The 55,243-nt window shown below is 65.0% G+C and carries 55 protein-coding genes, 1 tRNA gene and 1 pseudogene (2 of these 57 cut by a window edge); 30 read left to right on the forward strand and 27 right to left on the reverse strand.

Annotation, left to right across the window (positions count from 1 at the left end):
• The 3 genes in view from GRI40_RS11040 to GRI40_RS11050 are tightly spaced (at most 2 nt apart) and all read left to right on the forward strand, a layout consistent with a single transcriptional unit that may run on beyond the window.
• On the forward strand, positions 1-1,016 hold the 3' portion of the coding sequence (locus tag GRI40_RS11040; RefSeq protein ID WP_160611641.1) for an MFS transporter. It extends 670 nt beyond the left edge of the window; the window shows 1,016 of its 1,686 coding nt (coding positions 671-1,686); its start codon lies off the left edge, out of view; its stop codon occupies positions 1,014-1,016.
• A complete protein-coding gene (locus GRI40_RS11045) occupies positions 1,013-2,128 on the forward strand; it encodes an HlyD family secretion protein (protein WP_160611642.1) in 1,116 nt (371 codons plus the stop codon). The genes GRI40_RS11040 and GRI40_RS11045 overlap by 4 nt, the downstream gene beginning before the upstream one ends.
• Positions 2,129-2,130: 2 nt before the next feature.
• A complete protein-coding gene (locus GRI40_RS11050; RefSeq protein ID WP_160611643.1) occupies positions 2,131-3,498 on the forward strand; it encodes an efflux transporter outer membrane subunit in 1,368 nt (455 codons plus the stop codon).
• A 554-nt stretch (positions 3,499-4,052) separates the two neighbouring features.
• Here the strand turns inward: GRI40_RS11050 and GRI40_RS14145 are convergent.
• On the reverse strand, positions 4,053-4,241 hold the full coding sequence (locus GRI40_RS14145) for a DUF6961 family protein (RefSeq protein WP_420006877.1): 189 nt from the start codon (positions 4,239-4,241) through the stop codon (positions 4,053-4,055).
• 218 nt (positions 4,242-4,459) lie between these two features.
• Here GRI40_RS14145 and GRI40_RS11055 point away from each other — a divergent pair, with 218 nt between their 5' ends.
• From GRI40_RS11055 to GRI40_RS11075, 5 genes are all read left to right on the forward strand, one after another.
• Complete coding sequence (locus tag GRI40_RS11055; RefSeq protein WP_160611644.1) at positions 4,460-5,155, forward strand: thermonuclease family protein; 696 nt, start codon at positions 4,460-4,462, stop codon at positions 5,153-5,155.
• A gap of 395 nt (positions 5,156-5,550) precedes the next feature.
• Positions 5,551-5,934 carry a response regulator transcription factor gene (locus tag GRI40_RS11060; protein WP_160611645.1) on the forward strand — a complete coding sequence of 128 codons (384 nt, stop codon included), beginning with the start codon at positions 5,551-5,553 and terminating at the stop codon, positions 5,932-5,934.
• Complete coding sequence (locus tag GRI40_RS11065; RefSeq protein ID WP_160611646.1) at positions 5,931-6,950, forward strand: YaiO family outer membrane beta-barrel protein; 1,020 nt, start codon at positions 5,931-5,933, stop codon at positions 6,948-6,950. The genes GRI40_RS11060 and GRI40_RS11065 overlap by 4 nt, the downstream gene beginning before the upstream one ends.
• Positions 6,947-7,978 carry a HEAT repeat domain-containing protein gene (locus GRI40_RS11070; RefSeq protein ID WP_160611647.1) on the forward strand — a complete coding sequence of 344 codons (1,032 nt, stop codon included), beginning with the start codon at positions 6,947-6,949 and terminating at the stop codon, positions 7,976-7,978. The genes GRI40_RS11065 and GRI40_RS11070 overlap by 4 nt, the downstream gene beginning before the upstream one ends.
• Positions 7,975-9,417, forward strand: coding sequence for a glycosyltransferase (locus GRI40_RS11075; RefSeq protein ID WP_202390332.1), 1,443 nt, complete (start codon positions 7,975-7,977; stop codon positions 9,415-9,417). The genes GRI40_RS11070 and GRI40_RS11075 overlap by 4 nt, the downstream gene beginning before the upstream one ends.
• A 3-nt stretch (positions 9,418-9,420) precedes the next feature.
• On the opposite strand, the gene GRI40_RS11080 is transcribed toward GRI40_RS11075, so the two are convergent.
• The 4 genes from GRI40_RS11080 to GRI40_RS11095 form a co-directional block, all read right to left on the reverse strand.
• A complete protein-coding gene (locus tag GRI40_RS11080) occupies positions 9,421-9,687 on the reverse strand; it encodes an Hpt domain-containing protein (protein ID WP_160611648.1) in 267 nt (88 codons plus the stop codon).
• Positions 9,684-10,040 (reverse strand): response regulator, encoded by a 357-nt coding sequence (locus GRI40_RS11085; RefSeq protein ID WP_160611649.1) that lies wholly within the window; start codon positions 10,038-10,040, stop codon positions 9,684-9,686. Before GRI40_RS11085 ends, GRI40_RS11080 begins: the two co-directional genes overlap by 4 nt.
• Complete coding sequence (locus tag GRI40_RS11090) at positions 10,037-12,151, reverse strand: ATP-binding protein (protein ID WP_160611650.1); 2,115 nt, start codon at positions 12,149-12,151, stop codon at positions 10,037-10,039. The genes GRI40_RS11085 and GRI40_RS11090 overlap by 4 nt, the downstream gene beginning before the upstream one ends.
• A 147-nt stretch (positions 12,152-12,298) precedes the next feature.
• Positions 12,299-12,847, reverse strand: a complete 549-nt coding sequence (locus GRI40_RS11095; protein WP_160611651.1) for a DUF2939 domain-containing protein — start codon at positions 12,845-12,847, stop codon at positions 12,299-12,301.
• 349 nt (positions 12,848-13,196) lie between these two features.
• Here GRI40_RS11095 and GRI40_RS11100 point away from each other — a divergent pair, with 349 nt between their 5' ends.
• Positions 13,197-13,829 carry a tyrosine-type recombinase/integrase gene (locus tag GRI40_RS11100; protein ID WP_160611652.1) on the forward strand — a complete coding sequence of 211 codons (633 nt, stop codon included), beginning with the start codon at positions 13,197-13,199 and terminating at the stop codon, positions 13,827-13,829.
• Positions 13,830-13,975: 146 nt separating this feature from the next.
• On the opposite strand, the gene GRI40_RS11105 is transcribed toward GRI40_RS11100, so the two are convergent.
• The 3 genes from GRI40_RS11105 to GRI40_RS11115 form a co-directional block, all read right to left on the reverse strand.
• Positions 13,976-15,826, reverse strand: a complete 1,851-nt coding sequence (locus tag GRI40_RS11105; protein ID WP_237489157.1) for a hybrid sensor histidine kinase/response regulator — start codon at positions 15,824-15,826, stop codon at positions 13,976-13,978.
• 315 nt (positions 15,827-16,141) lie between these two features.
• The gene (locus GRI40_RS11110) at positions 16,142-16,756 is read right to left on the reverse strand and encodes a prolyl oligopeptidase family serine peptidase (RefSeq protein WP_160611654.1); all 615 of its coding nucleotides are present in this window, start codon (positions 16,754-16,756) and stop codon (positions 16,142-16,144) included.
• The gene (locus GRI40_RS11115; RefSeq protein ID WP_160611655.1) at positions 16,723-17,532 is read right to left on the reverse strand and encodes a hypothetical protein; all 810 of its coding nucleotides are present in this window, start codon (positions 17,530-17,532) and stop codon (positions 16,723-16,725) included. The genes GRI40_RS11110 and GRI40_RS11115 overlap by 34 nt, the downstream gene beginning before the upstream one ends.
• 586 nt (positions 17,533-18,118) lie before the next feature.
• On the opposite strand from GRI40_RS11115, the gene GRI40_RS11120 reads away from it, so the two are divergent.
• The 3 genes from GRI40_RS11120 to GRI40_RS11130 all read left to right on the forward strand — a co-directional run bounded on the left by GRI40_RS11120 (position 18,119) and on the right by GRI40_RS11130 (position 20,153).
• Positions 18,119-18,472 carry a hypothetical protein gene (locus GRI40_RS11120; RefSeq protein WP_160611656.1) on the forward strand — a complete coding sequence of 118 codons (354 nt, stop codon included), beginning with the start codon at positions 18,119-18,121 and terminating at the stop codon, positions 18,470-18,472.
• A 69-nt stretch (positions 18,473-18,541) separates the two neighbouring features.
• On the forward strand, positions 18,542-19,414 hold the full coding sequence (rfbD, locus tag GRI40_RS11125) for a dTDP-4-dehydrorhamnose reductase (protein WP_160611657.1): 873 nt from the start codon (positions 18,542-18,544) through the stop codon (positions 19,412-19,414).
• 94 nt (positions 19,415-19,508) lie between these two features.
• Positions 19,509-20,153 (forward strand): glycosyltransferase, encoded by a 645-nt coding sequence (locus tag GRI40_RS11130; RefSeq protein ID WP_160611658.1) that lies wholly within the window; start codon positions 19,509-19,511, stop codon positions 20,151-20,153.
• Here the strand turns inward: GRI40_RS11130 and wecC are convergent.
• The 4 genes from wecC to GRI40_RS11150 form a co-directional block, all read right to left on the reverse strand.
• Positions 20,150-21,451: a UDP-N-acetyl-D-mannosamine dehydrogenase gene (wecC, locus tag GRI40_RS11135; RefSeq protein ID WP_160611659.1), complete on the reverse strand. Its 1,302-nt coding sequence runs from the start codon at positions 21,449-21,451 to the stop codon at positions 20,150-20,152. The genes GRI40_RS11130 and wecC overlap by 4 nt on opposite strands.
• 93 nt (positions 21,452-21,544) lie before the next feature.
• A complete protein-coding gene (locus GRI40_RS11140; protein WP_160611660.1) occupies positions 21,545-22,117 on the reverse strand; it encodes a VOC family protein in 573 nt (190 codons plus the stop codon).
• A gap of 24 nt (positions 22,118-22,141) precedes the next feature.
• On the reverse strand, positions 22,142-23,257 hold the full coding sequence (gene hppD, locus GRI40_RS11145; protein WP_160611661.1) for a 4-hydroxyphenylpyruvate dioxygenase: 1,116 nt from the start codon (positions 23,255-23,257) through the stop codon (positions 22,142-22,144).
• Between the two features lie 101 nt (positions 23,258-23,358).
• Positions 23,359-24,627, reverse strand: a complete 1,269-nt coding sequence (locus GRI40_RS11150; protein WP_160611662.1) for an acetyl-CoA C-acetyltransferase — start codon at positions 24,625-24,627, stop codon at positions 23,359-23,361.
• Between the two features lie 103 nt (positions 24,628-24,730).
• On the opposite strand from GRI40_RS11150, the gene GRI40_RS11155 reads away from it, so the two are divergent.
• Together GRI40_RS11155 and GRI40_RS11160 are read left to right on the forward strand one after the other, a co-directional pair.
• Positions 24,731-25,507 (forward strand): crotonase/enoyl-CoA hydratase family protein, encoded by a 777-nt coding sequence (locus tag GRI40_RS11155; RefSeq protein ID WP_160611663.1) that lies wholly within the window; start codon positions 24,731-24,733, stop codon positions 25,505-25,507.
• The gene (locus GRI40_RS11160) at positions 25,507-26,667 is read left to right on the forward strand and encodes a CaiB/BaiF CoA transferase family protein (RefSeq protein ID WP_160611664.1); all 1,161 of its coding nucleotides are present in this window, start codon (positions 25,507-25,509) and stop codon (positions 26,665-26,667) included. Before GRI40_RS11155 ends, GRI40_RS11160 begins: the two co-directional genes overlap by 1 nt.
• A 110-nt stretch (positions 26,668-26,777) precedes the next feature.
• Here GRI40_RS11160 and GRI40_RS11165 read toward each other — a convergent pair whose 3' ends face one another.
• On the reverse strand, positions 26,778-27,653 hold the full coding sequence (locus GRI40_RS11165) for an alpha/beta fold hydrolase (protein WP_160611665.1): 876 nt from the start codon (positions 27,651-27,653) through the stop codon (positions 26,778-26,780).
• A 94-nt stretch (positions 27,654-27,747) separates the two neighbouring features.
• Between GRI40_RS11165 and GRI40_RS11170 the strand changes: the two genes are divergently transcribed.
• Both GRI40_RS11170 and GRI40_RS11175 read left to right on the forward strand, forming a co-directional pair.
• Positions 27,748-28,911 carry an acyl-CoA dehydrogenase family protein gene (locus tag GRI40_RS11170; protein WP_160611666.1) on the forward strand — a complete coding sequence of 388 codons (1,164 nt, stop codon included), beginning with the start codon at positions 27,748-27,750 and terminating at the stop codon, positions 28,909-28,911.
• 87 nt (positions 28,912-28,998) lie between these two features.
• Positions 28,999-29,802 carry an SDR family oxidoreductase gene (locus GRI40_RS11175; protein WP_160611667.1) on the forward strand — a complete coding sequence of 268 codons (804 nt, stop codon included), beginning with the start codon at positions 28,999-29,001 and terminating at the stop codon, positions 29,800-29,802.
• 48 nt (positions 29,803-29,850) lie between these two features.
• Here the strand turns inward: GRI40_RS11175 and GRI40_RS11180 are convergent, their stop codons facing one another.
• A complete protein-coding gene (locus GRI40_RS11180; protein WP_160611668.1) occupies positions 29,851-30,297 on the reverse strand; it encodes a DUF2721 domain-containing protein in 447 nt (148 codons plus the stop codon).
• Between the two features lie 86 nt (positions 30,298-30,383).
• Between GRI40_RS11180 and ku the strand changes: the two genes are divergently transcribed.
• The 3 genes from ku to ligD are packed head-to-tail and all read left to right on the forward strand — an operon-like array spanning position 30,384 to position 34,281.
• Positions 30,384-31,280 (forward strand): non-homologous end joining protein Ku, encoded by an 897-nt coding sequence (gene ku, locus GRI40_RS11185; RefSeq protein ID WP_160611669.1) that lies wholly within the window; start codon positions 30,384-30,386, stop codon positions 31,278-31,280.
• Positions 31,280-31,747: an MgtC/SapB family protein gene (locus GRI40_RS11190; protein WP_160611670.1), complete on the forward strand. Its 468-nt coding sequence runs from the start codon at positions 31,280-31,282 to the stop codon at positions 31,745-31,747. Before ku ends, GRI40_RS11190 begins: the two co-directional genes overlap by 1 nt.
• Positions 31,744-34,281: a DNA ligase D gene (ligD, locus tag GRI40_RS11195; RefSeq protein ID WP_160611671.1), complete on the forward strand. Its 2,538-nt coding sequence runs from the start codon at positions 31,744-31,746 to the stop codon at positions 34,279-34,281. The genes GRI40_RS11190 and ligD overlap by 4 nt, the downstream gene beginning before the upstream one ends.
• Positions 34,282-34,298: 17 nt before the next feature.
• Here the strand turns inward: ligD and GRI40_RS11200 are convergent, their stop codons facing one another.
• From GRI40_RS11200 to GRI40_RS11225, 6 genes are all read right to left on the reverse strand, one after another.
• A complete protein-coding gene (locus GRI40_RS11200) occupies positions 34,299-34,682 on the reverse strand; it encodes a hypothetical protein (protein ID WP_160611672.1) in 384 nt (127 codons plus the stop codon).
• On the reverse strand, positions 34,634-34,867 hold the full coding sequence (locus GRI40_RS11205; RefSeq protein WP_160611673.1) for a hypothetical protein: 234 nt from the start codon (positions 34,865-34,867) through the stop codon (positions 34,634-34,636). Before GRI40_RS11205 ends, GRI40_RS11200 begins: the two co-directional genes overlap by 49 nt.
• 54 nt (positions 34,868-34,921) lie before the next feature.
• Positions 34,922-35,215 (reverse strand): polyhydroxyalkanoic acid system family protein, encoded by a 294-nt coding sequence (locus GRI40_RS11210; RefSeq protein ID WP_160611674.1) that lies wholly within the window; start codon positions 35,213-35,215, stop codon positions 34,922-34,924.
• Positions 35,215-35,994, reverse strand: a complete 780-nt coding sequence (locus tag GRI40_RS11215) for an O-antigen ligase family protein (RefSeq protein WP_160611675.1) — start codon at positions 35,992-35,994, stop codon at positions 35,215-35,217. Before GRI40_RS11215 ends, GRI40_RS11210 begins: the two co-directional genes overlap by 1 nt.
• Positions 35,995-35,997: 3 nt before the next feature.
• On the reverse strand, positions 35,998-37,206 hold the full coding sequence (locus tag GRI40_RS11220) for a toxic anion resistance protein (RefSeq protein WP_160611676.1): 1,209 nt from the start codon (positions 37,204-37,206) through the stop codon (positions 35,998-36,000).
• A 105-nt stretch (positions 37,207-37,311) separates the two neighbouring features.
• Positions 37,312-39,051: a fatty acyl-AMP ligase gene (locus GRI40_RS11225; protein WP_160611677.1), complete on the reverse strand. Its 1,740-nt coding sequence runs from the start codon at positions 39,049-39,051 to the stop codon at positions 37,312-37,314.
• A 148-nt stretch (positions 39,052-39,199) separates the two neighbouring features.
• Between GRI40_RS11225 and GRI40_RS11230 the strand changes: the two genes are divergently transcribed.
• From GRI40_RS11230 to GRI40_RS13920, 4 genes and pseudogenes are all read left to right on the forward strand, one after another.
• A complete protein-coding gene (locus tag GRI40_RS11230) occupies positions 39,200-39,790 on the forward strand; it encodes a regulatory protein RecX (RefSeq protein WP_160611678.1) in 591 nt (196 codons plus the stop codon).
• On the forward strand, positions 39,787-40,275 hold the full coding sequence (locus GRI40_RS11235) for a DUF192 domain-containing protein (RefSeq protein WP_160611679.1): 489 nt from the start codon (positions 39,787-39,789) through the stop codon (positions 40,273-40,275). Before GRI40_RS11230 ends, GRI40_RS11235 begins: the two co-directional genes overlap by 4 nt.
• 39 nt (positions 40,276-40,314) lie before the next feature.
• Positions 40,315-40,728: an NADH:ubiquinone oxidoreductase subunit NDUFA12 gene (locus GRI40_RS11240; RefSeq protein ID WP_160611680.1), complete on the forward strand. Its 414-nt coding sequence runs from the start codon at positions 40,315-40,317 to the stop codon at positions 40,726-40,728.
• A 224-nt stretch (positions 40,729-40,952) separates the two neighbouring features.
• Positions 40,953-41,126: pseudogene (locus GRI40_RS13920) on the forward strand (DUF2155 domain-containing protein); the annotation flags it as partial.
• A gap of 35 nt (positions 41,127-41,161) precedes the next feature.
• Here GRI40_RS13920 and aat read toward each other — a convergent pair.
• A complete protein-coding gene (gene aat / locus GRI40_RS11250; protein WP_160611681.1) occupies positions 41,162-41,902 on the reverse strand; it encodes a leucyl/phenylalanyl-tRNA--protein transferase in 741 nt (246 codons plus the stop codon).
• A gap of 76 nt (positions 41,903-41,978) precedes the next feature.
• Between aat and GRI40_RS11255 the strand changes: the two genes are divergently transcribed.
• From GRI40_RS11255 to nusG, 4 genes are all read left to right on the forward strand, one after another.
• Positions 41,979-42,054, forward strand: a tRNA-Trp gene (locus tag GRI40_RS11255).
• Positions 42,055-42,195: 141 nt separating this feature from the next.
• On the forward strand, positions 42,196-42,345 hold the full coding sequence (locus tag GRI40_RS13730) for a hypothetical protein (RefSeq protein ID WP_202390334.1): 150 nt from the start codon (positions 42,196-42,198) through the stop codon (positions 42,343-42,345).
• Positions 42,346-42,570: 225 nt separating this feature from the next.
• Positions 42,571-42,765, forward strand: coding sequence for a preprotein translocase subunit SecE (gene secE, locus GRI40_RS11260; protein ID WP_160611682.1), 195 nt, complete (start codon positions 42,571-42,573; stop codon positions 42,763-42,765).
• A gap of 27 nt (positions 42,766-42,792) precedes the next feature.
• The gene (nusG, locus tag GRI40_RS11265) at positions 42,793-43,329 is read left to right on the forward strand and encodes a transcription termination/antitermination protein NusG (protein WP_160611683.1); all 537 of its coding nucleotides are present in this window, start codon (positions 42,793-42,795) and stop codon (positions 43,327-43,329) included.
• A 45-nt stretch (positions 43,330-43,374) separates the two neighbouring features.
• Here the strand turns inward: nusG and GRI40_RS11270 are convergent, their stop codons facing one another.
• Positions 43,375-44,358: an aspartyl protease family protein gene (locus GRI40_RS11270; RefSeq protein ID WP_160611684.1), complete on the reverse strand. Its 984-nt coding sequence runs from the start codon at positions 44,356-44,358 to the stop codon at positions 43,375-43,377.
• Positions 44,359-44,666: 308 nt separating this feature from the next.
• Between GRI40_RS11270 and rplK the strand changes: the two genes are divergently transcribed.
• Together rplK and rplA are read left to right on the forward strand one after the other, a co-directional pair.
• Positions 44,667-45,098: a 50S ribosomal protein L11 gene (rplK, locus tag GRI40_RS11275; protein ID WP_160611685.1), complete on the forward strand. Its 432-nt coding sequence runs from the start codon at positions 44,667-44,669 to the stop codon at positions 45,096-45,098.
• 4 nt (positions 45,099-45,102) lie between these two features.
• Entirely contained in the window at positions 45,103-45,798 is a 696-nt protein-coding gene (gene rplA / locus GRI40_RS11280) for a 50S ribosomal protein L1 (protein ID WP_160611686.1), read from the forward strand.
• A 74-nt stretch (positions 45,799-45,872) separates the two neighbouring features.
• Here rplA and GRI40_RS11285 read toward each other — a convergent pair whose 3' ends face one another.
• Together GRI40_RS11285 and GRI40_RS11290 are read right to left on the reverse strand one after the other, a co-directional pair.
• Complete coding sequence (locus GRI40_RS11285; RefSeq protein ID WP_160611687.1) at positions 45,873-46,649, reverse strand: competence/damage-inducible protein A; 777 nt, start codon at positions 46,647-46,649, stop codon at positions 45,873-45,875.
• 39 nt (positions 46,650-46,688) lie between these two features.
• A complete protein-coding gene (locus GRI40_RS11290) occupies positions 46,689-48,188 on the reverse strand; it encodes a flavin-containing monooxygenase (protein WP_160611688.1) in 1,500 nt (499 codons plus the stop codon).
• Positions 48,189-48,368: 180 nt separating this feature from the next.
• Between GRI40_RS11290 and GRI40_RS11295 the strand changes: the two genes are divergently transcribed.
• Entirely contained in the window at positions 48,369-51,785 is a 3,417-nt protein-coding gene (locus tag GRI40_RS11295) for an amidohydrolase family protein (protein ID WP_160611689.1), read from the forward strand.
• A gap of 30 nt (positions 51,786-51,815) precedes the next feature.
• Here the strand turns inward: GRI40_RS11295 and GRI40_RS11300 are convergent, their stop codons facing one another.
• From GRI40_RS11300 to GRI40_RS11310, 3 genes are all read right to left on the reverse strand, one after another.
• On the reverse strand, positions 51,816-53,165 hold the full coding sequence (locus tag GRI40_RS11300) for a methyl-accepting chemotaxis protein (protein ID WP_160611690.1): 1,350 nt from the start codon (positions 53,163-53,165) through the stop codon (positions 51,816-51,818).
• Entirely contained in the window at positions 53,162-54,685 is a 1,524-nt protein-coding gene (locus tag GRI40_RS11305; RefSeq protein WP_337190557.1) for a putative bifunctional diguanylate cyclase/phosphodiesterase, read from the reverse strand. The genes GRI40_RS11300 and GRI40_RS11305 overlap by 4 nt, the downstream gene beginning before the upstream one ends.
• Positions 54,686-54,767: 82 nt before the next feature.
• Positions 54,768-55,243 carry the 3' portion of a CheR family methyltransferase gene (locus GRI40_RS11310; protein WP_160611691.1) on the reverse strand. It continues 388 nt past the right edge of the window, so the window shows 476 of its 864 coding nt (coding positions 389-864); the start codon falls outside the window, past its right edge; its stop codon occupies positions 54,768-54,770.

Genomic DNA, 55,243 nt, shown 5'->3' on the forward strand with positions numbered 1-55,243 from the left:
CCTTCGAGAAGCTCGACATCCCAAGCATTGCGCTCTTCATCATCGGGATTGCAGCATTTTGCGCTTTCCTGATCCAGGGCCGCATCCAGTGGTGGGACACGCCATGGCTCGGTTACGCGCTGGCCGCCAGCATCCTCGCGCTGGGCGGGTGCTTCCTGATCGAGGCCAACCGCAAGAGCCCCATGCTCGATCTCAGCTGGCTGTCGAGCCGCTCGATCCTCGCGCTCGCGCTGATCGGGGCGACCGTGCGCATCCTCGTTGCCGAACAGGGGTTCGGGGCGAGCGGGATGTTCACCGCGCTGGGCTACGGCAACGAGCAGCTGACCAGCTATTTCTGGGTGCTTGCCGGGGCGACATTCGGCGGCATGGCGCTGTCGGTCGTGCGGCTGGACCCTAAGGACCTGACCCGGCCCGTGCTCTTTGCGATCCTCGTCATCTGCATCGCCGCCTTTGCCGATACGCGCACGGGGGTAATGACGCAGCCGCAGGACCTCTACCTCACGCAAGCCGCGATCGCTTTCGCTGCGGTCTTCGCCATGGGACCGATCATGATGGAGGGCATGCTGCGCGCGCTTGCGGCGGGCCAGAGCTATGTCATCAGCTTCATCGCTATATTCTCGCTCTCGCAATCGATCGGCGGCCTGGCTGGCATCTCCCTGCTGTCCGCCTTCCATACCGTGCGCCTGAAAACGCATCTCATCGACGCCGGAAGCACGCTCACTCTCGCCAACCAGCAGCTGGGCCGGGCTCTCAGCAATGCCGCACAGCGCGCAGCACCGCTCCAAGGCGATCCCGCCCTCCAGCAGCAGGCCGCGGCCGCGAGTGTCTCGCAGGAAGTCGGCCGCGAGGCCGCCGTGCTCGCTTTCAACGACGTGTTCTTTCTCATCGGTACGCTGTCGGCGGTGACTTTCGCAGTCGTCTTCGTGCCGTGGCTCATCAACAAGATCCACGGGCGTAATCCGCTCGCAAAGGAACTGGCCTTCATGGAGGCCATGCTCGCAAGGACCAGACAATGACCGATCCGAACCCTTCCGAAACCCAACCTGAAACCATGACTGAAGACGCGCCCACCCCCGAGCAGGAGACCGGGTGGTCGCCCAATACCTCGCGCCGCCGGATCGTGGTTGCGGTGGGAGCGATCCTGATCGGCGCGCTCGTGGCGCTGTTCGCATGGGACCTGCCACCTTTCGCCGGAGGCGACGAGACGACCAACAACGCCTATGTGCGCGGGCGCACCACGGTCGTCAGCCCGCAGGTGGCAGGCTACCTCGTCGAGGTGCCGGTGGCGGACTTCCAGCGCGTGGAGAGGGGCGAACTGCTCGCCCGGATCGACGATGCGCCTTACCAGCAAAAGCTGCAGCAAGGCGAAGCCAACACGGCAGCGCAGCAAGCCACGCTGGCTAACAGCGCGCAAAGCCTGCGCTCGGCGCAGGCGCAGCTCGAAGCGCAGGATGCCGCCGTCGCTGCGGCCCGCGCAGGATTGCAGCAAGCGCAGGCGGACATGAACCGCATTGCCGACCTGGTCGGCGAAGGCTCGGTTTCTCTGCGTGAACGCGACCAGGCCCGCGCAGCGCTGCAACAGGCGCACGCGGGTGTGAGGCAGGCGCAAGCGCAGCGCGCCATTGCGGCGGAAAACGTACGCTCGGTCACCGTCGGGCGTGGCGCACTCGAAGCACAGGTCGCCGGAGCAGAGGCTTCAAAAGGCCTCGCAAAATTCGAGCTGTCGCGTACCGAGATCCGCGCGCCGCGCGCCGGAAGGCTGAGCGAGGTCAGCGCGCGCGTCGGCCAGCTGGTGACTGCCGGGACCCAGCTCATGTATATCGTGCCCGACGATCTGTGGGTGGTCGCGAATTTCAAGGAAACGCAGACCGCGAACATGGCCGTCGGCCAAAGCGCCACGCTCGAGATCGATGCGCTGGGCGGGCTTGAACTCACCGGCCGCGTGCAGAGCATCGCTCCAGCGGCCAGCAGTGAATTCAGCCTGGTGAAGCCCGACACGGGCGCGGGCAATTTCGTCAAGGTGCCGCAGCGCATCGCGGTGCGCATCGTGCTCGACAAGGGACAGGACGCCGCGCAGCGGCTCGGACCGGGCATGTCGGTCGTCGCCACTGTACATACGGAAGACTGATGATGACGAGTCGATCACTTGCCGTCCTGGCGACTTGCGCCCTTGCTCTCTCGGCCTGCGCGCCTGCGTTGCAGGAAGCCCCGCTTAGCGCGGCGGTTGCCCCGGCGACCGGGTGGCGAACCAGTCTCGAGGTGACCGCTCCTGTTGAAAGGGACTGGTGGCACGCCTTCGGTGACCCGCAGCTTTCGCGGCTTGTCGAACAGGCCCGGCTCAACAATCCCGACGTGCAGATTGCCGCGGCTCGGGTCGAAGAGGCGCGCGCGACCGAGCTGGCCTCGCGCGGCTTCCTGCTTCCCGCAGTTGGCGCAGGCGTCGAGGGCGGCGTCCGGCGCGAGGTTTCGCCTTTCGGCCAGCCGCAGACCTCCGTTGCCGCACAGCCTGCATTCCGTGCTTCCTACGAACTCGATCTCTTCGGCAAGAATGCCGCCCGCGTCGATGCGGCCGAGGCTGGCGTTGCCGCAAGCGCTGCAGGCGCGGAAGCGGCGCGGCTATCGGTAAGCGCGGCAACCGCCAGCGGCTACATCACCCTGCTGGCGCTAGACAAGCGGCTCTCCGTGCTCGAGGAAACGCTGGCTGCACGGCGGGAGGCGGTGAAGTTCGCCCGCGACCGGGCCGAAGTCGGCTACACCTCCCAGCTACCCCTCAGGCAGGCCGAAGCCGAGTATCAGGCCACCGCACAGCTCGTCCCGCAACTCAAAGCGCAGATCGCGCGGCAGGAAAACGCTCTCTCAGTACTGACCGGCGAGTTGCCGGGCACCATCGAGCGGGGCGGGACGCTGGCGGACCTGCGCCAGCCGCCCGCACCTGCGATCCTTCCATCAGAGCTGCTGCGCCGCCGTCCGGATGTCGCTGCAGCGGAGTACCGCATTGCGGCGGCAGATGCGCAAATGCGCGTGGCCCGCGCCGATTTCATGCCCTCCATCGACCTCGGGGCAGCGGCTGGTGTGGCGCTTTCCGACCTGCTTGCCGATCCCGTCAGCGTCTGGTCGCTGGGCGGCAGCATCCTTGCTCCGATCTTCCAGGGCGGGAAGCTCCAGGCACAGCTCGATGGTGCGACAGCGCAACGGGACCAGGCGGCCTGGGCCTACCGCTCAGCCGTCCTCAACGCTTTTCGCGAAGTAGAGGATCGCATGGCGGTGCTGGCAAATCTGAAAGAGCAGGAAACTGCACTCGAGGCCCAGCAGGTGGCCGTGGCCGATGCATTGCGCCATGCGCGCAACCGCTATCGTGCCGGCTACACACCCTACATCGAGCAGGTCGATGCACAGCGTGCTTTGCTGGGCGTTGAGCTGTCGCTGGTGCAGACCAGGGCCGATGAACTGACCGCGCTGGTCGGGCTCTATCAGGCTGTGGGCGGGGCGCCAGAATAAATGAACCAAGACCTTCGGGCTTGCGACTGAGATAAGCTGCTTTCCTGCCATGATCGGTCAGAGGAACTCATTGCCGGAGCGCTGCTGAAGGTCCGCTTTCACGCGAACTCGAGGAAAGTCCCAATGTCCGAAACTGGGCGCAAAGCAGTCATCCGTCCGATCGATTCGGCAGAGGGTTTTGGCGATACGGGACTCGCACCCTATTCACCTTTAGGGCAATGGGGCCACTGTCGGGGCTTCATCAAAATTTGGACCCGAATTAGTGAGAATATTCAGACTTTTAGTTGACGAAACCGAGTCCTCTTCTGGGAAACGATCCCACAGGGTTCGAAGACGGTAGTAGGACTCGAGCCGAGCATGACGGGTGGCTCACCTCAACCAACGCTCGCCCATCAGCTACTTCTTACGGCGGAAGGACCAGACAAGGGTCGACAGAGCAGTGCAGAGGGTTGCGATGGCGAACACCATCTGGGGATCAAGGTACATAGCTGAGCCTCTCAAATCGTCTCGACGGGCAGCTATATGTTCACACAATGTTCCATGTAGGAAAGAGCTTAGTTGATAGAGGTGGTCTGTCGAAGCTGATTGTACCGTTCCGCAACCTGCCTCCACATCGCCACTCCGGGCAGGTCACCCGCTTTTGCCAACCGCGCAACTTCCTGTGCGATGTGAGCCGGACTTTCGTCACCATGCGTTCTTTCGAGCCAGAGGGCGATGGCCCAGAGCTTCTGATCACGTGTCATTTGAGCAGCCAAGCTAGTGCCTGCACCGCGGCGATCAGCATCAACCCACCAAGGATCCAAGCCTCGACACGGAGCCGCCTCTCTTCATCGAGGCGCATGATCTACTCCGTACATGAGACCGAGCATTGGCTAATCATCAGCAGAAACGCAATCTGCTCCAGTGATCGCCGATAGCTGTGTAAAGCCGGCTTCAATGTTTTACGTTTAGTCTCGACCAGATGACCCGCGCACCTTTCCTTCTTCTGCTCGCGACCGTTCTTGCAGCCACCGGCCCGGCGCCGGTAACCGGCACAGCTCAGGTGGTCGACGGCGATACATTGAGGATCGGTGACACCAAGGTCCGCCTATTTGGGATCGATGCGCCTGAGATTAGTCAGCAGTGCACTCGGCAAGGCGCGAGTTGGGCATGTGGTGAGGCATCTGCGCGGCAGCTGCGCTCGCTTGTTGAAGGGCAGCAGGTTGCTTGTTTGGTGCGGGGGCTCGATAACTACGGCCGCAGCGTTGCCGTTTGCTCAGCACGAGCGATGGAACTCAACCGGACAATGGTAGCCGCAGGTTGGGCGGTGGCTTTCCGCAACTACAGCAGCGACTACGTTGCAGACGAGGTACGCGCTAAGGCGGGCCGCGCCGGCATCTGGAGCTCCAGCTTCGTCCTACCCCAAGACTATCGGCTAACGGTAGCATCCACGGCCCAAGTGGCGCCGGTCGTGGGCGTGCAGTCTCGCTCGTCGCGTGTTGCTCAAGCGCCACCCGTGATGGGCCGCTGTGCGATCAAGGGTAATCGCAACCGCAAAGGTCAGTGGATCTATCATGTCCCGGGGATGCCCTACTATGAGGCGACGCGTGCAGAGGAGATTTTCTGCAGTGAAGCCCAAGCTCAAGCCGCCGGGTACCGTCGCGCGCTTGTGCGCTAAACTGCTTCCACTTCCGGGCCGGTTGCAGACTGAATGCCTTCGTCTCGCTTAAATGCTAGAACCGAATATCGGCTTTTGAACCGTTGCAGACGGTGAGACAGACCCAAGCGACCGGCCGCTATGCGCCCAATCCCGGTCGTTCGAGTTCGCTTGAGACTTTTCCGAAAGCCGCCGTTCGCTAGCGACAGAGCTGATGGCGCCCTTGCGCCCCTGTTCTCAGCCATTCCCGCACGCTTGGCACATCTCCGAAAGCAGTCTCTGGTCAGACAGGAGCGAGCAGCTCAAAAAGGATCCACCGGACTTTGGCTGAGAACTCCGGCACATGGAGCAAACTCAGTGATTGGAGATTGTAAGCGTATTGACCCAGCAGGAACGATTGCCACAGTACCCCGCCGATGACCGCATTGCCCCTGATACTGATAGCCGACGACGAGCCGCTGCTGACCGAACTGCTGGAGTTTCGCCTCGGCGCTCGCGGGTACCGCACCGCGATTGCCCAGGACGGCCGGGAGACGCTCGCGAAGCTCGAAGAACTGAAGCCGGATGCCGTGGTGCTAGACATGATGATGCCGGTCTACGACGGGTCCGAGGTGCTGCGCCGAATGCGTACCAGTGCGGAGCACGCTTCGACACCCGTCATCATGCTTAGCGCACGACGTGGTGAGGCCGACGTAGTCAGTGCGTTGGAACAAGGGGCTGACGACTACCTCGTGAAGCCGTTTCTCCCCGAGGAGCTGCTGATTCGACTTTCAAAACTGCTCGCAGGAAGAAGAGCTTGAACAAGATCTTCGCGTCCATCGTCGCGCTCGCACTTGGAGCGATGGCTGCTTCCGCGAACGCCCAGGAGCAGGCGGGATATGAAGCAGGTGTCGCGGCTCGCTTGGCGGGCCGTCCCACCGAGGCGCGCATCATGCTCAAATCCTGGCTGCAACAGCATCCCGAGGATGTCGACGCGCAACTGCAGCTCGCACTGACTGACTTGGCGCTGGGAAACCTTGATGCGGCGGAAGCAGGGTTCAGGAATGTCCTCGCGCAAGCACCCGACTATGTCGATGCACGCGAGGGACTTGCCGCGGTGGCTGCGCGCCGCGCGGTGCCGGTAGCACCCGCCGGGCCCTCGCTACTCATAGAAGGCGCCTTAAGCGACCTTCAGGGGCCAGCATCGAACTGGCGCGAAGTCGCGGTCGATGTCGAAGTGCCCGCGGGGACGCGGGCCACGCTCGGCGGACGCGCGGCCTATTTTCGCCGCTTTGGGCGCGACGATGTCGAACTGGTCGTGCGAACAGGCTTTCATCCTTCGGATGACCTGTGGTTACGCATCTTCGCTGGCGGCACGCCCAAGGCAGACTTCAGGCCCGAGATCGAACTCGGCGGCGGTTTCGACCTGCGGCTCTCACGCGGCGCGGCTACTGTGCTGACTTTCGACGCGGCGTATCAGCGCTTCCCGCTGCAGGACGTTGTCATGATCAATCCGGGGGTCGTGCAGTACCTTAGGGGCGGCAACGCGTGGATCACACTTCGCGGAATCGCGAGCTTAGTCGACGGGGGGCCAGTGGAGGTCGGCGGGCTCGTGCGGGGAGATTACGTGCCGAAGGAAAACTGGCGACTGTTCGGCGGCGTTGCCAATGGGCCCGACACGGATCTCGGCGTCGTCACACGGGTCACTAGCGCATTCGGCGGCCTCGAGGCGCCCGTCGGACACCGGTTTTCGCTCACCGGCTCGCTTTCACGCGAATGGCGTAATTCCGGACCAGACCGTTCCGAAGTGCGCCTGGGGCTGAGAGCGCGCTTTTGACCACCCTGGTTTCACTGTGGGAGCTTTCGCTCCTGCTTTGCCTTATCGCGTTGCTTGGCGTCGCAGGTTTGCTCGCGGCGCGCCTCGTGGGCGAGCGGCGTAGCCGCCGGCGCGAGGACTTGCGCAAGATCCTACTGCCCGCGCTGATGCGAGGAGACGCGCCCGATGTGCGCCCGTCGCGGCTGGCGAGAAACGTGGCGGCAAACCTGACACTTGAGCTGGCGGAGATCGTTCGCGGGTCCGATCGCGAGACGCTCCTGCAGGCGGCGACTTCTGCCGGTGCGGGAGAAGAACTTGCGCGCCGACTGCGATCGCGGGTTGCGCAGGACAGGCTAATTGCGGCGGAAGGGCTTGCGATGTTCCCAAGTTATTGTGGAGACGTTACGCGCGTAGCTCTCGCTGATCCTGTGCCCGATGTTCGGCTCGGCGCCGCACTAGCATTGGCACAGGAAGGCCGTGCACCTGCCGTCGGCACTTTGATCCGCCAGCTGGGAATCGGCACGAGCGAGAACTCAATGCTGGCGATCTCCTTGATGCGCGATCTAGTCAAATCCGATCCACACGCAGTCGAGGCCCTCCTTTACGATCTCGATCTGCCGGACGCCGTGAAGCTGGCGGCGACCGAGGCGCTGGCTGAAAGCGGGGCTGTCGACCACGCGCCCCTCGTTGAATGGATGGCCGAAGCGGCTGAGGACGACCGGGAATTGCGCCCGCGCATTATCAGGGCGCTCGGCCGGCTGGGACATCCGGCAGGACACGATGCAATTCTTGACGGACTACAAGACAACGCATGGCAGGTCCGCGCGGCGGCGGTGGAAGCAGCTGGCCGCGCCATACTGAGAGTAGCCATTCCACGTCTGGCCGAACTGCTCGGCGACCACGAGTGGTGGGTGCGATTCCGCGCCGGCGAGGCGCTTTGTCGGCTCGGCACGGACGGCCACCAGGCACTACATCAGGTAGCGAGCGGAGCTGACCCCGTTGCGCGGGTGGCCGCCAAGGCAACCCTGGCCGAGCGACGCAGCGCGTGATCTCGTTGGATCAGACGTTTACCGGCGGCTGGATAGTCGCTTCGGCCGAGGCGGTTGCCGTGGTCGTTATCGTGACCGGCCTGTTGCAGGTCGGCTTCTATGTCTTTCAGCTGCTTTTTGCCGCGATCGCCCTTTCAACCCGCCCGCCGGTGCCACGGGGTGCCACGCTCTGGCGCCGCTATTCCGACCAAGCCCCGCCGATCTCCCTGCTCGCCCCTGCCTTTAATGAGGAGCTGACGGTCGTGGAGAGTGTGCGCTCACTCCTTGCGCTGCACTATCCGCACTTCGAGGTGTTGCTCATAAACGATGGCTCAAAGGACGGGACGCTCGCAAGGGTGATCGACGCGTTCGGGTTGCAGCGTGTCGAGCGGTACATCGATGACCGGCTGGAGCACGCGAACATCCGCGGGTTCTACGCCAATCCCGCGCTTCCCCGCCTGCTCGTCATCGACAAGCAAAACGGCGGCAAAGCGGATGCCCTGAACGCCGGGATCAACTGTTGTCGCACGCCGCTGTTCTGCGCGATCGACGCCGATTCGATCCTCGAAACCGATGCACTGTTGCGCGTGGTGCGTCCGTTCATCGACGATCCCAATCTTACCATAGCCGCGGGGGGGACAATCCGCATCGCGAATGGCTGCATCATCGATTCCGGCAGAGTGGTGCGAATCCACTTGCCTAGAAACTTCCTCGCCCTTGTGCAGATCATGGAATACCTGCGCGCGTTCCTGATGGCGCGGTTGGCGCTCGGCAAGATGCAGGTGCTTACCGTGATTTCCGGCGCGTTTGGCCTGTTTCGACGCCAGGAGGTCGTGGAAGTCGGGGGCTATAGCCACGGCACGGTAGGCGAGGACATGGAACTCGTCCTCAAGCTCCACCGACACATGCGAGACTTGAAGCGTCCCTACCGGATCGACTTCATCGCCGAGCCGGTCTGCTGGACCGAATGCCCTGAGGACGCAAAAGTCTTGGGGCGTCAGCGCAGCCGCTGGCAGCGCGGTGCCCTCGAATGTTTCGCGAAACACAAGTCTATGGCTTTCAACCCGCGCTATGGGCGGATCGGGTTTCTCGGCTTCGGGCAAATCCTGCTGGTCGACGTCGTGGGCCCCCTTATCGAGGTCTTCGGCTATCTGCTCGTGCCGCTGCTGTACGCGCTGGGATTGCTCGCCCTACCTTGGCTGCTGGCCTTCCTCGCTGTTACGTTCACTTTCGGGGTGTTCGTGAGCGTGGCGACGCTCATCCTCGAGGAGGTACAGCTCCGGCGCTTCCCCCGCGCACGGGATCTTGCGGTATTGACGTTCGTGGCGGTGGTGGAGAATTTCGGCTATCGCCAGCTGTCCAACTTCTGGCGACTCCAGGGCTGGTGGCAATTCGTCCGCAAACAGCAAAGTTGGGGAACGATGACGCGCAAGGGCTTTGGCAGCGCGGCTTCGTCCTGACGGTCAGCGCCGTTCGAGAAGATCGAGGAGGCGCTCGGTCTCCTCAACGTAATCGGTGGATGCGAGGAGGCGCTGCTCCAGTTCCAGGGCTGCGGTGCCGATGTCGGAGCGCCCGAACATGCCTGCAATGCCCGCGAGCTTGTGCGCACGATCAATGAGCGTGTCCCGGTCACCAGCAGAAAGCGCGTTGGCGATAGCCGCGCGCTCCCCCGGCATCCGCTCGGCAAAGCTCGACGCCAGTGCGGCGATCCTGCTATCCAAATTCGTCACAGGAACCCGCGAACGCGGACAGCAAGCGAAACGGGGTCGAATGGCTTGGCGATCACGCCCCTTGCGTCGAGCATTGAGAAACTCTGCATTTCTGCCCGCTGCGCGCGAGCGGTGACGAACAGGACGGGCGTGTCGATTCCTCGTTCTCGCAGCTGCGAGAGCACAGCCGGTCCATCCATCACCGGCATCATGACGTCGAGCAGGATGATCGCCGGTCGCCACTCCTCTGCGAGCGAAAGCGCCTGTGTTCCTGAAGCTGCGGTGCGGACTTCGAACTCGGGATCGAGCGAGAGCGCCAGTTCGGCAATTTCGCGAATATCGGGCTCATCATCAACGTAGAGGACGCGGATCATCGGCTCTTCCCAGGTTGCTCGATCAGACGCATTGTTGTCGCCACAAGATCCTCGACCGAATGGCGGCTCTTGATCAGCACTGCGTCCACCTCGCCCTGCTCGTACGGTTCGTCGGCAGCCGTGAAGAGCACGAGCTTTGCGGACGGCTGCATAGTCCGCAGTATCGGCACGAGAGACAGGCCGCTGTGCGGCGCCACACCCACATCGATGATCGCCGCGGCGAACGAGCCGCTCGCGGCCGTCGCACGCGCTTCTTCCAATGTCGCCACGGAGACAATGTTGGCTCGACCCGCGAAGGTACTGCTGACAATGTCGAGACAGTCATGGTCGTCGTCCAGATGCAGGATCGCCGGTAGCCCTGTCGAGAGGGCGCTCTCCTCTTCACTGCCCATTTCGCAGATCATCGGCAGGTCGACCGAGAAGGTTGTGCCGCCGCCCTGCCGCTCACTGAAGGATATCTGGCCATTGTGACGCTGGGCGATCTCTCGCGCGATCGAGAGACCGAGACCCGTGCCTCCGCGAGCGCGACTGTCGGAACTGTCGGCCATCGCAAATTTCCCGAAGATCCGGCTACGGAACTCCTCTGGTATTCCTGCGCCCCGATCGCACACGTCGATCCGCACGTTCGTACCCTCTTGGCGGGCGATAATCTCCACCATGCCGCCCGAGGGCGAGTACTTGATCGCGTTGGAAACCAAGTTGGTCAGCAGCTGCTCCAGCCGATCTGCATCGCCCTCGACGACCAGCGGCCACGCCGGATGGTGGGCCTCCAGCGTGACTCCGCGGTCGGCTGCAAAGTGGGTGTTACTCGCCACGACCCGGTCGATCAGCGGCGAGACCCTCAAGCGCCGCATGTCGAAGTGCATTTTGCCTGCCTCGATCTTCTCGATATCGAGGATATCGTTGATCAGGCGCACGAGCCTCTCGCAGTTGTTGTAAGCGATCTGGACGAGGCGCATCGCTTTTTCGCCGACCGGACCCACCGCACCTGACGAAATCAAGCCGAGCGCGCCGCCAATCGAAGTCAGCGGTGTGCGAAGTTCATGACTAACCGTGGAGACGAACTCGGTCTTCAGGCCTTCGACCCGTTTCTGGTTCGTAACATCGCGAACAATGGCGACGTAGCCCGCGCCGGGCGCAATCTGGCTGATTGTCACATCGGTTTCGAACCTAGATTCGTCCTTTCGTCTTCCGGTAAACTCCTGCCGTCCGCCCGCACCGTCTCGGCCCGCGACTCCCACCCGTCGCAGCCACTTCATGCTGTCCTCAAGCACGGGTGGATCGGCCATCAGGAAGGTGTTGTGCCGTCCGATCAGCTCATCCTCGTCGTAGCCGAACAGCCGCGTAATGCTCGGATTGGTTCCCCGGATGTTCCCCTCTTCGTCCAGAAGCATAAGCCCGTCTGCAGTGCCGTTGATGACGGCCCGGAAGCGCGCTGCGAGTTCATCAGCCCGCAAGAGCTGGATCTTTCGTGCCCGGACTGCGCGCGCCGTCACTATTCCAACCAGCGCCAGCAACACAGAGAACACGGCAAGCAGTAGGTAAGTCGTCGTTTCGATACGTAGCCTGGACTCGTCGCGAATGCCGATGGTCCGCGCGAGACGTCGCTCCTCGATCCGGTCCAGCCGCTGCACTTCGGAGCGGATGGCGTCCATCAGGCGTTTGCCGGTTCCCTCTGCGATGATGGCGCGCGATGCCGCCAGGTCGCCGGCTCGGGTTTGTGCCAGGGACGCCTCGACGAAAGCCAACTTGCTCGCCGACAGTCTCTTTAGGACAGCAGTATCCCCTGCATACGACGGGTTTTCGGATGCTTGCTGGTCAAGCTTGCTGAAATCTGAGGCTATGCGGCTTTTACCGCGCGTATAGGGTTCGAGAAACTCACTTCGGCCCGTCAGGATATAGCCCTGCTGGCCGGTTTGGACATCGAGATGATCTACCAGAAGGCTGGCTAACGTGGCCCTGCGCTCGACTGATCTGTCGACCACTGTCCGCAATTGTCGAATATCGTGAAACTCTCCCTGGAGAAGGAAGAAAAAGCCCACGAGACTGAGCGGGATTGATAGAAGCACCAGGCCGGATATTGCTCGGCGGATTTTATCGCGTTTGCGCATGGTTCTTTACGATGGTGGTTGTAGGATCTCCTTAGCGAGGTGGGCGAAAATCACCTCACAAATGTGAATGCAGCTTCCGTCGGGAGTCATCGCCCTGCCGCAACGACCCGTATTGCGGAGTATCGGCGCCGACTGGTCCAGGCCTGATCAGGGTGCTGCGGTCGCCTCAGGCGGTAGCTTTAGTCCTGATAGCTTCCAACCGAGACCGTAGCGCTCGAAGATCAGGCAGGGACCGGACTTCCCGTCAGCGGCCTTCGGCGTCGCGGTAAACGTGTCGAAGCCGTCGCGGTCGATATCCCAATTCACCGACTTGGCCTCCCCGGCTTGCGCACCAATTTCGCCCGGCTTCTGCATTTTCCCCTCTTCAATCATGGCGTACATGCTCTCGGGGGTGACGAACCCCTCTACTATGCCGTCAACCATGCCCATCGCGATCACCGCGCCGATCTTGCCGAAGGGGTTGTCCTCAATCTCGGGCTTGGCCATTTCGCGGGCCATCACGGCACGAAGTTGCGTCTTCAGCGACTCACGCACCTTCGGGAAGTCGATCGACTCTTCGAGCTGGGTGCTGTCCCCGCTTTGTGCGGCGTTCTTCAATTGGTTCATCGCGTAGGCTGGCGATGCGAAGTACCACAACGCCGCCGCGCCGATCACCGCTATGCTCGCCAGGATGACTAGGACTTTGTTCCTGCTCATGAATATCTCCCCCTTGTCATGATGGCGGTAACAGAAATCGAGCGCCCGGCCACTCTCCTCCTGACCGGCATGTCCGCCGGCAGCGCCGGCACCCGCAACGCTCGTGGACCAGGAGATGCAAAGTGACTTGGATTAAGACGCACTTCACTGCTGACTTCGCGTGTCCGGAAAGGCGCTCCTAATCCCTCCTTCGCCTTTCTGGATCTTGCTGTGACGGCGCCTGTAATCTTCCTTGTGGAGCAGCTGTTTTAGCTGGACTTAGCCCTAGAAGCCGACTGTCTGCTTCCGGCCCAGCATCCGACCCGCAGGTCTGTTTCTCTCACGGCCATTCCGGCCGCGGAGAAATGCCATGGGCTACTCACAATACGATCCATCGATGCAGGGGAGAGCACCTTGGAATGCTGGCAAGACTGTCGGTACCAAGAGGCCACTGACGCAAAAGCAGATTTGGGCGGTCCGCTTCTTCCTCGATCGGGAGGGCCGGCTTCGGGACCGCGCGCTGTTTGATCTTGCGATCGACAGCAAGCTGCGTGGCTGCGACCTGGTGAAGATCAAGATCGGAGACCTCGTCGCTGGCGATGAGGTCCGCACTCGGGCCATCGTAATACAGCAGAAGACCGGCCGACCGGTCCAGTTCGAGCTGACAAACGATGTGCGCGCCAGCTTGCTTGCCTGGTTGGAGCTGCGCGGTGGCTCGCTTGACGAGCATACGTTCCCCAGCCGCGTCGACCGCTCAAACCACATGAGCACCAGACAATATGCTCGCTTGGTCGATGAATGGGTGACGGCGATCGGTCTTCGACGTGCAGAGTACGGCACGCACTCCCTTCGTCGAACCAAGGCTTCGATGATCTACAAGGCGACCGGCAATCTGCGCGCCGTGCAGATCCTGCTCGGCCATACGAAGATCGAGAACACGGTCCGATATCTCGGAGTCGACGTTGAAGATGCTCTCCTGCTCGCGGAGCGCACTGAAATCTGACATCGGAGCGGTCATTCCTTCGTGGGATGGCCGCTTCTCCGACCGTACGGCAGCGAACTGACCCTCTGAAAATGGGTGGAAAGCTGTCACTTGCGACTGCGGCACAGGCCTAACCGCAGAATCCCATTTCGAAGCAAACCCTAAGATTATGACAGCCGCCGGATGACTTCGTTCAGATCGTTTTCGGAATAGGGCTTCGACAGTCGAGGCAATGCGAGTTCCTCCCCATGCGGAAGGTCCGCATAGCCTGACGCCAGGATGATTTTGAGGTCAGGCAGTATTGCCGTGGCACGGCGCACCAACTCCGCTCCGTTCATGTGTGGCATCGCATAGTCGGTGATCATTAGGTCGATAGCTTCTCGCTGCAATGTTTCGAGCGCTTCCCTTCCGCTACTGGCCTGGTGCACCTGGTGCCCCATATCCTCTAGGATCGTCACAGTGTTGAGGAGGATAAGTGCGTCATCGTCGACCGCAAGTATGCGGAGAGTTTTGGCGACCGGCGAGGTTACAGTGTCCGGTGGGATAGAGTCCGCAGGTGACTCCTCATTGGCTATGCGAAGACATATTTCTACGGTTGTTCCTCGACCTTCTTCGCTGCTGAGCTTGAAGGCGCCCCCAAACTGCTCGGTCATCCCTTTCACCATTGAAAGGCCCAAGCCAGTTCCCTTGCCGACGCCTTTGGTCGTGAAGAACGGCTCGGCTGCATGCGTAAGCGTAGCCTGATCCATGCCCTCACCTTCGTCTAGGACAGACAGACAAACCATGTCTTCTGCTGACTCGCCGCCTTCGACTTTGGTTGCACCGATCGTGACCGTGCCCCCATTCGGCATTGCGTCACGCGCATTTACCACCAGGTTCATGATCGCCAACTCGAGCTGACTTCGATCAGCGACCACCGGAGGAAGCTGCAACGGAAACGCAAGGCGTATTGCAATCCCCGCTCCGATCGTTCGTTGAAGAAGCTGCGTCATGTCACGCACGGCGCTCAAGAGGTCGACGGCCTCGAGCTCGAGTTCCTGCTTGCGTGCAAAAGCCAGCATGCGTTGCGTTAAGGTGGCTCCGCGCTCTGCTGCACTAATTGCGTTCTCGATAAAGCTGTCGGATTCTCGTCCGGCCGAGATACGTCGCTGGGCGATGCGGAGACTGCTGAGGATCGCCGCCAAGATATTGTTAAAGTCATGAGCGACGCCCCCGGTGAGTTGCCCGATTGCCTCCATTTTCTGCGATTGGAAAAAATGTTCGCGCGACTGCTCCAGCTCGATTTGCGCGTTCCGCCGCTCTGTCAAATCGCGAGTGACCTTTGTAAAGCCGAGAAGTTCGCTTTGGTCGTTGACGATACGATCGATTACCACGCTCGCCCAAAAACGGGTTCCATCTTTTCGAACCCGCCACCCTTCTGCTTCGAAGCGACCTTCCGCGGACGCGGTTTCTAACGCAGTTGCAGGGATCCCTGCCGCTCGATCCTCATCGGTGTAAAATCGGGAAAAATGCTCTCCGACAATCTCGCTCTCGCTATACCCTTTAAATCGCTCAGCACCGGCATTCCAACTCGCCACGTTACCTGCCGTGTCGAGCATGTAGATCGCATAGTCAGTTACCCCCTGAACCAGCATTCTAAAGCGTTCTTCGCTCCTACGAAGAGCTTCTTCCGCGCTCCTTCTCTCCGTGAGGTCGCGCGTGATCTTGGCAAATCCCACATGATCGCCACGCTCATCGCGGATAGCCTGGATGATTACGTTGGCCCAAAAGCGGCTTCCATCCTTTCGGACCCGCCAGCCCTCGGCTTCAAAGCGTCCTTCAGCCAGCGCCGCAGCAAGAGCAGCTTGAGGCGCGCCCGCGGAACTATCCTTCTGGGTATAGAACCGGGAGAAATGCTCGCCGATTATCTCCGAGGGCTCGTATCCCTTGAGGCGCTGCGCTCCCGTGTTCCAAGAGCGGACTGTGCCACCGGGATCGAGCATATAGATTGCGTAATCGGTGACGCTTTCAAGCAGCAACTCCGCCCGAGTAGCGGTCTCAGAATCATGTGATTGATGAATCGTGCTTCCCCTCGTCCGGTCAACCGGAGGAGCGGCCAGGGGTTCCCGCCGTTGTCACATGTTGTCGGTCGACGCTCCTGCCGCTTTCGAGCGCTGGACTGGTGTCCGCATTGGGTCGGTAGCAGACAGGCGTCTTATCGGTCACAGCACGTGTAGAGCTGCCATTCCGCAACTGGCCCAAACACTGCCATCACCTCCGCGGAAGCTAGATGGGCGAAGCCTGCCGTTCCGCTGACCTCGATCGTATGCAAGCTGCTAAAGCAAATCAGGCGATCAGTCGGGCAAAAGAGACCATCCTTCACGGCTCAGACGCCAGTTGATGAAGGTAACCATGTCAGCCCAGAGCGCATCGACTTGGCTCTTCGTTGAGCCAATTCCATGGCCTGCCTCTTCATCAACCCGAAGCAAGACGACGTTGTCGGGGTTGATCGCGCGCATGCGAGCGGCAAGCTTCGCTGGTTGCCAACTGTCTACTCGGCTGTCGTTGAGGCCTGTCGTAATGAGATACGGCGGGTAGCGAGTGGCCTCTTTCAATTGCTGGTAGCCATCCATGGCAAGCAGATTTCTGAAGCCTGGTTCGTCCTTGATCGTCCCAAATTCCGGGATGTTAGCCGGCCCGTTAGTCTGAAATTCGGCTCGCAATGCACTGGCCATTGGAACCTGATTGATCACACCCGCGAATAGCTCTGGCCGTTCGATCGGGGACATAACCATGGGAATGCCGCCGGCAGAACCGCCAGTGATGAAAAGCATTTCCGGCGTCGTTAGGCCCTTTGCGATCGCAGTCTCAGCGCAGGCGATCAGGTCACGCCATGTGTTGGGCTTGTTGGCGTCCTTCCCTCCCAGACGCCCGGTTACCGGTTCTGACCGGAAGGCACTCCGAACCACATCCCTGAAGGCGCTCGCCTGAGCCCGACGATCGCACCGATCACGACCAGCACTGCCGAAACGGCAGCCGCCAGCGCGACCGCCTCCGCCCTTTGCCCGCCCGCCGCATAAATCGCCGAAAGCGCCCACAGGAATACCAGCGCGTAAGGTGGATTGCCGCAACCGCGCGCGAGCGCGAGCGCGGCGATGATCCCGCCGACGACCACGATCGCCGCGCTGATCAGCGGGGTGGCGTCACCCGCCTCTACGCCGTGAAACCGCAGCGAGGCCGCGATGTTGACGATCGTCGCTGCGGTCAGCCACGCGGCCAGCGCGCTTAGCGGAAGCACCGCCATCCACCGCTGCGCCGTGGTGAAACCGCCATCCCACGCGGAAAACACCCGATAGCAACGCAGGAGGCACACGAGAGTGAAGATGATGATCGCGGCCGAAATCGCCGACAGTCCGAACGACTGTGTATACAGCGCCCAAACCGCGTTGCCGGCGAATGCGCCCGCGGCGGGCCAGCGCAATTTTGCGAGCAGCGGATCGGCCGTGTTGCTCGGGAGGAACTGGTAGACCGCGAACACGAACGCGCCGGTATAGAGCGCTCCCCAGATCGAGAACGCCCAGCCGGCCGGGGTGATGAGGGTCCTGACGTCGTCTGACTGCGAGCCAATGGGTTCTCCGATTCCGAGGCTCGGGAGCACGGGAATCAGAACTTGCAGGAGGGCCGCCGCAATCACGAACCAGCGGACCGAGGAGGCTGGCGAGTTGTTGATATGAGTTGTTGGCATGGGCCTTTTAACGGGCACGGGACAGTTTCGTGCCGCTTGAGGATCTAGATCCTGAGGCACCATTCAACCGTGATGCGAAGACGAGGCCCCTAGCGTCCGAACTTCTACGCCAGCAGACCGTTGAAAGAGCTCACACGGATGTCCGCAATTAGGTCGTTTCCTGCCAGTCGGCTTTCCCGGGCCCTAAGCCGCAAGGCTGCCAGTCCGCTACCGGCCCAATTGCTGCCGTTCCCGCTGGTACTATGAACGTCCGGAGTTGGGCCGGAAGCAGACAGTCGGCTTCTAGGGCTAAGTCCAGCTAAAACAGCTGCTCCACAAGGAAGATTACAGGCGCCGTCACAGCAAGATCCAGAAAGGCGAAGGAGGGATTAGGAGCGCCTTTCCGGACACGCGAAGTCAGCAGTGAAGTGCGTCTTAATCCAAGTCACTTTGCATCTCCTGGTCCACGAGCGCTGCGGGTGCCGGCGCTGCCGGCGGACATGCCGGCATCGACTGGCCGCTGACGATCGCGATCGCAGAAGAGGCTGGCGCGCGTCGGTCCCTGGCGCTGCTGGCGGCTGTCGCCCAGCGCTTCGGCGCGCGCTGGGTGCCCGGCGCCCTGGAGGATGACGTGGCGGACGCAGGGCCGCACGTCCCTGCCGCCATCGCGGCATTGCTGGCCCCACCCGGATCGCTGGAAAGGCGCCATATCCTGGAACGGGTCGCGCGTGAGGCAGGGGGCGGCGCAAGCAGCCTGGGCGCGTTGCGGCTGGCCTTTTCTCCGGACCCGGCGCAACTCGCTGCGATCGCCGGGGTCGGGGCGCACAGCCCTTGGCGCTGGCTCGGCTGGCCGGAGTGGGCATTGCGGCGCACGGCCGCCTATCTGCGAGCCCGGGTCGATGCGCGCGGTGCGATGTCGAGCGTAGGGGCCGATCTGCGCGCCTGGGCCGACGGCGGTTGACCGGCCCTCTTTGCGCTGCTTTCGCATTACCCGCCCGCCGAACACGTCGCAGCACTGGAGCGCACCGTCTTGAAAGCATTGATAACCGGAGCCGCCGGACAGCTCGGCCGCGCACTGATGGATGCGGTCCCTGAAGGCTGGGAGGCCACGGGGCTCACCCGCGCTGAACTTGATTTGTCCGACCCCTCCGTCATCGCGCGCGAGGTCGAGGCACACCGGCCCGATGCGATCCTGAACGCCGCCGCCTACACCGCCGTCGACCGCGCGGAGAGCGACGAAAGTGCCGCATTCGCGGTCAACGCGGCGGCCGTCGGCGCGATCGCGCATGCGGCGCGAGCCACGGGCGCGCGGCTGGTGCACGTTTCGACCGATTTCGTGTTCGACGGAACCAGCCCGCGTGCCTACCGGCCCGACGACGGGCGAAATCCCCTGTCCGTTTACGGCCGGAGCAAGGCCGCGGGTGAGGACGCCGCTGGGCCAGCCGCCGCCATCGTTCGCACGGCCTGGGTTTACGGCGCCGGCGGCGCGAATTTCGTGAACACGATGCTCCGCCTGATGCGCACCCGCGACGAAGTGCGCGTGGTCGCCGACCAGATCGGCGCGCCGACCTGGGCCGCGGGGCTCGCCGACACGGTTTGGGCGCTCGCGCTCGGCGGGCATGCGGGCGTGTTCCACCACAGCGACGCGGGGGTCGCGAGCTGGTACGATTTCGCCGTTGCGGTGCAGGAAGAAGCCCTGGCGCTGGGGATGCTGGAGCGGGCCGTGCCCGTCCTCCCCATCGCGACGGCCGATTATCCGTTGCCCGCCCATCGCCCAGCGTTCTCGCTGCTGGATTCGGCCGCGACGCGCGCGCTGCTCGGCCAGGCGCCCACGCACTGGCGGGTCAACCTGCGGCACATGCTGGCGCAGCAGATGGCGGCCGAACGGGGCGATCGGTCCTGATCGGCAACAGATTGCGATAGCGGCACTTTACCGATAGACAGCGCAGCGGGGGCTGATCCGCCGGCTGCATCATCCAAGGGCACGCGCACACCACATGCCAGGGCCTGTCAGCACCCATCCGGTCGATCGCGCCGGCCCGCTCGCCGCTCCGATGCCCGCGGCTCGCAAGAGCGGCCATCCGCTGGCGCCGATCATTCCGCTGGCTGCGGTCATTTACCTGTGCGGGCGCCGAGTTCAAGGGATCGGTCTTGTGATCCTTGCCACGGTCGGCACCCAGCTTCCCTTTCCGCGCCTGATCGATACCCTGGAGCGGCTGGCGCGCCGCCATGGCCTGCACATCGTGGCGCAGACGTGCGCCGATCCCGTGGCCGGACGCACGATCGAACAGCACCGGCTCATCCCGCCGGAACGGTTCGCCGCGCTCGCATCGCAAGCGCGGCTTATCGTGGGTCATGCCGGCATCGGCACGATCTTCACCGGCACGCGGGCGGCAAAGCCGATAATCGTCATTCCCCGCCGCGCTGCCCTGGGCGAACACCGCAGCGATCACCAGCTCGCCACGGCGGCCGCGCTGGAAGATTACCCGGGCATATATGTCGCGTGGAACGAAGCCGCGCTCGAGAGGCTGATCATGACGCCCGGCCTCGCGCCTGCGCGCCTGGCGCCATCGACGGCGCGCCAGGCGCTCGTCTCGGAAGTGGCGGCGTTCGTCCGCTGCCCCGAACCGGCGCTGGACTAGCTCGCCAGCCGCAGCTCCGCGGTCGGGCCTGTCGATCCCGAATCCGGCCAGATCCCGCGCGTGTCGTAGATCGCTGCGCCGCCGCGTTCGGCCAGCGGCACGGCGCGGAACACGTCATGGTCCACCAGCACGATCAGCACGCCGCAAGTCTCCAGCGCCGTGTCGAGATCGACCAGCGCGGCGCCGGTCCCTTCGAACTCGCGCGGAAGCGCGTGCGCGAACGGTTCCACCACCCTGACCCGCGATCCGAAACGGCGGGCCAGGCTGGCGGCGACGAAGCGCGCGGGGCTTTCGCGGAAGTCGTCGATGTTGGCCTTGAATGCCAGGCCCATGCACGCGACGGACGCATGGGGGTGCGCCTCCACCAGCGCGGCGGCGCGGGCGAGGACGTGGTGCATCTTGGCGTCGTTGACCTCGCGCGCGGTGCGGATGATGCGCGATTCCTCCGGCGCGCCGTGCACGATGAACCAGGGGTCCACCGCGATGCAATGGCCGCCCACCCCTGGGCCCGGCTGGAGGATGTCGACCCGCGGGTGGCGGTTGGCGAGGCGGATCACCTCCCACACGTCGAGGCCCATGCGGTCGGCGATCATCGACAGTTCGTTGGCGAAGGCGATGTTGACGTCGCGGTAGGCGTTCTCGACCAGCTTGGTCATCTCGGCCGATCGCACGTCGGTGGTTACGCAGGTGCCGCGCACGAACAGCTTGTAGAAGGCCAGCGCCTTGCGGGCGCAGCGCGGCGTGATCCCGCCGATGGAACGATCGTTGTGCGTCAGTTCTTCAAGGATGCGGCCCGGCAGCACGCGTTCCGGGCAGTAGGCGATCGCCACGTCTGCCGTGCCCTCGCACAGGCCGGGCAGGGCAAGATCGGGGCGCAGGCTGGCGAGCCTGTCGCGCAAGGCCTCCGTCGTGCCGACGGGAGAGGTCGATTCCAGGATCACCGTGTCGCCCTTCTTGAGGACGGTGGCGACGCTGGTCGCCGCGGCGAGGACATAGCTGGTGTCGGGCGTGTGGTGGCCGTCCTTTTCGAACGGGGTCGGCACGGCGATCACGAACACATCGGCCGGCGCGACTTCGGTCGCGGCGCGGAGCAGCCCCCGCTGGACCACGCCCTGCACCAGCCCGTCGAGATCGACCTCCTCGATGTGGATCTCGCCCCGGTTGATCGTGTCGACCACGGCCTGCGACACGTCCACGCCGGTCACGCGGCATCCCGCCCGCGCGATGATCGCAGCGGTCGGCAGGCCGATGTAGCCGAGGCCGATGACGCTGACCTCTGGATTGTTTCCGCCGCGCATGTCGTTTAATTTCCGCCAGTTGAAGTGCTGGCGGTCTAGGGGCGAGGGGTAAATTTACCGGTAACGCGGCCGTCGGCCCGCGTCCCGGAAGGATCAGGCGTTGCCGTGTTCCTTGCGGGCCAGTTCGTGCAGCCAGTCCGCGTGGCGCGGCGCCTTCTTCGTCGCGCTCCATTCTTCCAGCATCAGCGGGGCGACGCGCTTCAGTTCCGCATATTGCGCGTCCGTCCCGATGTCGGCGGCCAGTTCCACCCGGTGCCCGTTGGGATCGAAGAAATAGATCGACTTGAAGATGCCGTGATGCGTCGGGCCGAGCACCTCGATGCCCTGCGCTTCGACATGGGCCTTGGCGGCGCGCAGGGCCTCCTCGTCGGCGACCTTGAAGGCGAGGTGCTGGACCCAGGCCGGCGTGTTCTCGTCACGCCCCATGTCCTGCTGGTTGGGAAGCTCGAAAAACGCCAGCACGTTGCCGCCCCCCGCGTCGAGAAAGACGTGCATGTAGGGATCGTATGCGCCGGTGGAGGGCACGTGGTCCTCGGCAAAGGCGGTGGTGTAATCCATGCCCAGCACCCGGCCGTACCATTCGACCGTCTCGGCCGCGTCCTTGCAGCGATAGGCGACGTGGTGGACGCCGCCGAGCTTGACGGGGTGTGCTGCCTGATCGCTCATCTACCCAACTCCGCTGGTCCCGGGTTATTCCGCAGGCTCTTCCACCTGCAGCACGCCGCGTTCGATCTGGTCGCGCTCCATGCTCTCGAACAGGGCCTTGAAGTTGCCTTCGCCGAACCCTTCGTCCCCCTTGCGCTGGATGAACTCGAAGAACACCGGGCCGACCTGGGCCTGCGCGAAGATCTGCAGCAGCAGGCGCGGCTGGCCGCCATCGGTGGTGCCATCGAGCAGGATGCCACGCGTCTTGAGGGCCTCGGCGTCCTGGCCATGGCCCGGCAGACGTTCGTCGAGCATCCGGTAGTAGGTTTGGGGCGGGGCCGTCATGAACGGCACGCCAAGCTGCTTGAGCTTGTCCCACGCCGCCGGAAGATCGTCGCAGATGAGGGCGATGTGCTGGATGCCCTCGCCATTGAATTCGCGCAGGAATTCCTCGATCTGGCCCTTGCCGCCTTCGCCTTCCTCGTTGAGCGGTATGCGGATCTTGCCGTCGGGCGCGGTCAGCGCCTTCGATGTGAGGCCCGTGTATTCGCCCTTGATGTCGAAATAGCGGATCTCGCGGAAATTGAAGAGCGTCTCGTAATAATCCGCCCAGAACTTCATCCGCCCGCCATAGACGTTATGGGTCAGGTGATCGATGTGGCTGAAACCGGCGCCTTCCGGGCGGCGCTCCACGCCCGGCAGATATTCGAAATCGATATCGTAGATCGTGAGATCGGCATTTTCGCCGCTGGCGCCGGTCTTCCCGTCGTATCGGTCGATCAGATAGACGATCGCCCCGCCGATGCCCCGGATCGCGGGGATGTGCAGTTCCATCGGCCCGGTTTCGACCTGGACCGGTTCGGCGCCCTTTTCGGTCAGCAGCGCGTAGGCCTTGCGCGCATCGCGCACGCGAAAGCCCATTCCGCAGGCGGAGGGGCCATGTTCGCGCGCGAAGAACCACGCCGCGCTGCGCGGTTCGTAGTTGGCGATCAGGTTGATCCCGCCCTGGCGCCACAGCTGGACGTCCTTGGAACGGTGATTGGCGACCTGGGTGAAGCCCATGCTGGCGAACACCGGCTCGAGCACGCCTTTCTCCGGGGCGCAGAACTCGACGAATTCGAATCCGTCGAGCCCGATGGGGTTCTCGAACAGGTCGGCCATATGTATCTCCGCGGGCGCTTAGTTTCTATTGAAACCAAATAGCAAACGGCGGGCTTTTTGTCAAAGCCCGCCGCTGCGCATTCGGACCGAAAGCGTGATGCCTAGTCGGCGAAATCCTCCACCCGCTCGATCACGATCGCAGGCGCCATGCCGCCCGCCGCGCACATGGTGACGAGGCCATAGCGTCCGCCGGTGCGTTCAAGCTCGTCGAGCGCGGTGCCGATGAGGATCGATCCGGTCGCGCCGATCGGATGGCCGAGCGCGATCGCGCCGCCGTTGGGGTTCACCTTCTCCTCGGGCAGGTCGAGGTCGCGGATGAACTTGGCCGCGACGACCGCGAACGCCTCGTTGATTTCCCATACGTCGATGTCGTCCTTTGTCAGGCCGGCCTTTTCCAGCACCTTCTTCGCGGCGGGGACAGGCGCGTTGAGCATCAGCGTCGGATCGTCGCCCATGTTGGCGGTGGCGACGATCCGGGCGCGGGGCTTCATCCCGTGCTTCTCGGCGTATTCTTTCGAAGCAAGCAGGATGGCGGCCGCGCCATCGACCACGCCCGAACTGTTTCCGGCGTGGTGGAAGTGCTCGATCTCGAGGTCAGGATACTTCTGCGTGACAAGGCCGCCGAACGTGGTGCCCTGTTCATCGAGGGGCATTTTGGCGATCTTGCCGAAGCTGGGCTGCAAGTCGGCGAGGCCTTCTGCCGTCGTCTGCGGGCGGGGGAATTCCTCGCGGTCGAGCACGACGGTGCCGCTTTCGTCGGTGACCGGCACCAGCGACTTGTCGAAACGCCCTTCGCGAATGGCGCGGTCGGCATTCTGCTGGCTGCGCAATGCCAGCGCGTCGAGCTCCTCGCGGGTGAAGCCTTCCATCGTCGCGATGGCATCGCCGCATACGCCCTGGTGGCTCTGCGGGTGAACCGCGCGCAGGCGGTCGTTGCCTGAACCCATGCCGAGCGGACGGATGCCGGCCTGCATTTCTTCCTGCATCGCGCTTGCGGTATAGCTCATCATCTCGGACCCGCCGGCGACGACTAGGTCGGCCATGCCGCTCATCACCTGGGCTGCGGCGAGGTTCACCGAGGTGATGCCGCCGCCGCAGAACCGGTCGAGCGTCATGCCGGAACTCGTCACGTCATACCCTGCGTCGAGCGCCGCCATGCGCCCCAGGTCGCCGCCCTGCTTGCCCTTCTGCGAGCTGGTGGACCAGATCACGTCGTCGACGTCCCTGGTGTCGAGATCGTTGCGTTCGGCAATCGCCTTGAGGACGGTCGCGGCCAGGTGCTGCGGGTGCATGTGCGCCAGGGCGCCCTTGCCCACCTTGCCCACGCCCCGGGGGGTGCGCACGGCATCGATGATGTAGGCTTCGGCCATCGGTAACGGTCCTCTTGTTCGCTGTCCGGAATCGGTTGACGCAAGCGTAAGGCTTGGGAAGAACCGGCACAAGCAAGTTGCAAAGCGAAATGGGAGAATGGCCGTGACGGAAGAATCGCGAGACGCCGAAGTGCTGACCGAAGTGCGAGACGGGGTCCTGATCGTCACCATCAACCGGCCCGCGGCGAAGAACGCGATGAACAAGGCTGCGGCCGAAGGGATCGCGGCGGCGATGGACCGGCTCGATGCCGAAGACGACTTGCGCGTCGGCATCCTCACCGGCGCGGGCGGGACGTTCTGTTCGGGCATGGATCTCAAGGGCTTCCTGCGCGGCGAAAGCCCGATGATCGAAGGGCGCGGCTTCGGCGGGATCGTCCAGGCACCGCCGAAGAAGCCGCTGATCGCGGCGGTCGAAGGCTATGCGCTCGCCGGCGGGCTCGAACTGATGATCGCCTGCGACCTGGTGGTGGCAAACGCCGCCGCGAAATTCGGCATTCCCGAAGTGAAGCGCGGCCTCGTCGCTGCCGCCGGAGGCGTGATGATGCTGCCCGACCAGATCCCGGAACGGATCGCGATGGAACTGGCGCTGACGGGTGATTTCATCGACGCGGCGCGCGCCTACGAACTGGGGCTGATAAACCGGGTGACCGATGGTTCTGCGCTCGACGGAGCGCTGGAACTGGCCGCCAGCATCGCCGCGAACGGCCCGCTCGCGGTGCGGGTGTCGAAGGCGATCGTGCGGGAATCGCGCGGCTGGCCCATGGGCGAACGCTATGAACGGCAGGGCGCGCTGATGGGCCCGGTTTTCGTCAGCGAGGACGCGCGCGAGGGCGCCGCCGCCTTCGCCGAAAAGCGCGCGCCCAACTGGAAAGGCCGCTGATGCGCGAAACCGGCAAAGGACCGCTCCAGGGCCTTCGTATCGTCGAATTCGCGGGGATCGGCCCGGGCCCGTTCTGCGGCATGATGCTGGCGGACCACGGCGCCGAGGTGATCCGCATCGACCGCGCCAGCGGCGGGCGCGGCGGTTCGATGCCGGTGACCGCGCTCGACGTGCTCGCCCGCGGCCGCAAGTCGATCGCGATCGACCTCAAGAGTGCGCAAGGCGTCGCGCTCGCCCGGCGGCTCTGCGCCAGCGCCGACGGGATCATCGAAGGCTTCCGCCCTGGCGTGATGGAGCGGCTGGGGCTCGGGCCGGACGAACTGCTCGGCGACAATCCAAAGCTCGTTTACGGCCGCATGACCGGCTGGGGGCAGACCGGACCTTACGCCCCCTACGCCGGGCACGACATCAACTACATCGCGCTCGCCGGCGCGCTGGCGCACTTCGGCCGCGCCGGGGGCAAGCCGACCCCGCCGATCAACATGGTCGGCGATTTCGGCGGCGGGGGGATGATGCTGGCGTTCGGCATGGTCGCCGCGCTGCTCAACGTCGCGCGCGGCGGGGAGGGCCAGGTGATCGACGCCGCGATGACCGACGGCACCGCCGTGCTGATGAGCATGATGCACGGGATGAAGGCGATGGGCGTGTGGTCGGAAGAGCTCGGCGCCAACATGCTCGACACCGGCGCGCACTTCTACGACACTTACGAAACGGCCGACGGCAAGTTCGTCTCCATCGGCAGCATCGAACCGCAGTTCTACGCCGAGCTTCGCGCCCGCGCGGGCCTGGCGCAGGACAAGGACTTCGATGCCCAGCACGACAAGCGCCAATGGGGCGCGCTCAAGGCCAAGCTCGCCGCGCTGTTCAAGACCAGGACCCGCGCCGAGTGGGACGCCCTCATGGAACACACCGACGTCTGCTACGCCCCGGTGCTGACCATGAGCGAGGCCGTGGCGCACCCGCACAACCAGGCGCGCGGCACGTTCGTCGAGGTCGGCGGCGCAATGCAACCCGCCCCCGCGCCGCGCTATTCGGCCACGACGACCGCCACGCCGCAGCCCGCGCCGATGCCGGGGGATCAGACGGAGGAGATTCTCGCGTCGCTGGGGATGGGAGCGGAGGAGATTGCGGGGCTGCGCGTGGCGGGGACGGTGGCGTAGTCGGAACGGTGGGCGAAAAGCCCAGGCCCGTGTCGAGCACGGGCTGACGAGAATTTTGTGGACAATCTAGCCTCATCGTCGCCCCGTGCTTTACGCGGGGCTTGGCTATCTCACGCGATAAACGCCGCCACCTCCGCCACGAAATCCTCGAACCTATCGTGGTGCACCCAGTGCCCCGCGCGTTCGTATTCGCTAACCCGCACGTTGTCGCCGAAGTACTGCAGCCGCCCGTCCTCTTGCGGATTGCTGGCCCAGGAATCCGCGCCGTAGATCATCAGCGTGGGGCAGGTGATCGCGCCCCACAGGGCATGGTGGCCTTCCAAGGGCACTTCGTCAGGCGGCCAGGCGTGGAGGTGGGGATCGAACTTCCACGAGAACGTGCCGTCCTCGTTGCGCATCACGGCGTGGAGGGTGAGGTGGCGGGCTTGCGCTTCTGAGAGGTAGGTGTTGGCCTCCCGCATCCGTTCCAGCGCATCGTCGAACGTCGCGTACTTGCGCACCGATCGTGCGCTCGCCTCGCGCTTCTTGTCGATCCAGCGTGTCCAGGTGTCGCCGTAAGGTTTCGCGCGCCGCTTCTCCGCGGTTGCGGGCTCGTGGCCCACGCCCTCGATCGCCACAAGGCGGCGGACGATATCGGGATAGAGCCCAGCGTAGCGCAGCGCGATGTTGCCGCCGAGCGAGTGCGCCACGATCGTCACCGGCGCGAGGCCGAGCTGGTGGACGAGCTGCGCCAGGTCATAGACGTAACCCATGATCGGGTAGTGGCCGTTGTTGTTCCACGCACTGTCGCCGTGGCCCCGCAGGTCGGGGCAGATGACGTGCCAGTCACCGCGCAGCGCCTCGGCCGTCCAGTCCCAGTTGCGGCAGTGATCGCGCCCGCCGTGCAGCAGGATCAGCGGCGGGGCATCGGGATTGCCCCAGTCGGCATAGTGAAGGCGACTGCGCTGTGAAATGTAGCTCTGCGAAACCGGACCGATCGCTTCCATGCCTTGCCCTTAACGTAAGCGTCAAAATGCGTTGCGGATCGCCACCCGCCTGATACGTGTCAGCCAACCACATTCAACGCGAGAGGACCAGCCCATGCCCGTGATCGACGTTCCAGACCCCGAGTTCATGCAGGACGAGGATATCGCGGTCTATCGGGACGCGGTGGGCAAGTTCTTCGAACAGCACGCGCCGCCCGCGCGGGTCGAGAAATGGCGCGAGGACGGCATGGTCGAGGCCGCCTTCTGGCGCGAGGCGGGCGCGGCCGGCCTGCTCGGCATGACGGTGCCGGTGGAATATGGCGGCCATGGCGGGGATTTCCGGCACGACCTGGTGGTGCTGGACCAGCAATCGGAAAAGGGCGTCGACGGGTTCGCATCCTCGCTGCACAACGGCATCATCCTGCCCTATGTCGTGCGCCACGGCACCGAAGAGCAGAAGCGGAAGTACCTCCCGCGCCTCGTCACCGGCGAACTGATCAGCGCGATCGCCATGACGGAGCCTGGCGTCGGTTCCGACCTTCAGAACATCACCACGACCGCCGTGAAAGACGGAAACGGATACCGCATCAGCGGCGCCAAGACGTTCATCTCCAGCGGGCAGCTGGCAAACTTCGTGCTGGTGGTCGCCAAGACCGATCCCGCGCAGGGCGCCAAGGGCATCAGCCTGATGATCCTGGAAACCGAAGGCGCCGAAGGGTTCCGCCGCGGCAAGAAGCTCGACAAGATCGGCATGGATGCGGCCGACACGTCCGAACTGTTCTTCGATGACGTGTTCGTGCCGGCCGAAAACGTGCTGGGCGGAATCGAAGGGCGCGGATTCTACCAGCTCATGGGCGAATTGCCGCAGGAACGCCTGGTGATCGCGATCGGCGCGATGATGACGATCGAGAAAGCACTGGAAGTCACGGTCGACTACGTCAAGCAGCGCAAGGCGTTCGGCCAGACGATCTGGGATTTCCAGAACACCCAGTTCGTACTTGCCGACCTGAAGGCCCGGGCGACCGCCGCCAAGGTGTTCGTCAACGATTGCATCGCCAGGATCCTCAAGGGCGATCTCGACGTGACCACCGCCTCCATCGCCAAGTACTGGCTGACCGAGCTGCAGGGCGAAGTGGTCGACAAATGCCTGCAATTCTACGGCGGCTGGGGCTACATCAACGAATACCCGATCGCCCGCATGTTCCGCGACAGCCGCGTGACCCGCATCTTCGGCGGATCGAACGAAATCATGAAGATGCTGATCGCCCGGTCCATGTGACCGCGGCGATCCGGTTCTGAGCGACGGGCGGGGCCGCCCTCGCCAGGAAGACCCACTCCGACCGGCGTGCGCAAGGGAGGATGCACAATGACCACATTCCGCGACGGGCTGTTCGAAGGCCAGTCGGCCTTTGTCGCCGGGGGCACGAGCGGCATCAACCTCGGCATAGCGCGGCGCCTTGCCGAACTCGGTGCGAAAGTCGCGGTGTGCGGGCGCGATGCGGACAAGGCGCTGGGCGCGGCGGAATCGATCGGGGCGGGCGCCATGGGCCTTTCCGCCGACGTCCGGGATTACGCCGCCATCCGCGGCGCGCTGGAACACGCGGCGGAGCGACACGGGCCGCTCGGCATCGTCATCGCCGGGGCGGCGGGGAATTTCCTCGCGCCCGCGCTCGGGATGTCGGCCAACGCCTTCAAGACCGTCGTCGATATCGATCTCTTGGGCACCTTCAACACCTTCCGCGCGTGTCACGACCTGCTTGCCCGGAGCCCGCAGGCACCCGCTTCGCTCATCGCGATCACGGCGGGGCAGGCGGACCAGGCGATGGCGCTTCAGGTTCACGCCTGCGCGGCGAAAGCCGGCGTGAACCAGGTCGTCCGCACGCTGGCGATCGAATGGGGGCCCGACGTGCGCGTCAACGGCATCTCACCCGGGCCGATCGCCGGGACCGAGGGAATGGAGCGCCTGTCTCCGCTGCCCGGCATGCGCGAGGCAAGCGAGCGCCGCATCCCGATGAAACGCTGGGGCGAGATCGGTGAAATCGCCGACGCCGCGGTATTCCTCTGCTCGCCGGCGGCCCGGTACATCACCGGGGCGATCCTCGACGTCGACGGAGGCAGCTCGGTCGGCGATGCGGGGCAGGTGGACATGGCGAACGGCCCCGGGCGATAATCGGCTCCACCGCGGCCCGGGGTTGGGGGTGCCCGCGAAGCTGCCAGCTTACCTGTCGCGGTCGCCGCGCCGTTCCAGGAATTCGCCCGGGATGCGCAGCGCGGCTGATGCGGCCTGCGTTTCGTGCAGGAACAGCACCAGCGCCCACATCATCAGCCCCACAGCCAGCATGAATGTGCCCGCGGCGATCCGCTGCATTTCGACATGGGCGATCTCCTGCAGGAACAGAAGCGCCACCGTCACCCCGATGGCGAGGCCGCTGCCCACCAGCAGCCGCAGGGCGCGGCCGATCAGGCGGATGCGGCGGTCAACGATGCGGATTTCGCGCACCACCATGTCGTGCTCGATCCCGCTGGTACTGCCGTGGCGATCCTGCAGGGCGCGGCTGCGATCGACCACCCGGCCGAGGCGCGTGGACAGCAGGTTCATGATATTGCCCAGCGCCACCAGCACGAACACCGGGGCAAGCGCCAGCTGGATGGTCTGCGCGATCATGCGCGCCAGATAAGGACGCCCGCGGCCGATTGGAAACGAATCCGCGCCCCGCGAGTCAAGTCTGAGTTGAACGAGGGGAATGAATCATGGCCGCACGCGCATACTGGCAGGGGCAGATCAGGCTGGCGCTGGTGTCCATCCCGGTCGAGATCTACCCCGCGACGAAATCCGGCGCCTCGATCTCGTTCCGCCAGATCCACCAGCCCACGGGCAAGCCGATCAATTATGAAAAAGTGGTCCAGGGCATCGGCCCGGTGGACCGTGACGAGATCGTCAAGGGGTACGAGATATCCAAGGGCAACTTCGTGCTGCTGGAGGACGACGAGATCGAAGCGGCGAAGATCGAAAGCAAGCGCACGCTGGAGCTGGTCCAGTTCGTCGATGCGGACGAGATCGACGTGTTCTATTTCGAAAAGCCGTATTACGTCGTCCCGCAGGACGACCTCGCCGAAGAAGCATTCATCGTCCTGCGCGAGGCCTTGCGCGCCAAGAAGAAAGTGGCGCTGGGCCAGCTGTCGGTGCGCGGGCGCGAACAGCTCGTCAGCCTGAAGCCCTGCGGCAAGGGCATCGTCATGGAAACGCTGCGCTACGAAGACGAAGTGCGCGGCGCGCAGAGCTATTTCAAGGACATCCCCGCCAGCAAGCCGGCCAAGGAGATGCTGGCGCTGGCCGGATCGCTGATCGACCAGAAAAGCGCGCCGTTCGACGCGGGCGAATTCCGCGACCGGTATGTCGACGCGCTGATGAAGCTGGTGGAAAAGAAGGCGAAGTCCAAGGGCAAAAAAGTGCTGGAGGATGTCGCGGAGCCCGAGACCGGCGGCAAGTCCAACGTCATCGACCTGATGGCGGCGCTGAAGAAATCAGTCGGCGGCTCGCCCGAACCGGCGGAAAAGTCCCCCGCCAGGAAAGGCGCCGCGAAGAAGCCGGCCGCGAAAACCGCTGCGAAGAAAGCGCCCGCCGCCAAGGCCCGGAAACGCGCCTGATGGTGCTGAACGATCCGATCCTGGTCCACTGGATGGATTTCGATCTGCTGGCACGAATGGGGATCGCGGCGATCATCGGTCTCGCTCTCGGCCTCGACCGCGAGCTGCGCGGCCACGCCGCGGGGCTGCGCACCCACGGCCTCGTGTGTTTTTCCGCCGCCGCGCTCACCGCATCGATGATCGCGCTGCATAAACAGATGGGCACCGGCGACACGCTGCGCATGTTCGAGGCGACCGGATCGTTCATCGGCATCATCGGCGCAGGCCTGATCGTGTTCAGCAAGGGCCAGATCCGCAATCTCACCACGGCGGCGAACCTGTGGCTGGTGGCCGTCATCGGCATCGCGTGCGGGGCGGGCCAATGGCCGCTGGTGACGATCGGTGTCGGGGTGTCGCTGCTGATGATGACGGTGCTGTGGTTCGTGGAAAGCCGCTTCTTTCCCGAAACCGAAAGGAATGGCGAATGAGCGCGCGCGATCCCCTGTCCGAATACAATCGCAAGCGCGATTTCAAGAAGACCCGGGAGCCTGCGGGAAAGCGCGCCACAAGCGATACCGGCAACCGCTTCATCGTGCAGAAGCACGACGCGACCCGCCTGCACTGGGATCTCCGCCTCGAAGCGGACGGCGTGCTGAAAAGCTGGGCGGTGACCAAGGGCCCTTCCCCCGACCCCGAAATCAAGCGCCTGGCCGTGCGGACCGAGGATCACCCGCTGTCCTATGCGGAGTTCGAAGGTACCATCCCCAAGGGCGAATACGGCGGCGGCACGGTGATGCTGTGGGACAAGGGCACCTGGGCCCCGGTCGAGGGCAAGAGCTGGAAGGACATCGACAAGGGCCACCTGCACTTCACCGTCCAGGGGGAGCGGATGAACGGCGAATGGATCCTCATCCGCCTGAAGCCGCGCCCGGGCGAGAAGCGCGAGAACTGGCTGCTGCGCAAGATCGACGACGAATACGCGGCCGAAGGCGATCCGCTGGTCGAGCACGCCCTCACCAGCGTCCTCACCGGGCGCACGATGGCCGAGATCGAGGCCGATGCGGACGGCGCGCATTCGCTGAAGGGCAAGAAGGGCAAGGCCTTCGCCGCCGAGATGGCCAAGGCGGCCGAGCACAACGCCGGTGCGGCCAAGGGCGCCAGGGCCCCGGCGAAATCAAGAAGGAAGGCGGCGCAGGGCAAGCCGCCCGCGTTCCGCCCGCTCCAGCTCGCGACGCTGGTCGACAGCGTGCCGGCCGGCAACCGCTGGATGCACGAGATCAAGTTCGACGGATACCGCGCGCTGATCGCGGTCGCGGGTGAACAGGTCCGGGTCTGGACTCGCAACGGCAAGGACTGGACCGAGAAGTTCGCCCCGCTGGTGGAGGCGTTCGCGGCGCTCGACCTGCCGCCGTGCCTGATCGACGGCGAGATCGTGGCGCACGGACCCGACGGGAACCCGAGTTTCTCCGCGCTGCAGGCCGTGCTGAAGCGCGGCCACGGATCGCAAGGGGTGAAGGACAAGCTGAGCTTCCATGCCTTCGACTTGCTGGAGGCCGGCGGCGAGGATCTTGCCAAGCTCGGCAACATAGAGCGCAAGGAACGGCTGGAAGCTCTGCTCAAGGCCGCGCAGCCGCCGATCCATGTGGCCGACCACGTCATCGGCGCGGGCGAGAAGCTCTACGCCGCGATGTGCAATGCGGGCCAGGAAGGGATCATCGCCAAGGCGATCGACGCCCCCTATCGCGGCACCCGGACGAAAAGCTGGGTCAAGGTGAAGTGCACCCGCCGGCAGGAATTCGTCATCATTGGCTGGAAGAAATCGAGCGCCCGGGGCCGGCCGTTCTCCAGCCTCCTGCTGGCGCAGAACGAAGGCGGGACGCTGACCTACAAGGGCAATGTCGGCACCGGCTTCACCCTCGATTCGATGGCCGACCTTGCCGCACGGTTCGCGAAGCTCGAGAGCAAGACCCCGGCCGCAGAGGTGGAGCGGGCCGCGGCCCGCGGGGTCACCTGGCTGAAGCCGAAACTGGTGGCCGAGGTCGCCTTTGCCGAATTCACCGCCGACGGGAACGTGCGCCACGGCAGCTTCCTGGGCTTGCGGGGCGACAAGCCGGCGGCCGCGGTAACGCCCGAAAAGCCGCAGCCGGCCCCGGACGCCGAACCGCCGGCCGAAGTATCCAACCGCGACCGCGTGATCTTCCCCGAAAGCGGGCAGACCAAGGGCGAACTGGCCGATTACTACGCCGCCATCGCGCCGCTGATGCTGCCCTTCGCCGCGCGCCGGCCGATCAGCCTGGTCCGCTGCCCGCAGGGGCGCGCCAAGAAGTGCTTCTTCCAGAAACATGACAGCGGATCGTTCGGCCCGCACGTCCACCATGTCCCAATCACGGAAAAGGACGGCGGCGCGGAAGATTACCTCTACGTGGAGGACGCGCCGGGCCTCGTCGCCTGCGTGCAGATGGGCACGATCGAATTCCACGGCTGGGGCGCGCGGTCGGACGCGGTGGAGCAGCCCGACCGCATGGTCTTCGACCTCGATCCCGACGAAGGACTCGACTTCGATGACGTGAAATCGGCCGCGAAGGACATCCACGATCGCCTGTCCGACATCGGCCTCGCCAGTTATGCCATGCTGTCGGGCGGCAAGGGCGTGCACGTGGTCGTGCCGCTCAGCACCGGCCATTCGTGGGAGGCGCACAAGGACTTCTCCAAGCGCTTCGCCGAGGCGCTGAGCATGGCCGAGCCCGAGCGCTTCGTGGCGACGATGAGCAAGGCCAAACGCAAGGGCAAGATCTTCATCGACTGGCTGCGCAACCAGCGCGGGGCCACCGCCGTCATGCCCTATTCCGCCCGCGCCCGCGAAGGCGCGCCGGTCGCCGTCCCGATCGCCTGGGACGAGCTCAAGGGTTTCGCGCACGCGCATCCCTATTCCATCTCGGACGGCAAGGCATTGCTGAAGCGTGCCGAGGGCAAGGCGCTCGCCGGCTGGGGCTTTGCCGAACAGCCGCTGCCGGCGATCTAGCCTGCTGCCGCTCGTGCTCAGCCGTCCAGCGCGGCGAGCAGCCCCAGCGTCATCACGGTTCCATTGGTCGCCAGCACCACGGCGATCGCCGCCCGCAACCACCGTTGGCCCGCGATCATGGCCAGCAGTCCCAAGACCAGCGCCATGATCGGGAACACGCCGATCCGCGCCGGCTCGGGATCGATCCCGCGCACCCCGACGATCAGCAGCAGCGCGCAGACCGCGAACACGTTGTGCGCGAAGATATAGCGCCGGCTTTCGTCCTGTTCGAACGCGACGAGGTCGATCGATTCCCCCGGTTGCGGGTCAGGCAGGACGAGCGCGCTGAAGGCGTAGAGGCTGATTATCGCCGTCAGCCACAGGACGATCCGCCCGGGCGACCAGTCCGGGTTGTCCTGCACCCGACAAGGCGCGCCCAGTTGCCGATCACCAGCACGAAGGCGAGCCACAGCCAGCACCCGTGGATCAGCGAGATGCGGTTGCGTTCGGCCAGGCGCACCAGCCGGACGACGCCGGCGATCAGGTGCGTGAGCGCCAGCGAGATTACGATCGAAATGAACGCGAAGATGGATTCGAACAGGGTCATCGCATCCCTCCTGTTTGCGAAGGAACGCGGGTCTGGCCGGCAGGCGGGACGCCTTTAGGTCAGCAGCTTTTGCCCCTGCTGGCGGATCGCGCCGGAAATCATCGGTTCGATGAAGGACAGCGCCGGCGGCAGGTCCACCGTCAGCACCACCTGGCCGGGTTCCAGGTCCACGTTGGCGTGAAGGTTCTGGCCCATCGCCGAAATGTCCATCTCCATCCGGTCGTCGCTCGGCCACATCGTGCGCACCGCGCCGCCGCCGGGGATGCTGTCGCCGATCTCGTGGCTCTTGGATTTGAGCCGGTTGCGGACGGTGTCGTTGTCGAGATTGTGCGGGATGGCGACGCGCATCAGGCGGAATCCTTTGTAACGGGGGTAGCGGGCGCGTGGCCCAGCGCGGCGTCGCCGCCGTATTTGTAGTCGAGATAACGGGTCTTGACCGCGAGATCGTCAATCGAGCCCTCGGCAAGCTCGCGCGTCACCCGGCCCAGCTCGTCGCTGATCTTGCCGAGCCCGCCGGCGAGCTGTTCATCCGGCGTGGCGCCCGCGCGCTGTTCGCCGCGCAGGGCCTGCGGTATCTTGCGGTAGCTTTCGACCATTTCGGGCAGGGTATCGCCCACCAGCGTGCGGACTTCGCGCGCCACCGGATGATTGCGGTCGATCCCTTCGAGCTGCAGGCCCAGCGCATCAAGCTGGACGCCGATGCGGCCGACCATGTCGGCGGCCGGCGCGGGCAGGGCGGGGCGCTGCGCTTCCAGCCACAGCTCGGTTCGGCCGACCAGCTGGCGCGGATCGGTTGCGGCGGAAAGATCCGCGCGGCGCGGCACCTTCATCTTCGGATATTGGCTGAACACGGCAACCGCGATCACGCTGGCGACGATCAGCGCCATCACGCCCATGAAGCCGATGCCGCTGACGATCGTGCCCACGACGCCCGCCGCCAGCCAGATCGCCAGCACGGCGATGACGATGTTGCGCAGCTTCTTCGCCCAATGCCGCTGCTTCAGCTTGCGCGAACCCTCGCCGATCGATTTCGCCCGCCGATGGTACCCGCCATGCTGCTGGACCACCAGGCTGCGGCTGGCATCGATCATGATGCGGTCGGATTCGCGGGTGCTGTCGCCGGCCAAGGATCAGCTCTCCACGCTCAGCAGCTTGGATTCGCTGACTTGCGTCGCGGCTCGTGCCTGCCCTTCGGCGCGAGCGATGTAGCCCTTGGATTTCTCCACCTCGCCCGACAGTGCCTCCACCGTCTGCTTCATCGAATCGAGCGCGCGCAGCTTGAACGCATCCACTTCGTCCATCGTGTCGTAGATGTTTTGGAACGCGCGCTGCAATGTTTCCAGCGGGATCGTGCTGGCGGCGGCCTGTTCGTGGATCTTGCCGGTCTGGTCGCGCAGCATCGTGCTGGTGCTGTCGATGATGTTGGCAGTGGTGGTGTTCAATGCCGTGATCTGGTTCAGCACCAGGCGCTGGTTGGTCATCGCCTCGGCCACCGTGACGGCGGTGCGCAGGGCGCCGACGGTCGTCGTGCTGGCGCGGTCCACGCCCTTCACCAGCTCCACGTTGTTCTTCTTGACGAGGTCGAGGGCGAGGTAGCCCTGCACGCTGACCGCCATCTGGGTCAGCAGGTCCTGCGTGCGCTGGCGGACGTAGAACAGCGCGGTCTCGCGGATCGCCTTGGCCTTGGCCGGGTCAGTCGCGTCGAGTTCGGCGGCCTTGTCCTCCAGCTTTTCGTCCAGGGTGCGCGAGATGTGGATCATCTGCTCGAGGTTGCCCATCGCCTCCCACAGCTTCTGGCGCTCCACGTCGATCGCGGCGTTGTCCATCAGCAGCTCGTCCTTGCCGCTGGAAAGATTGCCCAGGATCGACTGGATGTGCGTCTGCGCGCTCTGGTAGCTGCGGAAGTAGTTGGTCAGCTTGTTGCCGAACGGGATGATCCCCAGGATCTTGCGCGGCCCGCTCTTCGCGCCGCGCCTGCCGGGGTCGAGGTCTTCGACAACCCGGCGCAGTTCCGCCAGGTTCGCGCCGACGCCTTCGTCCTTGTCCATCGCGCGGACCGGGCGGTCGAGGAAACGGTTGGACATGCCCGCCGCCGCCATGATCTCCTTGCGGCCCATGTTGGTGATCTGATCCACCTTGCGGCCGAATTCGGGCGAGTTGGCATCCTGCGCCACCAGGTCGGCGACGAAGGCATCGGCCTTTTCTTCCAGCTTCGATTTCTTCTCGTCGCCCACCGGCACCAGGCCCGATGCGCTCGCCGCGCTGACCACCGGGACCGGGTCGGGCGGGGTCAGTTCGAGTCCGTTAACGGTTGCGGTCTTGGTCTGGGTCTCGGCCATCTATACCTCTCGGCGCGCTGTGTTAGAATGATAAGACAGTGTGCACGCGTTTCAAGGCCGTTCTCTAGCGAATGAGAATTCTCTTTGACATGGCGCGTTGCGCCCTCACGCCGCCTCGAGCAGCTTGATCGGCTCGATCTCCCCCGAAAGGTACAGCCGCTTGGCCTTGGCGCGGCTGAGCTTGCCCGAACTGGTCCGCGGCAAAGTCCGCGGCGGAACCAGCTCCACGACGCAGTTCATGCCCGTGATGGAACGGACCTTGTCGCGGATCTGGTCGTGCAGCCGGACCCGTTCTTCGGGGTCCGAAACCCGGCAGTGGACGAGCACCGCGGGCACTTCCTCGCCGTTCTCCGCCTCGATGGAGAACGCCGCGATGTCGCCGTGGTTGAAGCCGGGAAGCTGCTCCACCGCCCACTCGATATCCTGCGGCCAGTGGTTCTTGCCGTTGATGATGATCATGTCCTTCGCGCGGCCGACGATGAACAGATATCCTTCGGCCATGTAACCCATGTCGCCGGTGTCGAGCCAGCCGTCGACCAGGCAGTCGTCGGTCGCTTCCTGATTGCGGAAATAGGAATGCATGACGCTTTCACCCCGGCACCATACTTTGCCGATCTGGTGATCCGACTTGATCTGTCCCTGCTCGCCGCGGATTTCGACTTCCATGCCGGGCAAGGGTTTGCCGCAATTCACGATCGCGCGGTACCGGGCCGGGCGGCTGAGATCGCGGGGCGATCCGGACAATGCCTCCTCCGGCACAAGCTCCACCCGAATGCCCTCGCCCGGCGGCATCACCGTCACCGCCAGCGTCGCTTCGGCCAGGCCATAGCTGGGCGTGAACGCACTCGCCCGGAAGCCCGCGTCGGCGAATGCATTGACGAAGTTCTGCATGACGTCGGGCCGGATCATGTCCGCCCCATTGCCCGCCGTGCGCCAGCGCGACAGGTCGAACCGGTCCGCCACGTGGCTCTGGCTCGAAATGCGCCGCGCACAGATATCGTAGCCGAACGTGGGGGAATAGCTCAGCGTCTGTCCGCTGTTCCGGCTGATCAGGTCGAGCCAGGCGAGCGGACGGCGCGCGAAATGCTCGGTCTTGAGATAGTCGCAGCTGACCTGGTTGGCGATGGGCGACAGGAAACAGCCGACGAGGCCCATGTCGTGATACCACGGCAGCCAGCTCACCACGCGATCGTTGGTGCCGAGGTCCACCCCCGTGGCGTGGCCGTAGAGATTGTGGAGCAAGGCCCTGTGCGTGACCGCCACCCCGGTAGGGAAGCGGGTCGAGCCGCTGGAGTACTGGAGGTAGCAGATGTCGTCCGGCTGCGCTTCCGGCAGGGTCACCTCGGGCGCATCGGTGGCTGCGAAATCTTCCCAACTCATCCCCCGGCAGCCCTGCCGGTCGGCCCCTGCCTGCGCCATGTCGGCGATCTCAGCGGGGTAGAACAGGATCTTCGGGTCGCTGCTGGCGAGTTGCACGGCGAGCTGCTCAATGTAGCCGTCCTTGCCGCCGAAGGTCGTCGGCAAAGGCAGCGGCACCGGCCACGCGCCCGCATAAATGCACCCGCAGAACAGGGCCGCGAACTCTGCACTCGTCTCCGCGATGATCGCGATCCGGTCGCCGGGCACGACACCTGACGCTGCGAGCCGGCGGGCCATTGCCAGGGCGTCGTCGCGCATCTCGCGAAACGGATATGCACGCACGAGATCGCCGCGCATGTCGTGGAAATTGAGCCCCTTGTCGCTCCGCGCGGCGTAATCGATCGCTTCCGCGAATGTCGCAAAGTCAGCCCGGCGCCGGGGCAGCGGACAGTCGTTCGGGGTGGGGGAGAGATGCAGATCGGTCATACGTGGAGCGAAACCCGTTGTCTGTGCGCGGTTGCCTTGCGCTCTAGCCATGCAGTTCGTTCGTGCGCGTGCCAATGCGTCGAAAATGAAGCGTCGATGGTGAAAGGTTTCCCAATCGTTTCACAGTGTGGCACGAATATGGCGGAGCATGGCACACAAATCGCCCAACCGCCAGACCGAGCGACGCGCGCGACCGGATCGCGCGCCGCGCCCGCTGGATCAGCGGAAGCTCGAGGAATTGGGGCTTTCCTATGTTGCGCGCTTCGCGACCAGCGTTGCGAAAGTGGAGGCCTACCTGCTGCGCAAGGTGCGCGAACGCGGGTGGGAAGGCGATGCTCCGCCCGATGCGGCGGGAATCGCGGCGCGCTACGCCGAACTCGGCTATATCGACGACGAGGCTTTCGCCCGCGCCCGCTCCGGCGGATTGCTGCGGAGGGGATATGGCGCGCGGCGAGTGGACCAGGCCCTGGGCGCCGCGGGCATCTCCGAAGCGCTGCGCCAGGACGTCCGGCCGGAAGAAGGGCAGCAGCGCCGCGCAGCGGTAACGCTCGCCGCCCGGCGCAGGTTGGGCCCATGGAGCCGTGCGACGGACGGCACGGCCCAACGCGAAACCCGCGAGAAGCAGATTGCGGCGATGCTGCGCGCGGGCCATGGCTTCGAGATCGCCCGAACGGTGATTGGCGCCCCGACGACCGCGTGGGCGGAGCAGTGGGCCGCGGAAGCAGAGGAACCGGAATGACCAAAACCCTGGCCGCTGCGTGCTTCGCCGCCGTGCTGGCGTCCGCCTGTTCGCCGCAGCCGACCGCCGCAGATGCCGGCCCGGCCCAGGCAGTGCGCGCAGTTCACCCGGAATCGGGCCTGCCCATCGTTCCGCTGGCCGTCACCACCAGTCGCGGACGGCACGAATTTCGCGTGGAGGTGGCCGCAACAGCGCAGGAACAGGCGCGCGGGCTGATGTTCCGCACCGCTCTCGGCCCGGACGAAGGCATGCTCTTCCCGCGCAATCCGCCGGACATCGCCAGCTTCTGGATGAAGAACACGCCGTTGCCGCTCGACATCATTTTCATCGGTACCGACGGGCGCGTGCTCAATGTGGCGGCCAACACCGTTCCCTATTCGCTGGAGTCGGTATCCGCAGACGGGATGACCGCCGCCGTGCTCGAACTGAACGCCGGGCGCGCGGCGGCGCTCGGCATTGGCCCGGGCGCGAAAGTGACGTGGTAGCGCTTGGCGCTCCGGCGCGAATCGGCTAACCGCGCGCCCATGGGTTTCTTCTCGAAAATCTTCACCTGGTGGGACGGCGCGACCATCGGCACCACGCTGTGGAGTGCGCGTAACGGCGAACACGTCGGCACCGATCACGCCGGCAACAAGTATTACCGCGCGAAAACGCGCGTACCCGCGGGGCAGCCCTTCGCCGGGAGCGAGCGGCGCTGGGTGATCTATTCCGGCGCCAATGATGCGAGCAACGTGCCTGCCGAATGGCACGGGTGGCTGCACGGGTCGCTCGACGGCGTGCCGGAAAGCCACCTGCCCCCGGCGCGCATCTGGGAGGCCGAACATTCCCCCAATGCGACTGGCACCGTGTCTGCCTATCGCCCGCAAGGCGCGCTTGAACGTGGGGGCAAGCGTGCCGCGGCGACCGGCGATTACGAGGCGTGGAGCCCGGACGCCTGACAATGCGTGGGTTCGCCAACGCATTGCTGGCAGCCGCCGCGCTGGCGTCCTGCACGCAGGAACCGCCCGCCCCGCGTCCGCTGGAAACCGAAGTGCCCGAAGACATGCGCGCGCCGACGACGGTCAGGCCGGTAGACGATACCGCCGAAGGCACGCCGATGAAGGACCGCGTGGCGGTGATCGGCGTCCTCAACAAGCGCAACAACCTGTCGCAGGACTTCGAAATGGAGCCGGGCGAGGCGCGGCGTTGGGGCGATCTGATCGTGCGCGTTTCGGCCTGCGAACGCACGGCGCCGTGGGAATTTCCGCGTCAGACCGGTGCATTCGCCCAGGTGTTCGTCCGCGGGGCGCAGGACGACGGCGCCTGGCCGAAGATCTTTTCCGGCTGGATGTTTCGCGAATCGCCCAGCCTGAATGTCCTTGAACACCCGATCTACGACGTGTGGGTCAAGGATTGCAGGATGAGCTTTTCGGGCGCCACGCCCGCGCCGTCCGCTTCGCCGAGCAACGCCTCGAACGAAGCCGGCAACAACGCCCCTGCGGCTGCCGCGCCGTCGGAAGCGCCCGCCGACGATGCCGAGCCGGCGCCCGCGGCTTCCGCCACCAACGCCACGTAACGGGCCTGGTTGATCTCGATCGCGCCCAACGATGCAAGGTGGCCGGTCATGAACTGGCAATCGAGCACCCGGCCGCCGCCACGCCGCAGAAGGCTCACCAGCCAGGCGATCGCCACCTTGCTCGCATCGTCCATCCGACTGAACATCGATTCGCCGCAGAAGACCCGGCCGAAGCCGACACCGTAAAGGCCGCCGACCAGTTCGCGGCCGTGCCAGCATTCCAGCGAATGGGCAGCGCCTGCCCGGTGAAGCGCGCGGTAACTGTCCATGATGCGCCCGCTGATCCAACTTTCGGGATGGTCCGGACGGGGCGCCGCGCACGCCGCGATCACGGCGTCGAACACGGTGTTGCAGGTGACCGCGAACCTGCCCCTGCGTATCGTTTTCGCGAGCGACCTGGAGAGGTGGAATCCGTCAAGGGGCAGGATTGCGCGACGCTTGGGTTCCACCCAGAACACGTCCGGATCGTCCCGTCCGTCGCTCATGGGAAAGATGCCGTTGCGATATGCCAGCAACAGCAGATCGACCGGAATGGGCGGAGGAGGCGAGCCGTGCATGACCCTGCCGCAATAGCAGGGTTTTGTCGGCTTGCGATGCAAGGCGTTTGCACCTAAAGCGCCCGCTCCCAAGCGCAGGGGTGTAGCTCAGCTGGTAGAGCATCGGTCTCCAAAACCGAGGGCCACGGGTTCGAATCCTGTCACCCCTGCCAATTTTTCGTCAAAACAAGGAACGCCGTGAACGCGCTAGCCGCGTCGCGCAGGATTCGTGGTTAACAACCGTTAGGGCGGGAACCGAGCCTGATGCGCGCCCGTTCCCATCGCGCTGCCCAGGTTCTGCCACGGAGATTGCGATGTCTGGATTGTCCTTCCGATCGAGCCGGCCCGATGCCTGGGTCATGCCGCGTCCGCATCACGATCCGTCCATGCGCCACCGCATTCACGGACCTATCCGCCCGATGGAGGAACCCGGCCTGATCGCACGCCTGTTCGGCTTTCGCTGAGACCTGGCGCCTTCGCGGGCTCAACCATGCGCCTCGCCGGGTGCGGTCAGCGCCCGCTTGCTTTTGCAAAACCTGCGGCTTATTGGCGGGCGCGCTTTTTTCCGACAGATGAAGCATTCGATCGCCCTCCCGGACCTTGCGCCGGGGCGGCGCGAACCCTTATCTGAAGGGCGACGTCACCGGAAACGAGCGCATTCGTTTCGCAAGCGAGAGTTGTTAGCGATCATGGCCAAGACCAGCCCGGCGGAATTCTTCAACCAGGTGCGCGCCGAAGGGCGCAAGGTCGTCTGGCCGAGCCGCGACGAAACGGTGCGGACCAGCATCTTCGTCGGGATCCTCGTGCTCGTCCTTTCGCTCTTTTTCCTCGGCATCGACACGGTGTTCGGCGCGGTCATGCGCTTCCTGCTGTCGCTCGCCTGACGCAATTGACGGGATTGAACTGAACCCATGGCCCGCTGGTACATCATCCACGCCTATTCCGGATTCGAGAACAAGGTCCGCGATTCGATCCTTTCGGAGGCGGAGCGTCTCGGACTGTCCGAAGGCGTCGAGGCCGTCGAAGTTCCCACCGAGACGGTCACCGAGGTCAAGCGCGGCAAGAAGGTCCAGGTCGAACGCAAGTTCATGCCCGGCTACGTGCTGGCCAAGCTCAACATGACCGACGACGTGTATCACCTCGTCAAGAACACGCCCAAGGTCACCGGCTTCCTGGGTTCGGGCAACAAACCCCAGGCCATTTCGGAGCGGGAGGCCGCACGGTACTTCGGCGGAATGGAAGAGGCGAAGGCCGCTCCCAAGCGCCAGGTCAGCGTCGATTACGAGATCGGCGACCAGGTCAAGGTCAACGCGGGCCCCTTCGCCAGCTTCAACGGCGTGGTGGAGGAACTCGACTTCGACAAGCAGCGGGTCAAGGTCAGCGTGTCGATCTTCGGCCGCGCGACCCCGGTCGAACTGGGCTTCGAAGAAGTCGAACTGGTCAAGTAATCGGGCGGGGCGGCGCGGCGCAGCGGCGCGGCTATCGCCTTTGCCTCAGCGGGCGCATGCGTCCTGGACGAACCGGGTCGGCAACCGCGACGCCGCGCCGGTTCGGGTGACGAGGCTGTAGCCGACGCCCGCGCATCGGCGCAGCTGGAAGCGAATCTTGCGCGATTTGAAATCGAGCGAAATCGTCCGGAAATTGGCCATAAGGTCGGTACCGAGAAGAAGCGCCGGTTCCTTGTCCATGCCGAAGGCAGCGAACGGCGGTATGTCGGCGAAAGCGACGGGAACGTCGCGCATGGTAATCGATCCGATCCGCAGTTCGGGCACCCGCATCACCGGCAAGTCCATCGTTGTGCCTGTCACGCCCGTGACCCTGACTGATTCCAGCTCCTTGCGGTACCGCCGGAACAGCCGTTCGCGCAGGGCGGTATTGCCGATCGTGATTTCCGAACCGGTGTCGATGATCGCTTCCAGGTTTGTTCCGCTGGCACGAACGCTGGTGAGGATGAGCTGGCCTCGACGACGGCGGGCGGTGACCACGATTTCGCCCTCAACCCGCCGGGTCGGCCGACGCGTGTCCTCGACAGTGATGGTCCGCCCGGCGAAATCCACCACGAGCCGCTGTTCGGCGAGAGCGTCGAGGCCGATCACGCCATCCGCACCAAGGTCCTGTTCCTGGAGCACCGGCACGGCCAGGTCGCTGGTTACGACCTGTCCCATCTGCAACGATCCGACCCGCACTGTCTCGACCACGCGCCGTTCGGTCACGCCGTTGATCGTCACGTGCCCAGCAGGCGCGAGCGCGAGCCGGCCTGCGATCCGACCGCCAAGGACGGAACTGTCGGCGCCGCTGTCGACGACGAAGCGGTAAGGTCCGGTGCCGTCGACCAGCACTGCCACCGTCATGCGGGTTTCGAGGCGCCTGGCCGCGATCTCTTCGCCGTCGATAGCCAGGGTATCGTCGATCTGGGCGGCGGGCGGGCGTTCGATCCGCACGGCAGGCAAGCCGCCCTCCGCGGATTGTTGCGCCACCGCCGACGCGCAAAGCAAGCCTTGCCCGCAGGCGATCGCAGCACAGGCCTTCCACCACGGGCGCATTGTTACCTCTCCGGTACGACAATTGCGCGCGGCGCCCTGCATGCCAAGCGCCGTTCGACCAACGACTGGCCGGCGGAGCACCGACGTTTCGACTTGCCCTTTGCGCCCCATTCGCCTACGCGCGCGCCTCCCCACGCATCAGCACAGGGAACCACGCGGGAGAGTCGCCGAACGGTGCCTCGTTCCACCGCTTACCATGACTCCGGACCCAATCCGGGGAACAGTGAGAAAGGAGGCCAGTCATGGCCAAGAAGATCGACGGCTATATCAAGCTGCAGGTGCCGGCAGGCGCCGCCAACCCGTCGCCCCCGATCGGCCCCGCGCTTGGTCAGCGCGGCGTCAACATCATGGAATTCTGCAAGGCGTTCAACGCGGCGACCGGCGACATGGAAAAGGGCATGCCCATTCCTACCGTCATCACTGTGTTCGCGGACCGCAGCTTCACCTTCGTGACGAAGACGCCGCCGGCGACCTTCCTCATCAAGAAGGCTGCCAACCTCAAGTCGGGCTCCAAGGAACCGGGCAAGGCGAGCGCCGGCAAGATCGCGCGCAGCGAACTGACCAAGATCGCCGAGATGAAGATGGCCGACCTTAACGCCAACGACCTCGAGCAGGCGACCAAGATCATCGAGGGCTCCGCGCGCTCGATGGGCCTCGAAGTGACGGAGGGCTGAGACGATGGCCAAGCAGACCAAGAAGGCGAAGGTTCTCGCCCAGATCGACCGCGACACGCTCTACAGCTTCGATGACGCGCTCAAGCTGCTGCGCGACCATGCCAGCAAGAAGTTCGACGAGACGCTCGAAGTCGCGATGAACCTCGGCGTCGATCCGCGCCATGCGGACCAGATGGTGCGCGGCATGGTGTCGCTGCCGGCTGGCACGGGCAAGGACGTGAAGGTCGCCGTGTTCGCCCGCGGGGACAACGCCGACAAGGCGCTGGCAGCGGGTGCGGACAAGGTTGGTGCCGAAGACCTGATGGAAGACATGCAGGCCGGCAACCTCGATTACGACCGCGTGATCGCCACCCCTGACATGATGGGTGTCGTCGGTCGCCTCGGCAAAGTGCTCGGACCCAAGGGCCTGATGCCGAACCCGAAGCTGGGCACCGTGACCCCGAACGTGGAACAGGCCGTAAAGGACGCCAAGGGCGGCCAGGTCGAATTCCGCGTCGAGAAGCAGGGCATCATCCACTCCGGCCTCGGCAAGCTCTCGTTCTCGGACGACGACCTGAAGCGGAACTTCGCCGCGTTCACCTCGGCCGTGGTGAAGGCCAAGCCGTCGGGATCGAAGGGCAAGTATGTCCGCAAGGTTTCGCTGACGAGCTCGATGGGCCCCGGCCTCAAGATCGACGCTGCCGAGGTCGAAGGCGCCTGAGCCCTTCTTCTCGAGCGTAATTATTGAAGGGGCCGGTGGAGCGATCCGCCGGCCCCTTTCGTATCTCCGACGGGTCAGATTTCGCCGCGCGTGACCCTGTGGCCGGCAGCGGTGAGCGCCTCGGCGAGGTGCTCGGCCGCGCGCGCGAGGGTCGCGGCGCTGGTAGATCGGACCACGAAGTTCGCACCGACGCGCCCTTCCCGAAAGAATGGGTAGCTGCCGATCTGGATGCCGCCGGGTTCGCCGGCGTGCGCTTCTTCGGCGTTGCGCAACAGGTCCGCCACTTCGCTTTCGGCCACCCAGCAACCGATCGTCTCGCTTTGCAGCGGCGCGCCGCCTTCCAGCGTGCCGGTCAGGGCTTCGAGCATTCCGGCGGTGATGTGCGGCACGCCTGCCATCAGGAACAGGTTTTCGATGCGAATGCCCGGTGCGCCCGACATGCGGTTGGGTATTAACGCCGCACCGTCCGGCACCCTGGCCATCCGCACGCGTGCTTCGCTGAGGGCCTGGCCGCGGCCGTTGTAATATCGCTCCAGCATGGCCCTGGCTTCGGGGTGGATCACAACCGGCACGCCGAGCGCGGCGGCGACCGCATCCACGGTGATGTCGTCGTGCGTCGGGCCGATGCCACCGGTGGTGAAGAGGTAGTCCACCCTTACGCGAAGCGCCTGCACCGCTTCCACGATATGCGCTTCAACGTCGGCGACCACCCGCACTTCGACGAGGCGGATGCCCTGGACCTGCAGCCAGCTGGCAACCTGCGCGATGTTGCGATCGTGCGTACGGCCAGACAGGATCTCGTCGCCGATGACGACGAGGGCGGCCGTCCAGATACGCTCCGATGATGTCATGCCTGCGTGGCTATGCGATAAGCCGCCGCAGCGCCAGCGCTACTCGGCTGCCTCCAGCTGCTGCTCGGCCGCGGCCCGCCTGGCGTCGACCCGATCGAACCGCAGGACACCGTCCTCGATGGGCGCTGTTGCGAGCGCCTTGCGATCGAACCGGTAATCCTGATTGAGACGCCAGGGCAGGTCGACGGCGTTCTTTGGCATAATGTGCTTCGAACGCTGGATATATCCGCTGGAGAAGTCGAACACGTCATCCTCCACCAGGCCATGGTCTGCCGGCAGGACGGGCACGGCCACGTTGGCACCGGTCGCCTGCATATGGTTCAGCACCTTGCAGACATATTCGGAGTTGATGTCTGCGCGCAGGGTCCAGCTCGCATTGAGGTAGCCGAACACGACCGAGAAATTCGGCAGGTTCGAAAACATGCAGCCCTTGTAATAGAACCGCTCCGCGAAGTTGACCGGGGCGCCGTCCTGGCTCACCGCGATCTTCCCGGCGATGGCGAGCGACAGGCCAGTCGCCGTGACGATGATGTCGGCGGGGATATGGCGGCCGTCGGTCAGGCGCACGCCGTCCTTCTCGAACGCCTGGATGTGGCCCGTCACCACCGATGCCTTGTCAGCCTTGATCGCTTCGAACAGATCATCGTCCGGCACCAGGCACAGGCGCTGGTCCCACGGGTCATAGGGCGGGGTCCAGGTGGCCTTGTCGTAACGATCGCCCAGCTTGCCCTCGATGCGCTTCGACAGCGCCTCCTTCACCTTTTCAGGATGGGTGCGCGACCGCTTGAATGCGAAATCCTGCAGCAGGATGTTCTTCCAGCGTGTGATCGCGTAGGCCGCCTTTTCGGGCAGGATCTTGCGCAGCGTGTTGGCGATCCGGTCCTTGGCAGGGCGCGCGAACATCCAGGTCGGCGTCCGCTGCAGCATGGTGACATGCGCGGCGCGATCGGCCATCGAAGGTACGATGGTGACCGCAGTGGCGCCGGAGCCTACCACGACCACGCGCTTGCCCGCATAATCCAGGTCGCTCGGCCAGAACTGCGGATGGACGACCCGGCCTTCGAAAGCGGACAGGTCGAACCCCGCATCATACGGATCGTCGTAATCGTAGTAGCCCGTGCCGAGGTACAGCCAGTTTGCGGTAACCAGTTCGCTACGCCCGCCGCGGTCCACGGTCACGTTCCAGCAAGCGGCGGTCGAGTCCCAATCCGCCGAGGCCACCTTTGCGTCGAACGTGATCTTGTCGCGAATGCCCCGCTCGTCGACGATGCGGTTGAGGTAATCGAGGATCGAGGGACCATCCGCGATGGACTTCTCGTGCCGCCAGGGCTCGAACACGAAGCCCAATGTGTGCATGTCGCTGTCCGAACGGATGCCGGGATAGCGGAACAGGTCCCACGTCCCGCCCAGGTCGGATCGCCGTTCCAGCAGGGCGTAGCTGCGCCCAGGGCACATCATTTCCAGGTGGGCGGCCATGCCGATGCCTGAAATTCCCGCCCCGACGATCAGCACATCGTGATCGCAGGTGTTCTGGGCCATCGCTGTCTCTCCTCAGTTGACGCGAGCGTAAGCCTTTCCGTTTCATTCGACAACTAGCTCGCGCTCTTCGGCCGACCGCTCCTGCGCCTGGCGAGGCGCGAAGGTCGTTCGTCGAAAGGCGGGGGTGACGGGCGCGGCCGACCGCCTTAGGAACCGGCAAACACGCCTTGGGGGACAATCATGAAATATTCCGTCGCGTCCGTTCTTGCCCTGGTGCTCGCATCGGGCATCGCTCACGCGCAGGAGGGTGCGCCCCAACCGGCGGAAAAGCCGGTGGAAGCGACCGAAGCGCCGGAGAACCGGGCGACCGATCCCGATGCGGAGGTTGGCGAGTTGCCCGCGCCCGGCAGCGGCCAGCCCGCCGCCGTGGTTCCGACCAGTGCTGTCCCGCCGGCGGCGACGCCTGCAAAATGGGATGTCTCCGCTCCGCGCGGCGCGACCTTGCGCCAGGTGCCGATCCGCACGGACGAGGGCACGTGGATGGACGTCGACGTTTCGCCCGATGGGCGCACGGTGGCATTCTCGCTCCTCGGGGACATTTACACGATGCCGATCACGGGCGGGGTGCCAACGCGCATCAGCGAGGGCCTGGCGTGGGACGTGCAGCCCAGGTTCTCCCCCGACGGGCGCCGGATCGCGTACGTCTCGGACCGCGGCGGCGGCGACAACATCTGGCTGATGAATTCCGACGGCACCGGATCGGTGGCGCTGACCAAGGAAGACTTTCGCCTGCTCAATCAGCCGAGCTGGAGCCCGGACGGACAGTACATCGTCGCCAAGAAGCACTTCACTACCGGCCGTTCGCTCGGCACGGGCGAAGTGTGGCTGTATCACGTCGGTGGTGGCGGCGGGGTCAAGCTCGTCGCGCGGCCTAACGAGCAGCACCAGAAGGAACTGGGCGAGCCCACGTTCGCCCCGGACGGCAAGTCCGTCTACTTCACACGCAACAATACGCCCGGACCCATCTTCGAATACGCGCAGGATTCGACGCAGGGCATCTTCGAGATCGAGCGTTACGAGATTGCGACCGGCCAGACGACCACTGCGGTGTCAGGGTTCGGCGGTGCGGTGCGTCCGGCGCCTTCGCCTGACGGGAAGAGCATCGCCTTCGTTCGGCGCGATGCTGGCAAGACAGGGTTGTGGGTGAAAGACCTCGCCAGCGGCATAGAGCGCAAGATCTACGACGATCTCGACCGGGACGTGCAGGAGACCTGGGCCGTCACCGGTGTCTATCCGAACATGGACTGGACGCCCAACAGCCGCTCGATCGTCTTCTGGTCTGGCGGCAAGCTGCGGCGCATCGGCGCAGACGGCGGGGCCGCGGCTGAAATCCCGTTCCGCATCGACGACAGCCGCGCCGTGGCGAACGCGCCGCACCCGCGCATCCCGGTGGGCGAGGACACGGTGACCAACCGCATGGTTCGCTTCGCCGCCGTTTCGCCCGACGGGCGGCAGGTTGTCTACGAATCGCTTGGCCAGCTTTACGTGAAGCCTATGGCGGGCGGGACCGCACGGCGTCTCGTTTCGGGCGGCGGCGACGCGCTCGAGATGTACCCGGCATGGTCGCGCGACGGACGCCAGATCGCGTTCGTCTCGTGGACCGACGCCGGCCTCGGCAAGCTGATGACGGTGAGTGCCGGGGGCGGTTCTGCGCGTACGCTGACCAGTCAGCCCGGTCACTATGCCAATCCCGCGTTTTCGCCGGACGGACGCACCATCGTGTTCGAAAAACGCGGCGGCGGCTCGCTCACCTCTCCGGACTGGTCGGAGAACCCGGGCGTCTACCGCGTGGCGGCGAGCGGCGGCACGCCGGAACTGATCGGCCGCGGAAACGGCGCGCCGCACTTCGGGGCGGAGGCGGACCGCGTGTTCATGGTCGGCAGCAGCGGGGGCAAGTACCAGCTCGTCTCGACCGACCTCAATGGTGAGGCGAAGCGGGTGCATGCCGAAGGCGAGCTGGCGAACGATTTCCGCGTCTCGCCCGATGGGCGCACGATCGCCTTCCGCCAGAATTACGAGATCTTCGCGATGCCGCTCATGCCCGGCGGGCTCGCAGTGGCGGTGGACGAGAAGGGCGGGGCGCTTCCGATCACCAGGGTTTCATCCGGCGGCGCCGAATGGATGCATTGGTCGGGCGGCGGATCGCAGCTTCACTGGAGCATGGGGCCAACGGTGTTTTCGGCACCGCGAAACGCCTTCTTCGCCAATGCACCGCAAGGCGCGGACGCGCCAAAGTTCGTGCCGCCGGCGAACGGCGTGTCGCTGGCGCGCACGGTGCCGGCGGACAAGCATCGCGGGACCGTGGCCCTCGTCGGCGCGCGCGTCCTGACGATGGCCGGCGAAGGCGCCGGGGCGATCGAAGACGGCGTGATCGTCATTAACGATGACCGGATCACGGCGATCGGCCCGCGCGCATCCACCCCTGTCCCGGCGGGCGCCCGGGTGGTCGATGTCACCGGGAAGACGGTCATGCCGGGCCTGATCGATGCCCACGCGCACGGCCCGGAGGGGGAGGGCGACCTCATCCCCCAGCAGAACTGGGCGCACCTCCAGACGCTCGCGCTCGGCACGACCACTGTGCACAATCCCAGCGCACAGGCGAGCCAGATTTTCGCGGCGTCGGAACGCCAGCGGGCGGGCCTCATGCTCGCCCCGCGCATCTTCTCGACCGGCGAGATCGTCTATGGCGCGAAGGCGGCGGACGTGTACGCCCGGATCGACAATTATGAAGACGCGCTGGCGCACGTGCGCCGGATCAAGGCGCAAGGCGGCGTCTCGATCAAGAACTACAACCAGCCCAGGCGCGAACAGCGCCAGCAGGTGGTGGCCGCGGCCCGCGCCGAGAACATGCTGGTCGTGGCGGAAGGGGGCAGCCTTTACGGCATGGACATGAACCTGGCGGTCGACGGCAATTCGACCGTCGAGCACAACGTCCCGGTCGAGCATTTCTACGAAGACATGCTGCAGCTATGGGCCGGGACCCAGGCGAACTACACGCCCACGCTGGTGGTGACGTACGGCGGCCTCGCAGGCGATCCATACTGGCGGCAGGCGACCAACGTCTGGGAAAACCCGCTGATGATCCACACCCCGCCCAAGCAGCTGCTGGCGGCCACCGCCCGGCGCACGACCGCGCCGGAGTGGGCATTCGTCGATGACGAGAACGCGCGCGAGGCGAAGAAGCTGGCGGATCGCGGCGTCAAGGTCAGCATCGGCGCCCACGGTCAGCAGCCGGGCATTGCGGCGCACTGGGAACTGTGGAGCTTCGTGCGTGGCGGTATGACCCCGGTGGAAGCGTTGCGGGCCGGGACGATCGTTTCAGCGCAGTCGCTGGGCATGGACCGGGACATCGGCAGCCTCGAACCCGGCAAGCTGGCCGACCTGCTGGTGCTCGATGCCGACCCCAGCGTGGACATTCGTAACTCGGACAAGATCACCCGGGTGATGCTGGGCGGGCGCATGTACGATGCCCGGACGATGAACGAGGTCGAGACGGGCAGCGCACGCCGCGCGCCCTACTGGTGGGAAAATGCCGCCGGCACCGGCTCCGCCACACCCGGACGGGCGACCGCCGAAAGCCACGGCGACGGCGACTAGCGCCGCCTCAACAGTTCGTTCGCGCGGCGATCAGGCCGCGCGGACGTGCCGGAGAAATCCGTCGACCTTGGCGCGCAGGCCGGCGGCCTGGCCTTTCAGTTCGCTGGCGGAGCTCAGCACCTGGGCCGAAGTCGCGCCCGTCGCGAGCGCGGTATCGCGCACCTGGGCGACCGTGGCGTTGACTTCCCCGCTGCCGCGCGCGGCGGTATCGATGTTGCGCGCCAGTTCCTGCCCGGCAACCGACTGCTGATCGACCGCCGAAGCGATGGAGACCGCTGTCGCTTCAAGCTGCTGGATCTGGTCCGCGATCGATTGGAGCGCGGAAACGCTCGCCCCGGTCGAATCCTGCATCGAGCGGATTTGCAATGCGACTTCCTCCGTCGCCTTGCTGGTCTGCGCGGCAAGTTCCTTCACTTCGCTCGCGACCACGGCAAAGCCCCGGCCCGCCTCCCCGCTGCGGGCAGCCTCGATCGACGCGTTGAGCGCCAGCAAGTTGGTGCGCCGTGCGATCGAGCCGATCAGTTCCACGATCTCGCCGATCTGGTCCGCCGAATGTGCCAGTGCCTTGACCGTGCAGTCGGCCGTTTCGGCCGCCACGGTCGCTTCGCGGGCAAGGCCGGCCGATTGCGCGGCCTGGCGGCTGATCTCTCCGATCGACATGGCGAACTCGTCGCTCGCCGCCGCCGCGGCCGACACGCCGCTCGTGGCGTCGTTCATCGCGTGGGAGACGAGATCGACCTGGCGGGCGGACTGGTCCGCGGCCGACGCCATCCCGGTGGCGGCGCTTTCGAGCTGGTCGGCGGCAGTCGCAACGGCGGTGACGACGTTACCGATCTCGCGCTCGAAATCGCCGCTCAACTTGAGGAGCATCCGTTGCTGTTCGGCACGCGCTTTCTTGCGCGCCTCGAACATTTCGTCGAGCTTCAGCCCCGACTTGAGGAACACCTCGAAAGAGCGCGCCATATCGCCGATCTCGTCCTGGCGGTGGGTGTTTTCGACGGTGAACGAGCGGTCGCCGTTCCCCAGCCGCCGCATGTCTTCGGAAAGCTTCGCCAGGGGCGCGGCCGTATCAATCACCATGCGGCGCAGCGCGACTCCACCCACGACGATCCCGGCCAGCCAAAAAATGACGATCGCGCCGCTCGCCGCGGCGCCGGGCAGCGCGCCCGAAATGCCGGCGGTCGCCAGGCCGGCCATCACGGTAATGCCGGCAAGGAGGCCCCCGACCACAACGAGCAACTTGCGCCGCAAGGGGAGTGCGTTGAACCAGCGCGCCGCGACCCAGCGGTTCTTGCCAGCCACGACCACGCCGTCCGCCAGCGCGACGTCGGCGATTTCGCTTTCCAGGGTGCCGGGAGCGATCGGGCTTATCGCGTTCATGCTGCTATCTTTCCATTGCCGGGTCCCCGCGGGACAACCTTGTCGAGATGCCCGGCCACTTCGGACGCGGGCATTGCCTTGTAATAGAGCCATCCCTGGATCTGATCGCATCCCGCGGCCCGCACCAGATCGGCTTGCTGCTGTGTTTCCACGCCTTCGGCTGTCACATCCATCCGCATCGCGCGGGCTACCGAAATGCTCGAAAGCATCATCGCGCGGCTGCCTTCGTCGCCCTGCGCCTGCGTGACGAGAGACCGGTCGAGCTTGAGTTTCTCGAACCGGAACTGGCGCAGGAATCCGATGGAGGCATAGCCCGTGCCGAAGTCGTCCAGCGAGATGTTGACGCCGAACCCGCGAATGAGATTGAGGCTGCGTTCGGCAACCACGGGATCGAGCACCAGGCAGGTCTCGGTGATCTCCAGCTCCAGGCGCCCGGGCGGGAAGCCGGTTTCTTCCAGGATCTGGCCCATCTGGATCGGGAATTCGGGATTGCGAAGCTGCGCGGCGGAAATGTTCACGGACAGGGTGATGCCTGGCCATGCGAGCGCGTCGCGGCAGGCGGTTTCCAGGACCCAGAGGCCAATGCTGTTGATGAGGCCCGATTCTTCGGCCACCGGAATGAAGACGTGCGGCCCGATCTTGCGACCGTCGGGGCGTTCCCAGCGGAGCAGGCATTCCACCGCGACGACCTTCCCGCTGCGCGCATCGACCAGTGGCTGGTAAACGGTGACGAACTCGCCCGCGACCAGAGCCTGGCGCAGCTCGTCGTCGAGCAGGCGTATCGATTCCCGGCTGCGATCGAAGTCGTCGGAAAACCAGGTGCACCGCATCTTGCCGCCGCGCTTGGACGCATACATCGCGACGTCCGACCGACGGAGCAATTCCGACGAGCCGAGACCGTCGAGCCCCGTCGATCGCGACAGGCCAACGCTTGCGCCGAGAACGATGCGGCGGTCGTCGACATCGATCGGCGCGGTCAGCCGGTCGATCATCCCGCGGCAGATGCCTTCGAGGATCGTGCCCGCGATGGAGCCGACCTTCAGCACCGCAAACTCGTCACCGCCGAGGCGGTAAACCCGCGCTTCGGCGCCGCAGATTTCCTTCAGCAATTCGGCACACCGGCACAGCGCGATGTCGCCCACGGCGTGGCCATAGTGGTCGTTCACCGACTTGAATCCATCGAGGTCGATCAGCGCGAGCGCGATCTCGTCGCCCGGGCGCGCGAGGCGGATGGCATCGTCATGCAGTGCGCGACGGTTCGGCAGGCCGGTCAGGCTGTCGCTGCGGCTCAGCCCTTCGAGCCGGAGCAGCGCGTTGAGGCCGATCCGGCCGAAGACGGCGACCGCCAATGCGTAGATCAGTGCGCCGACGGTGGCGATTGCCGTCAAGGTGGTCGCCGGAAGCTCTGCCCGAAGCAGCAGCAGGAGGGCGAAGATGCCGAATATTGCCGACAGCACAACGAGGGGCGCGAAGACGAGCACGCGGCTCCCCAGACCGTTCGGTTTTGCCGGTGCTGTCACCTCGACCCCCCATGACGCGGCTCGCGCGCATCCTTGGGGTAAACGCTTAGCCGCGATTGGCTAACGAGCCGTAAAGTGCGGGTCAGCGGGCGGACTGTGCCGGCGCCCGCGCGGCGTTCGGCGCCGCCGAAAGCGCGACCCGACGATAGAGGCCGCTGGTGTCGCACGTCGGCGCAAACGCATCGGACAGTCCGCGCGCCGATTCCCCCGCGCCGATCATCAGCCAGCCATCGCTCGCGCTTGCCTCGGCCAGGCGGGCGAATGCCCTCGTCCGGTTGGCGGCGGCGAAATAGAGCAGCAGGTTGCGGCACAAGATCAGGTCGAAGCGGCCCGGGTCCGGCGGCGCATCGAGTACGTTGCGACGTTCGAAGCGGACGCGGCGCGTCAGCGCGCGGCACGGACCCCACACGTTGCCCGGCTTCTCTTCGAACCACGAAAGCATCTGGCTCACGCCCAGGCCCCGCTGGATCTCGAACTGGGAGTAACAGCCGGATCGGGCGGTTTCGATCGCGCGTGCGGAAATGTCCGTTCCCAGGATGTCGATGCGCCACCCATCCC

The organism is Tsuneonella aeria (assembly GCF_009827495.1).
GTDB classification, from domain to species: domain Bacteria; phylum Pseudomonadota; class Alphaproteobacteria; order Sphingomonadales; family Sphingomonadaceae; genus Tsuneonella; species Tsuneonella aeria.

What these genes read in the sequence shown, in the direction of transcription:
- secE (WP_160611682.1), top strand. Translation starts at nt 42,571, where the DNA reads ATGGCCAAGACCAGCCCGGCGGAATTCTTCAACCAGGTGCGCGCCGAA.
- GRI40_RS11045 (WP_160611642.1), top strand. Translation starts at nt 1,013, where the DNA reads ATGACCGATCCGAACCCTTCCGAAACCCAACCTGAAACCATGACTGAA.
- GRI40_RS11210 (WP_160611674.1), bottom strand. Translation starts at nt 35,215, where the DNA reads ATGCGCGTCGCCATCCCGCACAATCTCGACAACGACACCGTCCGCAAC.
- rplK (WP_160611685.1), top strand. Translation starts at nt 44,667, where the DNA reads ATGGCCAAGAAGATCGACGGCTATATCAAGCTGCAGGTGCCGGCAGGC.
- GRI40_RS11090 (WP_160611650.1), bottom strand. Translation starts at nt 12,151, where the DNA reads ATGCGCAAACGCGATAAAATCCGCCGAGCAATATCCGGCCTGGTGCTT.
- GRI40_RS11180 (WP_160611668.1), bottom strand. Translation starts at nt 30,297, where the DNA reads ATGATCGCGCAGACCATCCAGCTGGCGCTTGCCCCGGTGTTCGTGCTG.
- aat (WP_160611681.1), bottom strand. Translation starts at nt 41,902, where the DNA reads ATGCACGGCTCGCCTCCTCCGCCCATTCCGGTCGATCTGCTGTTGCTG.
- rplA (WP_160611686.1), top strand. Translation starts at nt 45,103, where the DNA reads ATGGCCAAGCAGACCAAGAAGGCGAAGGTTCTCGCCCAGATCGACCGC.
- GRI40_RS11190 (WP_160611670.1), top strand. Translation starts at nt 31,280, where the DNA reads ATGGTGCTGAACGATCCGATCCTGGTCCACTGGATGGATTTCGATCTG.
- GRI40_RS11220 (WP_160611676.1), bottom strand. Translation starts at nt 37,206, where the DNA reads ATGGCCGAGACCCAGACCAAGACCGCAACCGTTAACGGACTCGAACTG.
- GRI40_RS11225 (WP_160611677.1), bottom strand. Translation starts at nt 39,051, where the DNA reads ATGACCGATCTGCATCTCTCCCCCACCCCGAACGACTGTCCGCTGCCC.
- GRI40_RS11140 (WP_160611660.1), bottom strand. Translation starts at nt 22,117, where the DNA reads ATGAGCGATCAGGCAGCACACCCCGTCAAGCTCGGCGGCGTCCACCAC.
- GRI40_RS11060 (WP_160611645.1), top strand. Translation starts at nt 5,551, where the DNA reads ATGACCGCATTGCCCCTGATACTGATAGCCGACGACGAGCCGCTGCTG.
- GRI40_RS11300 (WP_160611690.1), bottom strand. Translation starts at nt 53,165, where the DNA reads ATGAACGCGATAAGCCCGATCGCTCCCGGCACCCTGGAAAGCGAAATC.
- GRI40_RS11150 (WP_160611662.1), bottom strand. Translation starts at nt 24,627, where the DNA reads ATGGCCGAAGCCTACATCATCGATGCCGTGCGCACCCCCCGGGGCGTG.
- GRI40_RS11095 (WP_160611651.1), bottom strand. Translation starts at nt 12,847, where the DNA reads ATGAGCAGGAACAAAGTCCTAGTCATCCTGGCGAGCATAGCGGTGATC.
- GRI40_RS11175 (WP_160611667.1), top strand. Translation starts at nt 28,999, where the DNA reads ATGACCACATTCCGCGACGGGCTGTTCGAAGGCCAGTCGGCCTTTGTC.
- GRI40_RS11235 (WP_160611679.1), top strand. Translation starts at nt 39,787, where the DNA reads ATGACCAAAACCCTGGCCGCTGCGTGCTTCGCCGCCGTGCTGGCGTCC.
- wecC (WP_160611659.1), bottom strand. Translation starts at nt 21,451, where the DNA reads ATGCGCGGCGGAAACAATCCAGAGGTCAGCGTCATCGGCCTCGGCTAC.
- ku (WP_160611669.1), top strand. Translation starts at nt 30,384, where the DNA reads ATGGCCGCACGCGCATACTGGCAGGGGCAGATCAGGCTGGCGCTGGTG.
- GRI40_RS11165 (WP_160611665.1), bottom strand. Translation starts at nt 27,653, where the DNA reads ATGGAAGCGATCGGTCCGGTTTCGCAGAGCTACATTTCACAGCGCAGT.
- GRI40_RS11055 (WP_160611644.1), top strand. Translation starts at nt 4,460, where the DNA reads ATGACCCGCGCACCTTTCCTTCTTCTGCTCGCGACCGTTCTTGCAGCC.
- GRI40_RS11160 (WP_160611664.1), top strand. Translation starts at nt 25,507, where the DNA reads ATGCGCGAAACCGGCAAAGGACCGCTCCAGGGCCTTCGTATCGTCGAA.
- GRI40_RS11205 (WP_160611673.1), bottom strand. Translation starts at nt 34,867, where the DNA reads ATGACCCTGTTCGAATCCATCTTCGCGTTCATTTCGATCGTAATCTCG.
- GRI40_RS11050 (WP_160611643.1), top strand. Translation starts at nt 2,131, where the DNA reads ATGACGAGTCGATCACTTGCCGTCCTGGCGACTTGCGCCCTTGCTCTC.
- GRI40_RS11295 (WP_160611689.1), top strand. Translation starts at nt 48,369, where the DNA reads ATGAAATATTCCGTCGCGTCCGTTCTTGCCCTGGTGCTCGCATCGGGC.
- hppD (WP_160611661.1), bottom strand. Translation starts at nt 23,257, where the DNA reads ATGGCCGACCTGTTCGAGAACCCCATCGGGCTCGACGGATTCGAATTC.
- GRI40_RS11230 (WP_160611678.1), top strand. Translation starts at nt 39,200, where the DNA reads ATGGCACACAAATCGCCCAACCGCCAGACCGAGCGACGCGCGCGACCG.
- GRI40_RS13730 (WP_202390334.1), top strand. Translation starts at nt 42,196, where the DNA reads ATGTCTGGATTGTCCTTCCGATCGAGCCGGCCCGATGCCTGGGTCATG.
- GRI40_RS11085 (WP_160611649.1), bottom strand. Translation starts at nt 10,040, where the DNA reads ATGATCCGCGTCCTCTACGTTGATGATGAGCCCGATATTCGCGAAATT.
- GRI40_RS11170 (WP_160611666.1), top strand. Translation starts at nt 27,748, where the DNA reads ATGCCCGTGATCGACGTTCCAGACCCCGAGTTCATGCAGGACGAGGAT.
- GRI40_RS14145 (WP_420006877.1), bottom strand. Translation starts at nt 4,241, where the DNA reads ATGACACGTGATCAGAAGCTCTGGGCCATCGCCCTCTGGCTCGAAAGA.
- GRI40_RS11100 (WP_160611652.1), top strand. Translation starts at nt 13,197, where the DNA reads ATGGGCTACTCACAATACGATCCATCGATGCAGGGGAGAGCACCTTGG.
- ligD (WP_160611671.1), top strand. Translation starts at nt 31,744, where the DNA reads ATGAGCGCGCGCGATCCCCTGTCCGAATACAATCGCAAGCGCGATTTC.
- nusG (WP_160611683.1), top strand. Translation starts at nt 42,793, where the DNA reads ATGGCCCGCTGGTACATCATCCACGCCTATTCCGGATTCGAGAACAAG.
- GRI40_RS11130 (WP_160611658.1), top strand. Translation starts at nt 19,509, where the DNA reads ATGCCAGGGCCTGTCAGCACCCATCCGGTCGATCGCGCCGGCCCGCTC.
- GRI40_RS11285 (WP_160611687.1), bottom strand. Translation starts at nt 46,649, where the DNA reads ATGACATCATCGGAGCGTATCTGGACGGCCGCCCTCGTCGTCATCGGC.
- GRI40_RS11290 (WP_160611688.1), bottom strand. Translation starts at nt 48,188, where the DNA reads ATGGCCCAGAACACCTGCGATCACGATGTGCTGATCGTCGGGGCGGGA.
- GRI40_RS11115 (WP_160611655.1), bottom strand. Translation starts at nt 17,532, where the DNA reads ATGCCAACAACTCATATCAACAACTCGCCAGCCTCCTCGGTCCGCTGG.
- GRI40_RS11240 (WP_160611680.1), top strand. Translation starts at nt 40,315, where the DNA reads ATGGGTTTCTTCTCGAAAATCTTCACCTGGTGGGACGGCGCGACCATC.